This is a genomic window from Micromonospora sp. NPDC005707 (genome assembly GCF_040631005.1).
In the GTDB taxonomy this organism is placed as follows: Bacteria; Actinomycetota; Actinomycetes; order Mycobacteriales; family Micromonosporaceae; genus Micromonospora.
This window is the reverse complement of the sequence record NZ_JBEXYR010000007.1, coordinates 222,423-280,093: the sequence shown is the minus strand read 5'-3', so window position 1 is coordinate 280,093 and position 57,671 is coordinate 222,423. Positions and strand designations below refer to the sequence as shown.

Sequence of the window (57,671 nt, the reverse complement as noted above, 5' to 3'; positions counted from 1 at the left end):
TCGTTCGGGAAACTGCGCCGGGAGCGGAGCAGGGGGCCGGGGTGCCCGACCTCTCCGACGCGGGATGGGTCATGCGGACGCTGCGTAAGCTCGGCCATCTCAGCCCTGACGGGAGCGCCATCCTGGCCGAGAAGGCGCTCGTACGTAACTGCCGTGAGCTGGGATTGCCGCAAAGCCGCGTGGGTCGCATCCACCCCGCTGTGGAGGACCTGATTCGTGAGCGGCGAATCGGCAGGGTACGAGGAAGCCTGGACCGCAACGGATTGCCCAGCTATCCGCCGCGAGCCGGTGAGTCCCGCGTCGAGCTCCTGCGCTACGTCCCGAAAGTGGTGAGCATCGCCCCGCACCCGGACCACCGGCAGGAGGCCCGATCGCCGCGCCGTGACCACTGGGTGGACGGATTCGTACGGCGGCTGCCGGCGGGTGCGCACGCCTCGGCGGAGCAGATCGAGGCGCACCGCGAGGCGATCCGCGCCGCCGAGGTTGTCGACCGGCCGCTTCGCGACGGCTTCACGTACGTGCGCCGGCACCGGCGGGCACGCTGACCCGACGACTTCGAGGGGTGGGAACGGTGATCGAATCGACGGAGACACCAGACGTCGAGAGCTGGTGGAACGCTGCCGACGTAGACGAGGTGGCCGAGATGCTGGCGTCCCGGCGGTCCCGGCTCTGGCAACTCCTCGATCCTGCCGACCTTGCCGCGTGGGTCTTCGCTGAGCCCGCCGCGGCACCGGTCGATCCGTCGCCGGTCGACATCGATGGTGCCTGGTCGGCTGGGCTGGACGAGACCCGCCGCCGTTCCTGGGCGCTCGCCGGCTGGGTCGCTCGTACCGTGGTGCCCGAGGCGGCCAGCACCGCCGGAAGGTACTGGATCCTGTCCCGGCTGGACGACAGCGCGCCGATGCTGCGGCTGACGGTCGGAGTGCTGGAGATTCTCGGGCTGTACGAGTCGGGTGAGGCGGTATGGCTGCGGTTGCACGCCGCACCGGTGGGCCTCGCCATGGATGCCGGGATCCTCGACCTGGAGGAGTGGGAGCGGCACGGCGTCGAGGTGTTGGAGGACGGCACGAAAACCCTCGCCGAGGAGAAGCTTCTCGTCCGCTGCCCTGACCTGGACACCGCGCTCTGGCTGCTGCGGCAGCCACCGGTGATCGCCGGACTGCGGCTTCTGAGCTGTTGGGTGGCCGCCGGGCCGTTCTCGTTCGAGGGTCGCTACCGACCGGAGGTGGTGGGTCGGGCGTGGCAGGCGGCCGAGTCCCTGACGGAGGCTGAGGTTGGCAGTGAGCCGGCCGCGCCGCAAGGCTTCGACCGCCCGTACGACGGGGTGACCGTGCCTGCCGACCTGCCGCTGCAGCGATCGTTCGACGCGGAGGCGTACCGCGCCGGGGTCGACGAGCATGACCGGCTGTGCCGACTGGTGATCGACCACCTCGCCGCCAGTGGCCTGCGAGGCGGCGCCGGACTGCACGGTGTGCCGGTGGATCTCGCGTGGCGGGACGCCGAGGGGCGGCAGTTCATCGCCGAGGTGAAGAGCCTGGTCGGTGGCAATGACGTGGAGCAGCTACGCCTCGGCCTCGGCCAGGTGCTCGAATACCGGCATCGCCTGGCCGTCCGCGAGGTTCCGGCGATCGCCGTGCTGGTGGTTTCCGGCGGGGTGGATCCGTTGTGGCGGGACATCTGCGCCGAGAGCAGGGTTCATCTGCTGTCCGGTGATGACTTGCCCGCCGCATGGACCGAAGTGCTCGGGACGGCACTCATCTGAACCCCGAGGTTACGCGCGCCTACCCCGCCTTCCGATCGCAAGTGCGAGAGTGGAGCGTGGCGCCGATCGATCAACCACGACTGGAAGGCAATCCGGCCGGGGTGGATTACGAGCGCCCCCGGCAAGGACTCCGGGGCTGGCGCGAGTGTTGTGATCATGCGGAGACTTGGAGTTGGTGAGCGTGGTGGAGAATGTGGTGACGCAGGCGCCCGCGTTGCTCGGCGTCCTGATCGGCACGGCGGGCACGATGATCGCCACGAGCGTGAACGAGCGCGCTCGCTGGCACCGGAGCCAGACCGTCCGGTGGGACGAGCGGCGACTTGATGCCTACGTCGACTTCACCCGAGCGGTCAAGGAAATCCATGCCGTGGCGACCCAGATGCTCGGCGAACACCGTCCCGGCTCGCGCCGGCCACCCCTGGACCGGGACGACGGGCTGGCCCGCCTTGCCGAGGCGGATGTCCGGCACACCTTGGCCTGGGAAGCGGTTCTCCTGCTCGGCGACGAGGTAACCGTCCGCGCCGCTGCCGGCTGGCGGGACGCCGTCCGGGACATCGAGAGGACGGCACGGAAACTACCGAACCCGCCCATCGATCTGCCTGAATTGATGCACCGAGCCGACGAGAGCCGTGATCGGTTCTACCGCGCCGCTCGCGGCAGTCTGGGCGTCCGTGGGGGCTCGGTGGACCAGGTCCGGCACCCGTTGCCGAGGCCGGGGAGGGGGGAGCCGGCGGCACTGGAGCCTCGGCGTCGGCTCGATGGAGGTCGTGGGCAGCCGACACCGCCCGCCTGAACGGTGCCGCTCCACGTTAGCCCTGTCGGGGGCCATGAGGCGGCTCCTGGGAGATCACGGCGGGCGAGGGCACCGATGTCGCGCGACTTGTCGTCGCAGCCCTCCGCGGCCAGCGCCGCACGTCTTGAATGATCTGTCTCGGACGTGACGGGTATCTGACTCTCGACTCAGATCAATGGTTGCCGAAGATCCGATAGTGTCACCTAAAGCACTGCTCTGACTCCTGACTGTAGTTTCGGGGGCGGATCACCTTGGGGGTGCTGATGGCGCCGAGCAGGCGGCGGGCGGTTCTTATCGGGGTCAATCACTGCGGTTACGACGTGCAGTTGCCGGCCCTCCGCTATGCCGAGAGCGATGCGCAGGCGATGCGGAGCGTGCTGCTGGACGAGCGGATCGGCACCTTCGACGACGGCGATGTCGATCTGTACATCGGCCCCCGCGCCACCTGGCAGGACATCAAGACCAGGCTGCGGGACATCGCTCTCGACTCGCGCCCGTCCGACGTCCTGCTCGTCTACTTCGCCGGGCACGCGCTGGTGCCCGAATGGAGCACCCAGCTCGACGCGTACCTCGTTACCAGCGATCTGGAACCGAACAAGCTGCGCCGGGAGCCGGACAACGGGCTTCGCATGGCGTTCCTCAAGCGGGACGTGTTCGAAACGTTCGCTGGCACATCGTTTCTCATCCTTGACTGCTGCCACGCCGGGATCTACCTCGATGCCAACCTGCGGCACGCCGAGGCGATGCAGACCTACCGCACCCAGGTTGACCGGCACAGCGCGTTGCTGGCCTGCCCGAACGGCTCAGCAGCCCGGGAGAGCGACGAGCACCGGCACGGGTTGCTGACGTACCACTTGCTGCGCGGGCTGCGTGGACAAGCGAACGACGGTGGTCGTGTGTCGTTCGGGCAGATGGCCAACTACGTGGCGGAGCAAGGGCTCGAGCCGCCCCCGGTGCAGCTCGTGCAGATGTACGGGCCGACCACTGTCCTCACCCAGCCACCCGTCTCGCGACACGATCGGCAGGCGTTGAGCGGGCCTGCGAACCCCGGCACCACGCGGCCGTGCAAGAGTCCGCTCGAAGACCGCTCCAGCTCGATCATGCAGCTGCTCGGTCGGGTGTTCCGCTCCGAGGCGCATCCGCTGCCGCCGTCCAGCCAGCAGGGCCAGGCCGAGCGTGTAGAGATCATCCGGTACGCCCTCGACGCCGACTCAGTCGCCGTGTTGGAGTTCTCGGGTCGGGGGATCGGCGTGGTCAATTCGACGGCCCGGTTTGACAAGGACGAGCTTTGGCCGATGCTCGAGTTGAGCGCGGCCGACGCGATGCAGTACCGCACCTCGATGCCTGGCCATGTCGTCTCGAACGACGCCGACCGGCGGCTGCTCTGCGTACCCGTGTCGTACGAGGACGATCGGACCCTGACGCTGATCGTCGTGGACCCCGCACTCGCCCTGCTCGACATGGGCGAGCCGCTGGCCGTCATGCTGCGGACGATCTGGGATTCGAACCCGCTCGACGACCCGACCGAAGCGGAGATGCGGGTGATGACCGCTCTGCGTACGAACTTCGGGCGGTTGCCGCTCAACCTCTACCAGTACGCCTTCAGCCTCTACCAGAAGCTGATCGGCTCTATGACCATGGTGTTCCAGCCGGTGGTCGAGCTAGACCAGCGGGCGGCCGGGGTGAGCGTGCACAGCTACGAGGCTCTGGCCCGCCGTGCGGATCATGAAGTGCGCGCTCCGCTGCTCGCGCTTCGGATGGCATACGCCTGGGGCGACCGCTTCATCATCGAACGCGACGCGCTCCTGCTCGAAAAGGCGGTCCGGTCTTACGCTGCCGCCGATGCCGAGGCGCCGTGGCAGGGCACCAAGCCACTGTCGGTGAACGTCGCGGTCCGCTCGTTGCTGAGTGACTCCTACCTCACCCAGGTGAGCAAGGCCCTCGCCGAGGCAGATCTGAATCCGCGCACCCTCACTCTCGAGATCTCCGAACAGGATCCAATCCAACCCGGGCCGGGTGAACGATGGCCGCAGGAGCCGCTCGCCTACTTTCACCGACGGCTCACCGACCTGGCCCGCGAGCTGCGGATCAATTTCGCCGTGGATGATTTTGGGGTCGGCTACGCGTCCCTGGCGCGCATGGCGGAGTTGCCGTTGACCCAGATCAAGGTCGACCGGGCCGTGCTCCATCATCCGCTGGCCCTGGAGGAGCTCGCGCTCGTGGCGCGGGTGGCCCGCCACGCGCTAGACCGGGGCCATGCGCCCCAGGCCCGGGTCGTCACCGTCGAGGGCTACGACGACGAGGCGCCGATCAGCCTCAAAGAGATCTATGACCTGGGCATCCACCACGTCCAGGGTTACTTCTGCGGGGAGGTGGCGACCACGTCGTTGCGCCCGCTGGACCAGTCGGTACGGGACCGAATCGCTGCACGGGTGAGAGGTGAGGAATGACCAGCGTCAAGCTTCTGCTGCCGGCGGACGTCTTCGAAGAACTGGATCTGCCGTACGAGGGTGTCCGCGACGTCTCGGCCGTCACGGTCGCGGTCGACGCGGTGAGTGTCATGGCCAATCTCGCCACGCTGGCCACCCTGCAACCGCAGTTGGGTGCACTGGTTACGGCAATCCGCAACTGGCGGCTGCGCGATACGCGGCCGTCAGTGACCCTGACCGTGAAGGGGCCTGGGATCGACCTGAAGGTTGACCTGCCTCGCAACGTCAGTAAGGCCCAGCTCCTCGCACAGATTCGGCCGCTCTTCGAGGATGAGCGATCACCGTCCCGGTAGCTTTGCTGCCGGCTCGGACGGATCGGCTCCTCGCCGACGCCGACGCTGACCAGGCGCGGCCGGTCCCGACTGGCGAAGATCGACCTGGAACACGAAGGGCGTGGCCCTGCTGACGGTGGTGTCGGCGTCGAAGAAGTGCAGGTCCGGCTCGACCAACGCCTTGGTGACGACGGCCAGCCGCCAACCCGCGTCCTCTCGCGCGGAGCGCTCCTCGTTGCGGGTCAGCAGCACCTTCGGGATCAGGCCGCTCACTCCCTTGACCTCGACCCTGTCCACCGTCCCCTGCGGCGAGGTGCACGTGAGGTCCCAGCCGAGGCACGCTTTGCTCACGTCCTTGACCGCCCAACCGCGGCCCTCGTAGTCGGCGGTCACGACGCCCATCGCCGCTGCCTCAACCTCCGCGTTGGTGACGGGATTGCCGAATCCGGCACCGGCTCCCGTCACCGTCACCGTGGCCGGCTGCTCCGGTAGGTGCTCCTCGATGGCGGCCAACTGCTCCTTCGTCACGAACAGCGGGTTGCCCATCTGAGGCTGGCGAAAGATCTCCATGTCGGTCAGGCGGCGGTCACTCTTCAACACATTCCGCCGTACCGGGTGGTGGAAAAGCTGAACATCCAGCGGTGCGAAGTGATGCGTCCTCCGCAACTGCTCCTCGTCCAACCAGTAGCCGGAGTCATCATCCCCCTCGTTCTGATAGACGGGACCGAGGGCGACCCCGGCGCCCCAGATACCGGGCTGCAGGTGGGCGCCATCGGCACCCGTGACCCAGAACAGGACCCGCTGGCCTTCCCGGATGAGTTCCGCTCGGTAGTTCGGAACGACAGACCAACTCGTGATCGTTTCTCCACCGGCTGCGAGATAGCTCGCGAGGTCCCAGACGTCGGGGTTGCATTTGACGAGCCAGGCGCCCAGGTTTGCGGTGGTCACGAGAGGCTTTGCCGAGCGGGCGACTTCGGCGTGGAGACTCGATTCGCTAGGGGCATTCTCCGCACGCAGCCGGCGTACCTCGTTCAACCAGATCTCGTCGTTGGCACCCTTCCTCCCGAACGGCCGCCGTCGAGCCATGCGATAGAAGCCGCCTGAGGGGGTGGTCGGTTTGCCGTCGCGCCCCTGCTTTACCACGAGCGCCGACACCATGCCGCGACCTGCCGCGTGCTCGCGTAGCGATGCCTCTTCGAGGATGTAGGGCATCGGTCCGCCGTGATAGGGCACCTGCAGACCGTGCTGAGCGAGTAGGTCGCTGAGCTGTCGGTAAGTGACGAGAGCATCGCTGTCGTCTCGGGAATGCCGGGCGGCATCCCGCAGGATTGCCGCCGAGGCTTCCACTGCCTGCTCGAACTCAGGTTCACCCGCTCGCATCACCCCATCCTGCCGGTCCCGCGCCGAGAGAGTCGTCGGACGAAACGACCAGGGTCCTTCAGCCGCATGGGCAGGCTGAGGCTCCCCGACGCCGAAACCTGACAATCCTCGGGATGGTCCGGCGTCGATGCTTTCGGTAGGTTGGTTACTCCATGACGTATGAGGGGATGCGACGTGGACAAGCCCGGCAGGGTGTTCTGCGTAGAGGGCCAGTGGGACGACGACCTGACCGAACGCGGGTCGGTGCTACCAACGTTGGAGCTCCTGGAGCGATTGAACCGCATCCGCTTCATCCATCGGGATGTGGCAACGCCAGGTGAGCTGCGCTACTACCTCGATCAGTGGCTGTCCAAGAAGTACGCGACGTACAACGTCGGCATCTTCGCAATAGACGGAGGGCCCGGCAACTTGTGCCTGTCACGGAGCCAGGAGCTCGATCTGAACGAGCTGATCACCTGGATGCAGGATCGATGCAACGGTAAGCAGCTCTACTTCGACTGCGGCACGATTCTCCGCATCTCCGACGCCGTCCTTGTCGACATCCTGGAGCGGACCGGAGCGACGATGGTGTGTGGTTTCACCAAGACCATCAGCTGGGTGGAGTCAGCCGCGTTCGACACGGTTCTCGTCGACCGGCTCGCCAACGCTCGCAAGGCCAACAGCGTCGAACAGTTGGTGCGGGCGACCCGCTGGGCGCCGCTGGCGCAGCACCTGGGCTTCCGCATGGTCTATCGCAATGGCCACGGCCCGCACATCCCCGCGATGAGGCGACCGGAGTCCGTCGTGCCGGCGTAGCTCAATGAGCTGACGTACCCGAACGGGCTCGTTGCGGGGGAGGGAGAGAGCAGTGATGGACGCGGACGCGGCCGAGGACTGGGTTAGTTCCTGGGCTGCCTCGGTGAGCGAACGCGCCGCCCAGACTCAGGAGTTGTCGCGGAGGGTGGCTGACCTGACCGCCTCCGCCGCGGGCGCCAACGGCGCGGTCAGGGTAACGGTGGCCGCCTCCGGGGTCGTCACCGAGATGAGGTTGGATGAGCGGGTTCGGAACTGGCCCGCCGCGCGGATCTCGGCAGAGATCATGGCGACGATGCGCCGGGCGCAGGCTCGGCTCGCCGGCGCAGTGGCCGACGTGGCGGCGCAGACCGTAGGCGTTGACTCCGAGACCGGGCGGGCGGTGGTGGCCAGCTATGCCAGCCGGTTTCCGGAGCCGCCCGAGGAGTCGGATGATGATCCTTCACCACGCCGACGTGGTCTGTGGTGACCGCCGGCTTCGAGGTCGACACCAGCTCGCTGCGGGTCCACGCGTCCGCGGTCGACGAGATCGCCGACGCCGTCGACGAGTGCCGGCGCGCCGCGGTGTCGATCGAGTTGGGGCGTGATGCGTACGGCCGGCTGTGTCAGCTGATCCCGAGCCTGCTTCATCCGTTGCAGGATGCTACAGCCGACAGCCTCGGCGAGACGGTTCGCGCGTTCCAGCGGGCGGCTGACGGACTGCGTACGGTGTCCGACCGGTACGAGCGGGGCGACGATCATGCGGCAGGCCTGTTCGGTGGTGCGAAGCGGTGAGTGAGGCATCCCCGCTGATCGCCGCTCGCCAGGACAGCACGACGGCCTTCAGCGGGATCTATATCGCTGAAGACATCGACGCACTGATGGCCGGCTACACCTCCGGCGGCTGGATCGATGTGGCGATCGGCGGATTCGCGACCTCGATGGACGCCCTCGCCGTCGTCACCGACCCACTCGGGCAGCTGGTGGCGTGGGGCGTGGGCTGGCTGATCGAGCACGTGGAGCCCCTGTCCGACGCCCTGGACGAACTGGCCGGCGACCCTGATCAGATCACCGCCTACGCGCAGACGTGGCGGAACGTCGCCAAGGCCGCGGCCGGTGCGGGTACCGACCTCCAGGGCAGGGTCGGCCGACAGGTGGCGGACTGGAGCGGGGCTGCCGCCGAGGCCTACCGGCAAACCCACAGCCGGCACGTGGCTGCCCTGGCCGCGCTCAGCAGGGCTGCCAACGCCATGGCGGAAGTCACCACCGGCGCGGGACTGCTCGTCGCAATGGTGCGGGGCCTGGTTCGTGACCTCATCGCGGAATCGTGTCGGTGCTGGCGGTGCGCCTGTGGGAGTGGCTCGCCGAAGAGGGACTGACGTTGGGACTGGCTACCCCGTGGGTGGTCACGCAGGTAACCGCCCTCGCCGGTAAGTGGGCGGCCAGGATCACCCGCCTGCTGCACGCACTGATCGAGAGCCTGCGGCGACTGACCCCCATCCTGCGTCGCCTCCGACAGCTCATCGCGGACCTCAAAGCCCTTGTGCGGGGCTCGGCACCCGGGAGCGCGGCGCCGTCAACTGCCGTGGACCGCGCCAACCACCTGCTTCACGCCGATGCCGATCCGCTTCGCAAGTGGGGCCCGGCCCGACAGACTCACCCCGCGGAGTGGGAGGCGGCCATCGAGGAGGCGCGGGACCTCGGGGTCGAGGTCACCTTCCGCTCGGATGCTCTGGCCTACGGTCCGGCACCCGGACCGGGTAGCCCGGGCCACCTCATCATCGATCCGGACGCCTCCTACGGCGCGCTGCTGCACGAGATGCAGCATCTGCACGACGACCACGCTGCGGGATGGGCCGGTATGAGAGGCTGGTTCGAGGACCCGGCCGTACGGTACGAAAACGAGGTCCGCGCCTATCAGCGGGAGATCGACTACGCTAGATCGATCGGCGACCAGGAGTCCGTCGATCGCCTGAACCAGGCGATCCGCGAAGAGTATTCGAGAATTTTCGGAGTCGATCCATGAGCGCGCCGCGTCCGCCCCAGCTTCCGGTCCCTCCGGTACGGCAGATGAGCAACGAGGAGTTGGCGAACCTGGCCGCGCAGGGAGGTCCGTACCGGGGCAAGGCCGTCTTCGAACTGGTCGATCGCGCCCGGGCGGACGACGAGGCCGCGACCAGGCTGGACCAGCTGAGCCGACTCCCGGCTTTGCGCGAAGACCGCGCCTTCCACCTGGTCTCTCTGGCCTGGGCGGCGATCATCGGATTGCTCGCTGCGGAGACGCCGCACGCACGGAAACTGGCCTACGCCGCGTTCGCGGCACTCGATCCCGCGGACCGGACAGACTTCCTGTCGTACGTGCGGGCGGAGCGGATCGAGGAAGCGCATCCCCGCATCTGAGGAGCCTTCCGTCAGTATGACCTCCGCGGCTCGGGGACGAAGCGGACCACTCCGCGGGCGAGGTCGGGGTGTGCGGTGTACCCCGCATCTCCCCACGATTGGCTGTGCGGGTGCGACCGGTCACCGTTGGCCCACCACGCCGGGTGGTGGTAGGCGGAGGGCGGCAGCCCTCAGGGTACCAGATCGGCAAGGTCATCGAGCCGGTACGTCACCTCCCCGCTCCGCCGGCGGAGGTGGTCGCGCAATGCGTCGTACTTCGACATCTAGTCCTCCGGCAGTTAATGAAGACCGCAAGCCGGGTGCCCGGCTCCGGTTCCGGCCTGGGACCCGCCGTGATGTTCTAGGTGGGCGTGCCGATGCGGGCGGCGAAGCTGCGCAGCCCGGGTAGTGTCTGGCGGCGGTCCGCGTCCAGCAGGGCAACGCTGAGTTGCTGTGCCCACGGCCGGTACCGGACCTCCTGCGGCGCGATGCGCTCGGCCGCCTGCAGTGCTCGGAAGGACTCCGCGTACGCGCCCCGGCCGTGCAGGGCGAGCGCGTAGTCCTCCCAGTAGCGGGCGCGTCGCTCGACGTTGCCCAACTGATCAGGTCGCAGTGCGCGTGCGTACTGCACCGCCGCGCCGAAGTCGCCCAGTACGCGAGCGACGCTGACGCGGTAGAGCGCCACGTCGACACTGGCGAACCCGTCACCGGCGCCGCTCCGGCGCCCTGCCTCGGCCGCTTCGTCGAGGAGTTCCCAGGCGGTGTCCCGGCGATCCCCGACCGCCGCCGTGTACGCGGCCGTCGCCAGCAACCGTCCATACGTCGCGACCTGCCCGGCTGAACTCAGGCCGGTCGTCTCGTCGAGTTCCTGTGCCGCGCCGATCAGCGTCTGCTGTGCGCGCTCCCCATGGCGGGTGCGCCGCAGCACGATCGCCGATACACGGGCCGTCTCTGCGGACAGTAGTGGATCGTTCGCGTCACGGGCCGTCTGGGCGGCGCGGTCCATCGCCGACCACGCCATCGCGTCCTCGTGCAGTTTTATCAGCACCTGAACGGTCAGGTGGTATGTCTGCGTCAGTGTGGTCGCTGCCGTCGCACGTTGGCTGTCGGCCGCTCCCGCGTGGCCCGCCGTCGCCGCCGCAACCAATTGCGGCAGCCGGGCCGACAGTCTCGCGTACCGACATGCACGAAAATCGGACCAGGCGCTGGCGAGTGTGGTGCGCAGTCGGGCTGGGTCGACCGTGCCGGCCGGCGTTGGGCAGCCGCCGAGGAGGATGTCTTCGAGGCTGGTGATAACGCGAGGTGGCGTGGCCAGGGCTGGCGAACGTCCGGCGAGCGTTGAGCCGACCAGGCTGGCCAGCCCGCCGATGACCTCGCGCCGTCGCACCGGATCTACTCCACCTTCCCGCCGTGATGCTTCACCGCGCACCCTATCGAGTGGCGGGCCGCTTTGGTGGAACGCTGGGCCGTCAATGTCGGCGAGGCCGAAGAGTTCCGGTGGGATGTCAAATGCCGCAGCCAGTCGTCGGAGCACAGTGACATCCGATAGCCGCTGCCTACCCCGTTCGATTCGGGACAACGTCGCCGCTGAGTAGCCGCATCGCTGACCGGCCTCGCAGAGCGTCAGCCGCGCTGCGGTGCGAGCGACACGCAGGAGCGTGCCGAAATCGCCAACGGCAGCAGCCTGCCTGGCCTCCGGCAATTCAGACCACCGGCGTTCAACGCCCATGGCAGCCTCCCCCGCCGACCCTCGTCGTCGAGTGTTCGCCGTGAATCTCGTGTCACGCAAACTTCTTTCATCCGGCGCACCGGTACGAGCCGTGGAGGGCCTTGGCTTGCTGTCCTGAACTCAGAACGTGAGGCTCGGGACTCGGGAGGTGTCATGGGTGGGACGGATAAGGGTGGCGGACTCCGACGAACGGAAGCCGTCGTCAATCGCACACTTGGCGTCGGCGCGGTCGCCGTGGTGGCGCTGGTGGTGATCGCGCTGGTCGGCGGGGAAGCGGCGGCGACCGCGGCTGTCGCCGCTGTCGGCGCAATCGTTGCCGGACTCGTCAGACTGACGACGCGCTACCTCTCCCGATGAGATGGATGACGATCTGAGCGTCACTGACCGGTGGCCTTGGACGTGCCGCCAGTTCCGAGTACGACGAGAATGGCCGCGGCCACCTGCTCGATCCAGTCGATCGTCTTCGTGGCACTCGAGGCGTCGATGGGGCGCTTCTTGGTGGGGTCGTCCGGGTCCTCGTCGTACTCGTGTGCGATCTTGTGGCGACGGTGCGCGATCTGTTGCAGCTGCTGCTGCACCTCCGCGCCCGTGAAGGAGACCCCGTCGCCGCTCTGCTCTGTGAGCACCTTGGCAACGCTGTTCCAGAATCCGTTGACGTCATGCACCAGGGAGAAGCCGTCACGGATCTTCTCCGGGCTTTGGTACACCAGGTGGCCGCGGTCGCGGAGCTGCTGATCCACCGCATCCACGAGGGTTACCGCTCCCAGCTGCACCTGCTCTACCAGGCCGAGCGACATCTGGAAGGACGAGAAGGCCTTGGGCTTCTTCGTCCCCGGCTCCGCCGCCAACTTGAGCATGCGGGCGCGGATTTCCTGTCGAACCCAGTGATCAAGGGCCGCGACGCTCTGCACCCAAGCTGCGCGGAAGACGTCTGAGATCTCGAAGGCACCCACTTGAAGCAGGGCCAGGTGCTGGCCAGCGGTGGCGAGGCTGCGCGCGTAGTTCAGGTTGCGTTGCAGGTTGGCGAACGGTTCGAATGCCTCATTCAAGGTCGCCGGCGCAACCGGTTCGGCCTCGACGACGGGGGCCTGGGGCGTCTGCCGTGGGTCGCCGGCGAGGCGGGCCAGCCGGGCGACGGTCTCGGTCTGGTTGATGCGGTAGACAGTGGTTAGCGGAGGCAGGGAGAGCAGCTCCCGCTCCACAGAAGCCCGCGGAACATCCGTGCGCGCCCAACTTACCGACCGCACGTGACAAATGCGGGAAGGCAAGTCGGTCCGGTACTGGTAGGGACCGGTGATCCGCCCGACAGCCACGTCGGGGCTGTTGCGTCGAAGGAGCAGCACGATGTCGCCTGGGCACATCCGGCTGCGGAAGGCGAGTAGCTGAATGGCGTAGCTTTCGGCCGACTTCCGCTCGACTTCGGTGTACGCCCTTTGGACGCGCTGCCTGAGTTCGGCGAGCGTCGTCGCACTGGTGAGATCGCCGGTTGCGGACCACCCGACGGCGACCAGCTCCTTGTTCAGGGCGAGGTCCTCGTACGTGTCGTCGCGGCCTGCCCGGACGATCCAGGCCTGTGTCACCGGTTGCTCCTTGCTGTCGGCCGACATGGTCAGTCCGTGCTGGTGATGGGAAACTTGATCCGGTCGCCGACCCAGGGTGTCGGGTTGAGCGATGGCGCGGCGGACAGCGGTCTCGCGCTGACCCTCTCCCGGTCGAACACCGCGCGCCACTCCTCGGGAGTGCCGGTCACCAGGAATGGGCCGATCGGGACGTTCAATGAGTCCTCGATCATCTCGACCGGAACCGACTCGCCCGCGATCATCACGTCACTGTCGATGCCGGCTATGCGAGCCGATTCAACTGCCGCCTCCAGCTCCGCGATGTTGGCCGAACCGACCCAGGAGAATCCCTCGCCACCAGCGGTGAAGACCATCCGACCGCCGTCCGACCTACTTCCATATAGGGCCAGATCGAGTGAACGCCCGGCATTCGGGTCAGCCGGCCCCTTCGGCTCTTTGTCGAGAAACGCGGGCCGGAAGCGCTCGAGGAGCTCGTTCATGGCCTCGACCAGGAGCTGCCGCCGTGCGGCGAGGAATCCGGGGTAGCCGTCAGGGCTCCGCAGCGATACATCCAGAGGTACGTAGTGATCCTTCAGCTCCTGCTCGTCGAGCATGGGGAAGTACTCCGCCGGGCTCTTTCCGTTGATCCGCTTGTTCGCCTTCGCCGACGCGAAGACGAGGTTGGCGAGATCGTTGATGGTGCCCTTGTCGAAGCGGTCATCGAGGGTGGCGGGGGGATGGATGTGTTGGTATTCCAGCTTCTGCGCCTCGTTGTGCCCGGGCAGGATGTCCGTCCGGTAGCACCAGTCGCGGGCGCCGTTGGCCAGCGCCACCAGGAGGCTCAGGAAGAAGTAAGGGCTCTCCTTCGTGCGCCCCCGGAGGGCGCGCTCGGTCACCTCGGCGCGGGTGTTGTCGATATTGAGGCTCTCCAGGAGCGCGCGGATGGGGTCCGGCTGGCGGGCCGCCCGAATGTCCTGACTGAGCTTCGTGTCGGTCGACGTGCTGTAGCGGGTCTGGATCGTGGCGAGCAGAAGCCAGTAGATGACCCCGTCAGCCGTGGGCTTGTCGATCGGCTCCTCACCCTGTTCGCCGAGCAGCACGACCAGCGGGATGAGCACGATCATCGAGGGCAGAGGGTCGGAACGGGTCAGCTTGAGGTTCGCCTCAAGCAACGGGATCAGGCGCCGCAGTCCAAGCTTGACGACGTCCCAGCCTCGCTCCAGCTCGGTGTCCTTCGTCTGCTTGAGCCGACTGGGTGACCACACCGACAGGCCTCGGCCGAGGACCACTCCGGCAAGCGCCCGGGACAGGAAGTTGACGTCGATGTCACCGTAGCCGCGCTGAACCCAATGGTCGGCCTCCTGTTGCAGCTTCGCGAGCACGCCTGTCCATCGAGTGGAGAGAGTTGCCATCGCGAGGTCCAAAGTTCCCAGCCGGCGACCGCCGCTATTGACCCGCACGAAGATCTCAGCTACCTCGTCGTAGGGGAAGCCTTTGAGGACCTCCATGATGAAGCGGCGGTCACGGAGGCGTTTGATCTGGCTGAGCCGCTCTTCAATCTCCTACTCCTCCAGGGCTGACCCCGCTTCGAGGAGCTGCTTGGTCAGCCGGATCATGCTGGCTTTCGGATCCAGCACGGTGGCCACTTTGATCCACTTCGGATCGCGTTGGGTGGCGGCACTCTGGTTCTGAAACCTCTGGTTCTCGACGTGGAATACGACCTGGGCGTCCGGGTGGTTGTTGAAGACGCGGTGCAGGGACGTCAGACGTTGCTGCCCGTCGAGGAGGAACAGCGGCGGACGGAGCGGCTTTACCTCAGGGCCGCCAACGGACATGTCCCGCGTCTCCGGAACCTCGTCGGTCTGCCAGAAGAGCAATGAACCGAAGGGGTAGCCACGGTAGATCGAGTCCATCAGCTTGGCGACCTGTGTCGGCTTCCAGACATACTCACGTTGGATCTCGGGCAACATGATCTCCGCGCTCGAAATCTGGTCGATCAGCTCCCCGATCGAGCGGTCGATCCTCTCTACGTGCATCAGCCAACCTTCTTCGTCGTCTTCCGACGTCCGGGAACGTGAGCCAGTCCGGGCATGATGAACCCATCAGACCCCGCTGCTTGTCCTGCTGACGAGACACGTTCGGCGAAAACAGGACTCCTGTTGTCCTACCGCGCCGGGATTGACCTGTCCACCCCGTGATCGGGCGATCCACCCATCGCAGCCGCTGACTGACCGGCACTTCCGGTTCCGGCCGGCCAACCGTCCTATGGACCGGCCGGCGTCGGCCCTGCCTGTTCCCTGTGTCAAGGATCTGGTCGGTACGGTAAGCGGCATGTCACAGCCCAGCCCTGCGCCGCTGCTCCGGGAGTTCATCGACATCCCTGAGCGCACGAGCGTGAGCGACTTCGTGCTCAAGCTCTCCGACAGTGTCGCCGACGCCGACGCCACCCTCCGCGACTATGTCGTCACGGATCGGTTGCTGGCGAACTTCGACGAGGCGCTCGGGCTGATCCGCTCCGCGGTCGAGGCGCACGCCTCCAAGGCCGCGTACCTGCACGGCTCGTTCGGTTCCGGTAAGTCGCACTTCATGGCCGTGCTGCACGCGCTGCTGCGCGGCGAGCCGGCGGCCCGCGGCCGGGACGAGCTGGCGCCGCTGGTGGCCAAGCACAGCGTCTGGCTGGACGGCCGGAAGTTCCTGCTCATCCCGTACCACCTGCTCGACGCCCGCTCCCTGGAGCAGCGGGTGCTCGGCGGCTACGTCGACCGGGTGCGGGCACTGCACCCGGAGGCGCCGATCCCGGCGGTGCACCGCACCGACGCGCTGCTGGAGCAGGCCGCCTCCCTTCGGGAGAAAATCGGCGACGCGCAGTTCATCGCCGGGCTGCCCGGCGGCGATGTCGAGGACGAGTGGGGCGACAACGAGGCGTTCTGGACGCCCGAGCGCTTGAACGAGGCGTTCGCTGGCGCGCACAACGACGAGCTGCGTCGGAAGCTGGTCAACGACCTGCTGACCAGCTGGAACGTCGGCTTCTTCAGCAACGCCCGCGAGGATGCCGAGGCCTTCATCTCGCTCGACCGGGGCCTCACCGAGATCAGCCGCCACGCCAAGGAACTCGGCTACCACGGCCTGATCCTCTTCCTCGACGAGCTGATCCTGTGGCTGGCCAACTCCATCGGTGACCAGCAGTTCGTCTCCCGTGAGATCCAGAAGATCACCAACTTCGTCGAGGGCGGCGACACCCGCCGGCCCATTCCCGTGATCAGCTTCATCGCCCGCCAGCGGGACCTGCGGGAACTGGTCGGCGAGGAGGTCGTCGGCGCCAACGAGCTGAGCTACCAGGACACCCTCAACCTGGCCAGCGGCCGGTTCGACGTGATCAAGCTGGAGGACCGGAACCTCCCCGAGATCGCCCGCCGGCGCCTGCTCAAGCCCGTCACGACCGAGGCCGGCCAGGCGATCTCGCGCGCCTTCGAGAGCACCACCAAGGTACGCCGGGAGGTCTTCGACACCCTGCTCGGCAGCGACTCCGGCAGCGGCGCCGACATCGACGCGTTCCGGTCGACGTACCCGTTCAGTCCGGCCTTCATCTCGACCCTGGTGCACGTCTCCAGCGCCCTGCAGCGGTCCCGCACCGCGCTCAAGCTCATGCGGCAGCTCCTGGTCGATCGCCGGGAGACGCTCCGCCTGGGCCAGCTCGTCCCGCTCGGCGACCTCTACGACGTGATCAGCAGCGGCGGCGACCAGCCCTTCACCGAGAAGCTCAAGGCCGAGTTCGAGATGGCCCAGAAGCTGTACGACCTGAAGCTGCGCCCCCACCTGCTGGGCCAGCACGGGCTCGCCGAGGAGGACCTCGACGCCGCCCGCCGCGGCGACCAGCTCAGCCCCGAGGCGGCCGGTCGCGTCCGCGCCTTCACCGGTGACGACCGGCTGATCAAGACGCTGCTGCTGGCCGCCCTGGCGCCCAGCGTCCCGGCCCTGCGCAACCTCACCGGCCGGCGTCTATCCGCGCTCAACCACGGCAGCATCACCAGTCCGATCCCGGGTGGTGAGGTTGCCCAGGTCAACCGGAAGCTCGCCGACTGGGCCGGCCAGTTCCCCGAGATCCGCATCGGGGAAGGTGACGATCCGGTGGTGTCGCTGGAGCTGGTCGGCGTCGATGTCGACAGCGTCCTTGCTACCGCCAAGCACTACGACAACGAGGGCGCCCGCAAGCACATCGTCCAGCGGCTGCTCTGGAAGCAGCTCGGCGTGCCGTGGAGCGACTCGTTCTTCGCCGAGGCGGGGCTGACCTGGCGGGGCAGCCGGCGCGTCATCGAGCTGGTCTACGGCAACGTCCGCGACCCCAACGACATCCGCGACGAGGCGTTCCACCCGAACGACCCGTCCGGCTGGCGCATGATCGTCGACTACCCGTTCGACGACGGCAGCCACGGGCCGGCCGATGACCGTCAGCGGGTGCAGGACCTGCTCAGCAGGAGCAACGCCCGGACCGTCTGCTGGATCCCGGCCGCGCTGACCGTCGAGCGCCGCAACGAGCTGGGCAAGCTCGTCATCATCGACAAGCTGCTCGAGGGCCAGCGCTTCGACAGCCACGCCGAGCACCTCAACCCCGACGACCGGCGGCGCGCACACGCCGCGCTCACCAACCAGCGCAGCGCGCTGCTGGCCAAGATGCAGGGCGTGCTCCGCCAGGCGTACGGGCTGGCCGCCAAGCAGCCGACCGACGTGCAGCTCGGCTTCGACGACCACCTCCACTCGCTGACCCGGGCGCTGGAGCCGAAGCTCCCGATGGGAGCGACGTTCGACGACGCGCTGCGCAGCATCGGCGACCAGATGCTCACCCAGCAGTATCCGGCCCACCCGGACTTCGACCCCGACCGCAAGGGCGAGCCGGTGCGGCTCCCGGAGGTCAAGACCGTCTTCGGGTACGTCCAGCGGGCGGTCGAGTCGCCGGAGGGGCGGGTCGAGGTCGAACGGGCGCACCGGCAGACCATGCGGCGGATCGCCAATCCGCTGAAGCTCGGCACCATGCACGAGGCGGCGTTCGTCATCGAGGGGGAGTGGGTCCAGCACTTCCAGCACAAGGCCGCCAGCGAGGGCATCGCCGGCGAGCTGCGGGTGGCCGACCTGCTGCGCTGGATCGACGAGCCGAAACCGCGCGGGCTGGACCCGATCGTCGCGCAGCTTGTGGTGGCGACCTTCGCCGAGCAGACCGACCGGGCGTTCTACCTGCACGGCAGCCAGGTGATGCCGGCGCCCGAGATCGGCAAATTGACGATGGATCACGCCCTCCGCGAGGAGAGCCTGCCTAGCGAGGAGGACTGGGAGCAGGCCCGGACGCGGGCCGCCGCGATCTTTGGCTTCCAGCCGCTCGCCCTGCGGCGTGGTCGGTTGGTCGCGCTCTTCGGCCGTGACCTGGTCACCCAGGCAAACCGGCACCGAGAGGCCGCTCACACGCTGGCGAGCCGCCTTGAGCAGCACAGCAGCCGGCTCGAGCTGGACCGCGAATCCGGGCGACTCGCCACCGCCTACGCAGCGGCCGATCTGCTCGACGCGCTCGTAAATGCACGTTCGGCGAAGGAGGCTGTCGAGCGGCTCGCACGGGCGGAGCTGGCGGGGCCGGCAGACAGGGCTGGTAAGAGCATTACCAGCGCTGCCCAGGTTGCGGCGGCCTTCGCCGGCACGTCGTGGGACAACTTCGAGATCATCGGCGGTCTGCCCGAGCCTCACACGGTCCGCGCCTCCGCGATTCTTGCCGAGCTGCGTCGCGTTGCCCAAGCCGACGAGCTGACGGCACCGTTGTCTCCGGCTCTCCGGCGAGCGCAGTCCGACGCGGTCGAGTTGATCCGTGAGGCCACCAGGATTGTTCTTCCGCCTCCCCCACCCCCGCCGCCACTGCCTCCTACGGCGGAGAAGGAACTCATCGTTCGCGGGCAGTCGACGGAAGTGCTTACCAAGCTGGAGCGGTACATCACCGACCACCCCGACGCCATTATCGAGGTGACCTGGAGAATCGTGCCGTGACTCAGGCACCCGCGCTCGCTCAGGCGCTGCGGATCAGCCCCGCCGCCCTGGCCCAGAAGGTGGCGCAGCAGCTCGACCGGCACCGCAACGGGGACCCGTACCCCGTCATGGTGGTCCGTGCGGAGCCGGCCTGGCCGCACGAACCGGTGCTGCCGCTGCCCGGCGGCCGCCAGGCCCGCGTCGTGCCGTGCGTCTCGCCGCTCGCCATCTGGGAGCACCTCGTCGCCGACCGCGGCGACGAGGTGCTGGTGCTGCTCACCGACATCCCAGGGACCGGCCTCGGCTCCGGGGTGCGCAGCCGCATCTTCCTGCAGCGGGTGATCACCGTCGAGCCGTGGGACCTGGTCGTGGACGCGTTCGGCGCCCAGGTACCCGATACGGCTCTGGAGAGCGAGCGGTGGGCAGGCCCTGCCCTGCTCGACGCGATGCCGTCGGGCGGATGGCCCAGGCTCACCACCAAGGTGCTGACCCGGGACATCGCCCTCCGGCACCTGGCCGCCGTGCGGCTCGGCCTGGACCGGCGGGGGAACGACCCCGACGACCTCGACGTGGCGACCCTGCTGCGATGGAGCGTCGAGCCTGGGGCGGTGGAGGCGTTCGGCCTGCTCCGGCAGGAGGAGCGCGACGGTTTGGCGCGCTGGCTGGTCGAGCAGTTCGGCCGCCCGGCCCGGGCGCTGTTCGCCCTCGTCGCTGCCGGCCGGGGCGCCGACGCGTTGCCGCTGGGTCTGGTCTGCGATGCGCTCTGGACCACCGACACGCCCGACGCTGTGCGGGCCCAGGGACGCGTCGACCAGTACTTCGGCAACCTCGACGACGATGGCGCGGTACGTGGGCTCGCCGACGCGGCCGTGCAGGTGGTCGGCGCGATGCTGGCCGACCGCGATGCGGACGTCCGACGGCAGGGGCATGCCGTCCTGGACCGGGCCGAGCAGCTGGTCATCCTGTTCAACGCCGCCGGCAGCGCCGCTCACAGCCCCATCCTGCGTACGGGCTTCACCCAGCGCGTCGGCGACGCCGCACGGGCCCTCCTCGCCGGCCTGACGGATCCGGCCGACCCGACCCTGGACGTCGCGGTCGACTGTCTGGCCGGGCACCGGTTGGCCGAGGCGGAGGCGGAGCGGCTCCGGCGGGTCCGGATGGCCCAGCGGCTCGTCCGGTGGCTGGGGACCACGGTCGAGCCGCCTGCCAGCGTCGCCGACGGGATGCAGCGGCAGATCGCCGAGTGGGGCTGGGTCGACCTGGCGCTGAACCACGTCTGGGCCGGTGAGGACGTCCACCCTGAGCTGCAGCGCGCCTTCAGTGCGGTCCATGAGCGGGCGCAGCAGCGGCGTCGGGACCTCGACGGTGCCTTCGCGAATCGGCTCGCGGCCTGGGCCACGGCCGGGCCGGGCAACGACGGTGATCTCCTGACGGTCGAGAACCTGCTTCCCCGGGTCATCGATCCGCTGGTCCGCGCTGACCGGCCGGTGCTGCTGGTCGTGCTCGACGGGATGAGCGCGGCCGTCGGAGTCGAACTGGCCGACGAGTTGTCCCAGCACTGGGTCGAGTACGACCCGCTGGCTAGCGGGGGCGCCAGCCACCGCCGGGGCATCGTGGCTGCTCTGCCGACCCTGACGGCCGTGTCGCGGACCTCGCTGTTCGCGGGTGCCCTGCGGCTCGGCACCCAGGCCACCGAGCGGCAGATGTTCGACAAGGGGCGGTGGGGCGACGACGCCCGGATCTTCCACAAAGGCCCGGCTCGGGGCGGTGCTGGCGAGGTGCTCGCCGGTGACCTCAGCGAGGCGCTTGCCAGCGCGGCGCGCCTGGTCGCCGTGGTGATCAACACGGTGGATGACGCGCTGGCCCACGGCCGGGAGGGCGACGAGGCCGGCTGGCAGCTCGGCAACCTCGGCTTCCTGCGGAGCCTGCTGGACCTCGCCCGATCCTCCGGCCGGGCCGTCGTCATCACCAGCGACCACGGCCACGTGCTCGAACGTGGCGGCGAGTACGTCAAAGCCGCCGACGCCGCTTCGGCCCGGCACCGCACCGGCCCCGGCCCCGCCGGCCCCGGCGAGGTCGAACTGAGCGGTCCGCGGGTGGTGGCCGAGGGGAACCGGATCATCGCGCTGTGGGACCCGCTCCGGCGCTACCGTCCCACCAAGGCCGGCTATCACGGCGGGGCCTCGTTGGCCGAAGTGACCATCCCCCTGCTGGCCTACTTGCTGCCCAACGTGGCCGACGTTCCCCAGGGCTGGGCCCCGGTGGAGGGACGCCGACCCGAGTGGTGGCAGGCAAGCGAACCTGTCGCCAAGTCCGCGCCTGCTCCGGTCCCCGCCGTGAAACCTCGGCGCAAGGCGCCGGTGGTCGCGGGAGAGGCGGCGTTGTTCGACATGCCGGAAATGGCGCCGGCTCCCGCGGCACCGGAGGCCGGCGGCGGCGATCTCGTTGGCGTGCTGCTCGCAACCGAGCTCTTCAAGGCGCAGCACAGCCTGACCCCCCGCAAGGTCGACCGCGGGAAGATTGAGGCGGCAATGCGGGCGCTCATCGAGGCGAAGGGTGTGCTGTCGGCCGCCGTGCTGGCTCAGCGGGCCGGGGAGTTGCCCGCCCGCGCGGCCGGCTTCGTCATCACCCTGCAGCGGATCTTCAACGTCGACAACTACCCGGTGCTGTCGCTGATCGACGACGGACGCACCGTCCGGCTCGACGTCGCGTTGCTGCGGACCCAGTTCGGGCTGCCGGAAGGGGTGGCGTGAACGGCGTCAGTCCGGCCCGGCGGCGCGAGGTCATCGACGCGTTGCGGCGGGGTGCCGTGCCGTCGGCCGGCCTGGACCTCTTCGCCGTCGGCCTGGACCGGTTCGTCGGTGCGGTGGGTGAGGACCTGGAAACGGTCGCCGCCGGCGGCTCGGTGTTCAAGGCGATCCGTGGCGAGTACGGATCCGGCAAGACATTCTTCACCCGCTGGATCGCCGAGCGGGCCAAGCGCGCCAACCTCGCCACCGCCGAGGTGCAGATCTCCGAGAACGAGACGCCCCTGCACAAGCTCGAGACCGTCTACCGGCGGCTGACCGAGCGCCTGACCACCGCCACGTTCCCGCCGAGCGCGCTGCGGCCGGTCGTCGACGGCTGGTTCTACGCCCTCGAGGAAGACGTCCTCGCGGCGGGGGAGGTGCCACCCGACGACGCGGAGGCGCTGGACCGGGCGGTGGGGGTGCTGCTCGACCAGCGGTTGGCCGCGGTGAGCCGCAGCGCGCCCGCCTTCGCCGCCGCGCTGCGTGGCTACCGCACCGCGAGCCTCGGGGGTGATCCGGCGACGGCCGACGCCGTGCTCGCCTGGCTCGGCGGCCAGCCGCACGTCGCCGCGTCGGCACGCCGGGTCGCCGGCGTACGGGGGAATCTCGACCACTTCGCGGCGCTCAGCTTCCTGCAGGGGCTGCTCGCGGTGCTACGCGACAGCGGTCACCCCGGACTGCTGCTGGTACTCGACGAGGTGGAGACGCTGCAGCGGGTCCGCTCCGACGCCCGGGACAAGGCGCTCAACGCGCTGCGTCAGCTCATCGACGAGGTGCACTCCGGCCGATTCCCCGGCCTCTACCTCGTCATCACCGGCACCCCGGCCTTCTACGAGGGGCCGCAGGGCGTGCAACGGCTCGCCCCGCTCGCCCAACGGCTCGCGGTCGACTTCACCACGGACCCGCGCTTCGACAACCCGAGGGCGGTGCAGATCCGGCTGTCCGGATTCACCGTCGACTCGCTGGTCGAGCTGGGTGGCCGGGTACGCGACCTGTACGCCGACGGGTCCGCGGCGCCCGAGCGGGTGAGCGGCCTGGTGGACGACGCATACCTGGGGGAGCTGGCGCGGGCGGTCGCCGGAGGGCTGGGTGGCAAGGTCGGCGTGGCGCCTCGGCTCTTCCTCAAGAAGCTGGTGGGAGACGTGCTCGACCGGGTCGACCAGTTCGCCGACTTCGACCCGCGAAAGCACTACGCGCTGACCCTGTCGGCCACTGAGATGACCGATGTGGAGCGCAACGTGACCAGCGCCGACGAGATCGCCCTGGACGTCTAGGTGTCCGCCGAGCTGCTGCACCCGGTCGTCCTGCACCACGTGGTGAACTCGCTGCAGTGGCCGGGGCTCCGGCCCCTGCAGGAGGCGGCGGTGCGACCGCTCCTCGACGGCGAGGACGCCCTGCTCCTCGCCCCCACCGCGGGCGGCAAGACGGAAGCGGCGGTGTTCCCGCTGCTGTCGCGGATGGCGCAGGAGAACTGGTCCGGCACCTCGGTGCTCTACGTCTGCCCGCTCAAGGCCCTGTTGAACAACCTCCTGCCCCGGCTGGAGGCCTACACCGGGTGGTTGGGGCGGCGGGCCGCACTCTGGCACGGCGACGTGACGATGGGCGGGCGGCGGAAGATCCTCCGCGAGCGGCCGGACGTCCTGCTGACCACCCCCGAGTCGCTGGAGTCGATGCTGGTCAGCACCACCGTCGACCACGACGAGTTCTTCCGCGGCCTGCGGGCCGTAGTGGTGGACGAGGTGCACGCCTTCGCCGGCGACGACCGGGGCTGGCACCTCCTGGCCGTACTGGAACGGCTCAGCCGGATCACCGGCCAGCCGGTCCAGCGAGTGGGACTCTCGGCGACCGTCGGCAATCCGGATACGCTGCTGAGCTGGTTGCAGGGATCCGGCCGCGGCCGACGGCAGGCGCGCGTCGTGGCGCCGGCCCTCGCTGGATCGGACCCTCGACCGGCGGGCGAGGTCGAGTTGGATTACGTCGGCTCGGTGCACAACGCCGCAAAGGTGATCGCCGCCCTGCACCGAGGCGAGAAGCGGCTGGTGTTCTGCGAGTCCCGGGCACTGGTAGAGGAGCTCGGCCAGCGGCTGCGGGCTCTCGACGTCACCACGTTCCTGTCGCACGCCTCGCTCTCCGTTGACGAGCGGCGCCGCGCGGAGGAGGCGTTCGCGCAGGAACGTGACTGCGTCATCGTCGCCACCAGCACCCTCGAGCTGGGCATCGACGTCGGAGACCTCGACCGGGTGATCCAGGTCGACGCACCACGCAGCGTCGCCGCCTTCCTGCAGCGGATCGGCCGGACCGGCCGTCGCCCCGGCAGCGCCCGGAACTGCCTGTTCCTCGCACTCGACGGCGACGGACTCCTGCAGGCGGCCGGTCTGCTCCATCTCTGGGGTCAGGGATGGGTCGAGGAGGTCGTGCCACCGCCCGAGCCACGGCACATCGTCGCCCAGCAGGTGCTGGCGCTGTCGCTGCAGCAGCACCGGTTCGGAGACCAGCTCTGGCGGCACGAGTGGAACGACCTGCCGCCCTTCGACAAGACCGCCGACGTCATCGTGCGTCACCTCGTCGACCAGGGGTACCTCGACTCGGATTCCGGCATGCTCTTCATCGGCCCAGAGGCGGAAGCCCGATTCGGCCGACGGCACTTCATGGACATGCTGGCGGTGTTCACCGCACCACCGCAGTTCACCGTGCTGTCGGGGCGTACCGAGATCGGTCGTACCGATCCGGCGCTGCTCACCGCGAAGGTGCAGGGGCCGCGGCTGCTGTTGCTCGCGGGCCGGAGCTGGCGAGTCACCTACATCGACTGGAAGCGCCACCGGTGCTTCGTCGAGCCGGCCGAGGGCGGCGGCAAGGCGCTCTGGATGACGGGCGGGGTGCCGCAGGGGCGGTCGTACCGGATGGTCCGCGCGATGCGGGACGTGCTGCTGGGCGCCGATCCGCCGGTCGCGCTGACCGGCCGTGCCGCCAACCGGCTGGGCGGTCTGCGCGAGGACTTCGCCGCGCTGGTGCATCCCGGCGGAACGCTGGTGGTCCGCGATCGTGAGGGCGAGGCGCGGTGGTGGACCTGGGCCGGCTTCCGCGCGAACGCCACGCTGATGTCCACCCTGGGTGAGCTGGCCGACCCGACCCAGCGGTACGACGACGCCTCGATCCGGTTGCGCCCCGACGTGGACCGGGAGATGGTGCGCGAGGCGGTGACGGACGCTGTCGGACGGGTCTGCCTGCCGGACGTCAACGACAAGGCCCTGGACGGCCTCAAATTCAGCAGCGCTCTGCCGCATCGGCTCGCCGTCGCGACCCTGGCCTCCCGACTGGCCGACCTTCCTGCGGCTGAGGCGGTGCTCGGCGAGCCGGTGCGCACGGCCTATCTGGCGTAGCCCGTGCCCGACGGCAACACGCCCGGACGCGGGTGCGACAGCCAGCGACATCCCGGATCGCTCTATTGCTATTTGTGGATGTTCGGACGGTGTCGACCGTCCTGATGACCTGGTCGGATGGCAGGACGGACATCGCCGTTCGACGACAGGAGGGACCGTGCGCACACCATCGCGTGCGACGACGGGGGCCACCGCGCTGCTACTCGCGGCCGGAATGGTCCTGACCGCAGGAGCTGGCGGCCAGGCGGCACCCCGCGACGAGACCCCGACCCAGGCGCAGCCCGGCAACCTGCCAGGCGACCGCCACGACGCCAAGACGAAGGACAACCGGAAGGGACGGACCGCGCCGACCGACCGCCAGCGGGACCGGGCCGCGGTGCTCGGCGCGCGGGTCCGCTGGACCGACTTCGGCACCCCCGCCACCCTGACTCCGACCGATCGGCCGCTCGCCGCCGGGCTGCCCACCGACCCGGCCGCCGCCGCGCGGGCCTACGTGGCCGCGAACCGGGACGTGCTGGGGCTGACCGAAGAGGGCGCCGCCGCGCTGGAGCAGTTGACGGTGGCGCCGATGGGGGACGGCGCCACCGTGCTGTTCCGGCAGCGCTTCGGCGACCTGCCCGCCGCGGTCGACGGCATGCTGGCCGTCGGCGTCCGCGACGGGAAGGTCTGGCACGTCAGCTCGTCCCTGGCCCGCGACGGCGGGACGCCCGCCCCGGCCACGATCAGCGCCGACCAGGCGCGCGAGGCCGCGGCGGCCGACGCCGGGCTGACCGGGCCGACCGGGCCGACCGTCCTGCGTACCTCGCTGGTCGCGGTGCCGACCGCGGACCGGGGACCGCGGGCCGCGTACGAGGTGGTCCTCGGCGCGGACGTCACGGGCGCGGACCCGGCGGCCTTCGCCACCTACGTGGACGCCCGCGACGGCAGCGTGCTGGTCCGCGAGGACCTGGTCGACCACGACGTGGACAACCCGTCGTGGGAGGCCTTCCCGAACTCGCCGTCGGTGGACAAGTCCTCCACGGACACCCGGGTGCGTTGGTGCGCCGGAGCGGCGGCAGGCTGCGACGAGGTGGTCGGTGTCCCCGGGCATCCCGCGTGGGACGTGGACCCGGCCATCGGAACGTCCACCACCACGACGAACGGCAACAACGCGATCGCCGTGCAGAACTGGTTCAGCAACGACCCGTTCAGCGTGGGCACCGAGACGGCCACCCCGCGTCCGGACCGGAACTACGCGTACCCGTGGACCAACCAGTGGTACGAGCAGAAGTGCAGCCCGGACACCTTCACCTCGCCGCAGGCCAACGACATCGACGCGGCGCGGGCGAACCTGTTCGCGATGCACAACCGGATGCACGACTGGTCGTACCACCTGGGCTTCACCGAGGCGACCTGGAACATGCAGCGGGACAACCTCGGCCGCGGCGGGCTGGCCGGCGACCCGGAGCAGGGCAACGCGCAGGCCGGCGGCGTCAGCGGCGGTCCGCCGGCCTTCGCCGCCCGCAACAACGCCAACCAGATCACCCCGCCGGACGGCATCGCCCCGACCACCAACATGTACCTGTGGCAGCCGAGCGCCGGCTCGTTCTACGCGCCCTGCGTCGACGGCGACTTCGACATGTCGGTCATCGCCCACGAGTACGGCCATGCCATCAGCGGCCGGATGATCGCCGGCCCGAACGCCGGGGTCAGCTCCCCGCAGGGGATGAGCGAGAGCTGGTCGGACCAGCTCGCCATGGAATACCTCTACGAGCACGGGTACGCGGCGCCGGGCCGGCGCGGTTTCACCATCGGCGAGTACACCACCGGCGACCCGCGCGCCGGCATCCGCAACTACAACATGAGCGAGAGCCCGCTCAACTACAGCGCGATCGACTACGACTTCGTCGGCCTCCAGGTGCACGCCTCCGGTGAGGTCTGGAGCGCGACGAACGCCGACATCCGGGCGGCCATGATGCGCCGCTACGGCGCCGGGAACGCGGCCCTGCAGAAGTCCTGCGCCGACGGGGCGACACCGGTCACCGCGTGCCCGGGCAACCGGCGGTGGGTCCAACTCGTCTTCGACTCGTTCCTGCTGATGGCGGTCAGCCAGGTGAGCATGGTCGACGCCCGGGACGCGATGCTCGCCGCCGACCGGATCCGCTTCGGCGGGGCCAACCAGGACCTGCTCTGGAACGCCTTCGCCGCCCGGGGTCTCGGCGAGGCGGCGGCCAGCGTGGGCAACGCCGACACCGACCCGACGCCCTCCTTCACGTCCCCGTACGCCAGGGAGGGAACCCTGCGCTTCACGCCGGAGGGTGACGACGAGGTCGTGCCGGGGGCGCAGCTCTTCGTCGGGCGGTACCAGGCCCGGGCCGTGCCGGTCGCGGACACCGATGCGGCCACCCCGCTGACCGACCGGGTGAGCCTGGTCCCCGGGACGTACGAGTTCGTCGTCCGGGCGCCGGGCTACGGGCACCGCCGGATCGGTCCGGTCACGGTCAAGGCCGGGCAGGTCCGCGACCTGGAGGTGAAGCTGCGTCGCAACCTGGCCTCCACCAGCGCCGGTGCGGTGGTCAGCGGCGACGGGATCAACCTCGCGAAGATCGCCGACGACGACGAGGCCACCAACTGGGCCTCGCTCGGGGCGCCGGTCGCCGGGCGGCAGGTCACCGTCGACCTGGCCGGTGGCGCCCAGCAGGTCCGCCGGGTGCAGGTCAGCGCCATGCCGCGCCCGCCGGTCGCCGGTGACCCGGACGCCGGCACGCAGAGCCGGTTCTCCGCGGCGCGGCAGTTCCGGGTGCTCGCGTGCGAGGCGAAGAAGGCGGTGACCTGCGCCGACGCCGCGGACTTCCGGGTGGTCTACACGAGCCCGGCGGACGCCTTCCCCTCGGTGGCCCCCCGGCCCCGGGCACCGGAGCTGATCATGCGGTCGTTCGACATCCCGCGCACCAAGGCGACCCACCTGCGGGTCGAGGTGCTGACCAACCAGTGCACCGGCGCGCCGGACTACGCCGGTGAGCAGGACGCCGACCCGCGCGCGGCGACCGACTGCGCCACGGCCAGCCCGCAGGCGCAGAACGTGCGGATCGCCGAGTTCCAGGCGTTCGCCCAGTAGGTGAGGTGGGTGCGGGCGGGCGGCCCCCGCCCGCACCCCTTGCCACGCATCGTCAGGCATCACTACATTGACCGGCGGGCGCCGCCGTACGGCGGCTGAACGTCCCGCCCGAGCCGGGCAGATCCGGTACGCGCCGTCACGCGCGCCGGCACGCGAGGTCCCCGCAGCTCCCGCACCGCCGGTCGACTGGCCGGCGGTCCGCCGAGAGGACCCCGATGAGGATCTCCCACGCCCGCCTCGCCCCGGTCGTGGCGGCCGTCACCACCCTGGCCGCCGCCGTCGTCGCCCCGCTGCTGGCCGGCCCGGCCGCCGCCGCGCAGGGCTGCCAGGTCGACTACCGCCCCAACCTGTGGCCCGGCGGGTTCACCGCCACCGTCCGCGTCGCCCCCGGCGACACCGCCGTGAACGGCTGGACGGTCAGCTGGACGTACCCCGGCGATCAGCGGATCACCGGCGCCTGGAACGCCGTGGTCAGCCAGTCCGGCGCCACCGTGACCGCCCGCAACGCCACCTGGAACGGCAGCGTGCCGGCCGGGGGCGCCACCGAGTTCGGCGTCCAGGGCACGGTCGGTGCGGCCGCGCCGGCCCCCACCGGCTTCGCGCTCAACGGCCTGCCCTGCAACGGCACGCCATCCTCGCCGTCCGGTACGCCAACGCTTTCGCCGAGCCCGACGCTCTCGCCGAGTCCGACGCTCTCGCCGAGTCCAACGGTCTCGCCGAGCCCGACGGTCTCGCCGAGTCCGACATCGACCAGCTCGCCGAGCCCGACCGGGCCGCCGCCGGCCGGCTGCGCCGGCGCGGTGCTCTGCGACGGGTTCGAGAACCAGACCGGGTCCACACCTTCGGGCGACTGGACGGTGGTGCACCCGGACTGCGCCGGCACCGGCGCCGCCGCCGTGGACACCGCAACCGCGCACGGCGGGGGCCGGTCCGTCCGGATCGACGGCGGGGGCGGCTACTGCAACCACGTGTTCGTCCGGGCCAACCGCGATCTGTCCGCGGTGGGGACGGTCCGCTACGGCCGGCTCTGGGTACGCCACACCACCGCGCTCCCCGCCGACCACGTCACCGTCCTGGCCATGACCGACGCCGCCGACGGCAACCGTGACCTGCGCATGGGCGGGCAGAACGGCTCGCTGCAGTGGAACCGGGCCTCCGACGACGCGACGCTGCCCGAGCAGAGCCCGGCCGGGGTGGCCCTCAGCGTGCCGCTGCCCACCGGTCGCTGGTCCTGCGTGGAGTTCATGGTGGACGGGAGTGCCGGGCTGTTGCGCACCTGGCTCGACGGCGTGGCGGTCACCGGGCTGACCGCCGACGGCGTGCCGACCCACGACGTCGACGGGCAGTGGTACGGCCGTACGTGGCGCCCGCGGCTCACCGACCTGAAACTCGGCTGGGAGAGCTACGGCGGCGCGGCCGACACCCTCTGGTTCGACGACGTGGCGCTGGGCGCCAGCCGGATCGGCTGCTGACCGGCCCGGGCCGGGCGGCCCCGTGGGCCGCCCGGCCGTCGTCGATCATCCAGCGTTCACCCGGCATTCGCGGCACGGGCCTGTACGTCGGGGAGGATCACCGCCAGACTGGGCGCGACCGGACAACGACATCGGTCGATATAGTTGCCCAGTTCAGGGAGGATCCCTTGACCACGCTCGCGACCCCGCTCCGCTCCACCGGCGCCCGCGTACGCCGGGCTCTCGGCGCGTGCGCCCTGCTCACCGCCATGGTCGCCGCCGCGCTCGTCGGCCCGCCGGCGGCGTCCACCCGGCTCGCCGAGCCGGCGCAGGCAGCCGTCTACAGCTCCTGCACGATGACCCGCTGCGCGGACGCCCGCACCGCGCGCTCGGGCTGGTCCGCCCGGAGCTTCCCGACCAGCCGCGGCTGGTACTCCTGGAGCGGCGGCCAGTGCAACTTCGCCGGCGGCCGGTTCTACAACTACGAGGGGCAGCTTCCCACGAACGCGACCTACTACGAGTACGACGTCTACCCGCGCGCCTGCGGTGCCGCCCGGGACGCGTACCGGATCGTGGTCAACAAGAGCACCGGGGTGACCTGGTTCTCGCCCGACCACTACGCCAACTTCTACCGGCTCTGAACGGCGTCGGGGCGGGTCGGGCCGAGGTCCGACCCGCGCCGGCCGGAAAGGATCGACCGATGGGCGCAGCCTCCCCGTACCCGCCGGCCTGGCTCGCGTTCGACGACGGGGCGGCGGCCGAGCCGACCGGGGTGGCCCTGGCCGGGGCGGACGCCCGGACCCGGGCCGGCCTGCACGAGGCGCTGGCAGGGGCGCTACCCCTGCCCGGCTGGTTCGGGCGCAACTGGGACGCGCTCGCCGACGCGCTGGCCGACCGGCTCGACGCCGGCCCACTGACCCTCGTCGTGCGGGGCGCGGCGGACCTGCTCGCCGACGAGCCGCCGGCCCAGCTCGGCACCCTCCTCGACGTGCTCGGCGCGGTCGCCGCCGGCGGCCACCACTCGCTGTGCGTGGTGCTGCGCGACCACCCCGACCGCCTGGCCGCCCTGCGGGCCCGGATCACCGCCGCCCTCGGCGGCCGGGTCGGCGCCCCACCCCCGGACGCGAGCTGACCGCGCGCCGGCTGCCCGAGCGCCGGCCAACCGGCCACCGTCCGACGGGGCGTGGGCCGAGCGGGTACCGGCCACCGACCGCACGGGGCACCGGCCACCGGCCACCGGTCACCGGCCGACGGCCGACGGGGCGCCGGCCTCGGGGGTATACCGGGCACCGGCCGACGGGCGCCGGCCGAGCGGCCACCCGCCGACGGCCACCGGCTGACGGGGCGCTGGTCAGTTGGGCTGGTCGAGGATCGCGCTGAATCGCTCCTCGGCGAGGTCGAGCTGGGCGAAGATGTGCCGTTTCACCGGCGCCGACAGCGGCGTGTCCGGCCGGGCGATGAGGTCGCGGAAGACCGGCACCAGTGGCCGGTACTTGGCCGCCGAGCGGGCCACCTTCGGGCCGACCGTGTGGATCACGCCCACCCCGTTGTCGGTGAAGTCCGACACCTTGATCACCCGGGCCCAGGGCTCCCGGTCGAGGCTCGCCGCCACGTGCTCCCGGTACTGGACGTGCCGGTCGCGCCCCGGGTCGTACGCCGGGTTGGTGACCGCACCGACGAGCCGGGCCACCCGCGGGCCGAACCGCGCGGCCAGGGCGTCCAGCGCCGCCGGCGTGGGCTCCCCAGCGGTGTCCGGGCCGGCCAGCTCCGCCGGGTGGTCCTCCGCGGCGTCGTGCAGCAGGCCCGCGACGATCACGTCCACGTCCCGCACCTGGTAGTGGTGCATCATCCGGATCGCCACCCGGAGCAGCTGGTTCAGGTACGGCTCGCGCACCCGCCGGTCCTCCCGGTGCAGCTCGGCGGCGAGATCGAGGGCGGCGGTGAGCCGCTCCCGGGCGGGTTCGTCGAACGCCTCGATCTCCAGCCGGAAGCGGGCCAGCAGGCCCGGCTCGCCGTGTATCTCCGTGATCGCGTGCATCGGCATGGTCGCCAGGTACGCCGGGAACTCCATGCGTCCCTTATAGCTGATCTTCGCTAGGGAGCGTGGTCCCCGGTCGGCCTCCCGACCGTGTCGGTCAGCCGCCGCTGAGTCGCTTGACCAGGTGGACCGTGGTGCCCTCCGGGGTGCCGACGATGCTCACCTCGTCCATCACCCGGGTCATGATCATCCGGCCTCGGCCCCGGTCGGTGGGATCCCCGTCGGCGTCGGGCCGCCAGCCGCCGCGGTCGCGCACCTCGATCACGAGGTGGTCGTCGCGCAGCTCGGCGCGGAGCGTGGTGATCCCCTCGGGCGCGAAGCGGTAGCCGTGCTCGATGGCGTTGGCGCACGCCTCGCCGGCGGCGATGAGCACGGTCTCGACGTCCCAGTCGCTCACCCCGTGGCCGCGCAGCCAGCCCCGCAGCCGCTCCCGGGTGGGCGCGAGCCGCACCGGGTCGGCGGGCAGGTCGACGGTGAACACCGGGGCGGTCCCGGCGGGGTCGTCGCCCGGCACCAGCCCGGCGGCTGTCCCACCCTCCACGTCCGGCCCCCCGTCCCGCGCACGTCCCCGGCCGGGGCGCTCGCCGTCACCGTCCCGTCCTGCCGGTCATTGTCCCCGGTCGGGCCCGCCGGTATTCCTCGACCCGGCGGTTCGTCCCGCCCGGGTGTCGGAGGCGGCCGGAGCCGGCGCGGTGGCGCTCGATCCCGGGTCACAATCGGCGGGTGGACCGGGTGCTGGACCTGCTGGTGGCGCTGCCGCCCGCCCTCGTCCTGGCTCTCGTGTTCCTGCTGCCGGCGCTGGAGGCGTCGACCTTCCTCGGGCTGGTCGTGCCGGGGGAGATCGCCGTGCTGGTCGGCGGAGTGCTGGCCCACGAGGGACGCCTGCCGCTGTGGGCGGTGATCGTCGCGGCGGTCGCCGGTGCGGCCGTCGGCGACCAGGCCGGCTACCTGGTGGGCCGCCGGTACGGCCGGCGGCTGCTGGCCCGGGTGCCCCGCCGGTTCGCCCGTGCGGGGGAGCTGTCGCGAGCATTGGAGCTGGTGCGCCGCCGGGGCGCGGTCGCGGTCGTGCTCGGCCGGTGGGCGGCGGCGCTGCGCGCCCTCGTGCCCGGGCTGGCCGGGATGAGCGGCATCCCGCACCGCGCGTTCACCGTGGCGAACCTGACCGGCGGCGCGCTCTGGGCGGTGGCCGTGACGCTCCTCGGCTATCTGGCGGGGGCGTCGTTCCGGCTGCTGGAGCGGCGGCTCGGCTGGGGCGGCGAGGCGCTGCTCGCCTTGGTGGTGCTGCTGGTGGTCGTCCGGGTCGTCCGGGCCCGGTGGGCCGCCCGCCGCGAACGGGCGGGCACCGCCGGGCCCGGCTGATCCCCCGCCGGGTCGGGGAGCGTGGTCAGTCGGCGACGAGGTGGTCGCCGCCGCCCCACTGGGTGCTGCGCTCCCGCTGCCGGCGGACCAGGTACGTGCCGGGGGCGATGCCGGAGCCGCCGTGCTCGGGGTGGATGAGGTACGCCGGCCGGACGCACCGCAGCACGCCGACGGCGAGGAACTGCGGATCCGCGACGTCGGCCGTCCACTCGGCGTCGCCCGGCCCGGCGACCAGGGTGTGCGGGTTCCCGCCGGCCGCCCCGCGGAGCAGTTCGACGCCGCCGGGCGGCACGGGACGCCAGCGTGCCCGCGGCGACGGCTGCACGTCGGCGAGGATCCGCAGCGGGATGACGATGAGGTCGCCCTGGGCCTGGAGGCCGTCGACGACGGGGATGCGGACCTGCTGTTCGAGGTGGTCGAGCACGGTCAGCCCGGTGCGGCCGGCCAGCTCGGCGAGGGTCAGGGTCATGGTCATCACCTTCAGGTTCGGCGGAGGAGTCGGGCGTACTGGTCGCCGGTCAGGCCGTAGGACCAGCCGGCGGCGGCGACCGGGTCGTCGAGGTGGTCGGGGACGGTGAGGCCGTACCGGCGGCGTCGGCCGTCGCGCTCGACGGACCCGTTGACCGCCAGCAGCACCCGGGCGGGCCGCCCCCACACCTGGCGGGGCAGGTCGTAGAGCTGGAGCCGGCAGCCCGGGTTGCCGGGGTCCGGCGCCTCGGCGAGCAGCCGCAGCCGGGCCTCGGCCAGGTACGCGTCCCAGCCGAGGTGCTCGATCGCGCAGCGGCGCACCTCGACGTTGCGCTCGCGGGCGATCCGCTCGACCGTCGGATCGTGGACCACCCACTCGGGCACGGCGATGCCGTGCCAGGCGTGGCCGCCGGTCCCGTCGGCGTACCCGACGGCCGGGCCGTGTCCGTTGTGGCTGCGCCGCTCGCCGTGGTGGGCGCCGGGGACCGGCTCGGTGTGCGCCACGGTGGTGCGTTCGGTGACCACGCAGACGCCCTCCCGAGGCCACCACCAGCCGCACGAGCGGGCCGCCTCGGCCCACAGGTCGAGGTGCCGGTCGTCGTCCGGGTCGTAGCGGCCCGGCCGGAGCTGCCGGCGGACGTCGTAGTGCGCCAGCCAGGCCACGTCGTGCTGCCCGTGCCAGCGCAGCCCGGGCGGTTCGGGGACCTCGGCGACCAGCCCGTTCCGCACCACCGCCCGGATCCCGTCGCGGACCGTCCGGTGCAGCGAGTCGCGGACGCCGGTGTCGAGCAGGTCGTCCAGCCGCGCCCCGGCGTCGAGCGCCTCGGCCGGCGGCCGGGTCGCGACGAGCGGGCTCCGCCCGACCCACCAGGGCGGCTCGCCCGCGCTGCGGGTCCGGTCGTCCAGCCTTCGGCGCAGGCCGTGCACCTCGTCGGCGAGCTGCCGCGCCAGGTGCCAGGGGAGGTCCGGGTCGGTCGGGCCGCCGTACCGGATCGGGGGTTCGTCCAGCAGGTCGACGGCCTGCCGGGGACTGGCCACCCAGTGGAACCGGGGGCGGGGCCGGCCGAGCCGGGCGTAGAGGCCGGTGAGGGCCCGTTCGGCGCGGTCGCGGTCGGCGGGTTCGGTGCTGAGGGCGCTCCGGAGCCAGCCGTCGCGGAGTTCCGCCGCCCGGTACCAGCGGTCGAGCTGATCGGTCAGGTTCCGGTGGCTGCCGGCGCGGCGTCGGGCCCGCTGCCGGTTGCGCGCGCTCATGGCGCGAGGGCGGTCACGCCCTTTCTCTCGATCATGGCAGCGATGTTGGCAGGTTCCGCCCCGCCCGGCAACGCGATTACCGGCCGGGCCGGCGCCCCCGGTAAGGGAACGCCGGCCGGGCGGCGGTGGGAGATCAGCCGCTGATCTTCCCGGTGCCCGCCCCCACGGTCACCGTGGCCTTCACGGTGCTCGCCGGGTCGAGCGTGTACGCGTACGGGATCGAGGCCACGCTGCCGGCGGTCTGCGGTATGCCCGAGTTGACGTACAGGTTGTTCCGCTCGACCAGGTTGCCCGTCGGCGAGGAGCCCTCGCCGACGTGCGTCGGGTCGGTCATGTTCTCGAAGGAGTTCCCCTCGACCAGCACGCCGGCGCCGCAGGTGGTGGCGATGCCGTAGCTGTAGGACGGGTTGGCGGTGGTCACGTAGTAGTTGTTGAACACGTGCACCGGGTTGCCGAAGCGGACCCGCGGGTTGCGCTGGAAGCAGTTGCTGAACGCGTTGTGGTGGTAGGTCACCTTCAGCTTGCCGCTGTCCTCGCCGGAGTTGTTGTCGCTGTGCCCGACCAGCGAGCACTTCACGTGGTCGTGCAGCCGGTTCCAGGAGACGGTGACGAAGTTCGACCCGTGGGTGACGTCGAGCAGCCCGTCGTAGTAGTCGGTGCCGCTCGTGGTGTCGCTGGACAGGTCGTTGTGGTCGATCCAGACGTTGGTGGAGTTGTCCAGGTGGATGGCGTCGCCGTTGCCGACGCCGGCGCGTACCTTGGCGATCCGCAGGTTGCGGACGACGATGTTGCGGGCGTCGCGCAGGTTGAGGCCGCAGCCGGTCAGCCCCGAGCCGGCGCCGATCCCGATGACGGTCTTGTTCGAGCCGACCCGGATCTCCGTCGAGCAGGTGAAGTTCCCGTTCACCCGGACGGTGGCCGCCGTGTCGCCCTCGACCGCGTCGGCCAGGGCCCCCGCGTCGCTCACGGTCACCGTGCCGCCGCCGGCCCCGCCGGTGGTGCCGCCGTTCTGGGTGGCCCAGCCGACCAGCCCCGTCGTGGGCGGCGGGTTGGTGGGCGGCGGCGTGGTCGGCGCCGGCGTCGTCGGCGACGGCGTGGGGGAGGAGGAGGTGGGCGGCGTGGTCGGGGTGCCGCCGGCGCCGTCCACCGCGACGTCGTCGAAGACCGCGCTCGCGTACGCGGTGACGAGCGCGATCCGGCCGGCCGCGTACGCGGTGTCGGTGCCGGAGGCGATCTGGGTGCCGTTCACGAAGCCCCTGACGGTGCTGCCGGTGGCCTCGATCCGCAGCGTGTACCAGGTGCCGGTGGCGACGGTCAGCGCGGCGGACCCGAGCACGGAGATCTGGCTGCCGTTGACCATCTGAAGCTCGGCGCGGTTGGCGTTGGTGAGCGCCAGCCGGTACATCTTCGTGGAGCTGGTGGAGCGGGACGCCAGGCCGACCAGCCGGTTGGCGCCGTTGAACGACAGCGGCTTGACCCGGGCCTGCACCCGGTAGTCGGTCCAGCCGGTCTGGCCGGCGAAGGCGCGGGCCAGTTCGCTGGCGGCGTTGCCCTGCCGGTACGCCGGTGAACCGTCGGTGACCACCGACCAGTCGCCGCCGGACTTGGACCAGCCGTCGGCGTTGCCGTCGTCGAAGGTGTCGCCGAACAGGGTGGCCGCCGCGGCGTTGCCGGTCAGGCCGACCGTGAGCAGCAGGGCGGTGAGGCCGGCGCCGGCCGCGGCCAGCGCCCCTCGGTGGTGTCGGAGTCGCACGGTGCTTCCTCCAGGGTGGGTGGGGGTGGGATGGCCGGGCGCCGCGTGGGGGACGGGTGCGGCTCCGGGGTCAGAGGGGCAGCCGGCCGGCGCCCGCGAACGCGCCCACGACGAGCGGCACGAGCGGCGTGGGCAGCACGGGTGCGGCGCGCAGGGTGGGCGTCCAGCCGGCGTCGCCGTCGAGGTCCGGATCGTGCGCCGCGTTGTACGCGCCGAGCAGGTCCACCGGGCGCGCCGGGCCGCCGCCCTGGCGCAGCCAGCTGCCCCGCTCGGTGAGCGCGGTGCCGCCCCAGTCCTGGATCAGGTCGGCCACGTCGACGTCGCCGGCCAGGGTGAAGAAGTTGTTCTCGGCGTGGATGGCGGACTGCACGCCGACGCCGAGGGCGTACGCGAAGCCGGGTCCGCCGAGCCGGTAGTGGTTCTCGTGCACGTCGACCTGGCCGAACCGGACCCGGGGCAGCCGCTGGAGGTCGCCGTCGAAGAGGTTGTGGTGCACGGTCACCTTGAGCCGGCCGACGTCCGGGCCGACCGTGTTGGACGAGCCGATCAGCATGAGCTTGTCCCTTCCGGCGAACCGGTTCCACGAGGCGGTGACGAGGCTCGCCGTGTGCGTGACGTCGAGCGACCCGTCGTGCACCTGGTAGGGGCGGCCGAAGTGGACCGGCTGGCCGCTGTCGGGGTTGTCGCCGTCGGTGAACGTGTTGTGGTCGACCCAGACGTGCTCGCTGCGGCGGACGGAGATCTGGTCGTACTGGGAGTTCCAGTTGCCGGCGTCGCCGTCGGTGGGGGACCAGGCCGGGAAGCAGTCCCGGGCGTCCGTGAGGGTGAGGTTCCGGACGATCACGTTGCTGACCCGGTCGATCATCAGGGTCAGCCCGGTGAGCCGGGCGCCGCGCAGCCCCACGATCGTGGTGTTGGCGCCGACGGTGATCTGGGTCTGCCGGGTCTGGTTGGCCACCGAGCGCACCCGGGCCGCCTCCAGAGGCCCGCTCGGGTCGACGCGCCCCCAGACCGCCGGGTCGTACGCAGCCAGGTAGCCGTCCAGCGTGTACCCGGGGTCGGCCAGGTCGGCGCAGTCGAGGAGGGCGCCGTCGGGGCCCTCGAAGCCGTCGACGGTGCCCGCCACGTACACGATCTTGGGGGTGGCGTTGGTGGCGTTGTCCCCGCCGAGCGCGTCGACCAGTTCGGCGCGGGTGCGCACCACCCGGATGCGGTCGGGGGCGGCGGCCGCGCCGCCGGTGGTGCCGGTGCCCTCGGCGGCCCAGCCGTCCTTCGCGGGGAGCGCCTGGCGGCCGATTTCCTGGGCGAGCCGGGACAGGGCCGGGGCGGCGGGGGCGGCGGGCGCGGGGGTGCCGGTGACCGCGAGCGCGGCGGCGACAAGCGCCGCGCCGACTGCTGTTCTACGCATGACTCCTACCGTCCTGTCAGCTTCTGGTGGCCGATACCTGACGGTAAAGTCATTGTTTTATATGGGTCAATGTGTAGTGTGTGCAGGTTTGTTGCAATGGAGAGATGCGTGGGGTATTGCCCCGGCCGGGAGCGGCCGGATACGCGGGCTTCTGTCCGGATCGCCCGGACCCGGCCCTGCCGGGGTTTGCACTACCGTTGCGGCGCCTCCCCGTCCGGCAGCTCGACCCGGTAGGGCGGTACCGCCCACGGCACCCCCGACTCCGACGGCAGCGCGCCGGACGCGGCGGCCCGGCGCAGCACCGCGTCGACGCCCCGGATGACGCGTACCCGCTGCGGCCCGTCGCCCTCGGACCGGACCAGCGCGCCGCCGAGCAGGGCCGGCTCCGGCGCGTCCCGCAGCGCCGCGACGACCGCCGTGAACGGCGCGGTCCGCGCCAGCGGCACGATGAGCGGGGTGCCGGCGGCCCGGTGGTCGAGCAGGTTCTCCAACAGCCCGCGCCGGCCGGGCACCTCGCGCGGCGCCGGGTCACCCGGCAGCCGGAGCCGGTCGGTCGGATACTCCAGCACGGCCCGGTCCCGGTCGCCGGTGACGTGCACCTCGCCGGCGATGTGCTCCTCGCCGGCCAGGGTGACCGCGGCCAGCACCGGCGGCCCGCTCCGCGGCGTCACCCGCAGCACGGCCGTGTCGTCCACCTCGATGGGCCGCACCCGGTAGCGCTCCACCTCGATCCGGGCCGGCCGGACCGGCGCGCCGGTCACCGCCTCGGCGACGGCCAGGCACTGCATCACCGCGTGCGCGAGGGGGTTGGCCAGGGCGCCGTCCAGCGCGGGCCGGCCGTCGAGGCTGCGCCGGCCGGCCCAGCGGGCGCGGTCGTAGTAGGCGTCGGGTCGCCGCCAGGACGCCACGGTGGCGGCGGCCGTGACCGTGCCGAGCCGCCCGGCCGCGAGGGCGGCGGTCAGCTCGGTCAGGGCCGCCGAGCCGAGCGCCTGGAAGCCGACCTGCACGGCCCGGCCGGCGTCCCGCGCCGCCGCGGCGAGCCGCCGGTGTTCGGCCAGGTCGAGCACGGGCGGCTTCTCCAGCAGCAGGTCCGCCCCGGCGGCGAGGGCGTCGAGGGCGATCGGCAGGTGGGTGTGCGGCGGGGTGCAGACCACCACCACGTCGGGACGGACGGCGGCGAGCATGGCCCGGTGGTCGGTGAAGATCCGCGCCCCGGGCGGGACGGGTGCGGCCGGTTCGTCCTCCAGGGGGCGGACGTCGACCAGGCCGACCAGGCGCACCCGGCCGGCGTCGTGCAGCGGCGCGATGGCCCGCCGGTGCCAGCGCCCGTGCCCGTTCGCCCCGACCAGCGCGACCGTGGGCGCCGCACCCGCCGCGGCCTCGACGGGCCGCGCGGCGATCGGGCCGGTCACGCCGCACCGGCCAGGGTGGCCCGCACGCCGTGCCGTTCGAGCGCGGTCAGCCAGCCGGTCACGTCGGCCCGGACCTCGTCGTCGGCGGCCAGTTCGGCGGGGAAGACCTCGCGCAGCGCGAAGAGCGCGTCGACCGCACCGGCCGGGGTTTCCGGCGCGGCGGCGAGGGCGGCGCGGATCCGGTCGGCGAGCGGGTCGTCCAACGGCAGCGGGCGCCCGTCGTCCGCGTACCCGAGAACGAAGCGCAACCAGGCCGCGACCACCAGGGCGGCCCAGCGGGCCGGGCGGCCGGCCGCCCGCAGGTCCACGATCGTGTGCAGCACCCGCTGCGGCAGCTTCTGCGAGCCGTCCATGGCGATCTGGAGGGTGCGGTGCCGGATCGCCGGGTTGGCGAACCGGGCCAGCACCTCCTCCCCGTAGGCCGGCACGGAGACGCCGGGCGGCGGGGTGAAGCTGGCCGCCACGTCCTCGGCGACCAGCCGGCGCAGCACGTCATCCAGCCCGGGCAGCGTCAGGGCCTCGGCGACCGTGTCGGTGCCGGCGAGCGCGCCCAGGTACGCCGTGGCCGAGTGCACGCCGTTGAGCGAGCGCAGCTTCAGCCGCTCCCACGGGCCGGCGTCGGCGGTGAGCACCGCCCCGGCCCGCTCCCAGGCCGGCCGCCCGCCGGGGAAGTCGTCCTCGACCACCCACTGCGAGTACGGCTCGGCGGCCACCGCCGCCAGATCGGTCACGCCGAGCGCCCGCCGGGCCGTGTCCAGAGTGTCCGGGGTGGGCGCCGGCACGATCCGGTCGACCATGGTGCCGGGGAAGGTGACCTGCCGCTCGATCCAGCCGGCCGGCCCGTCGGGCACCCGGGCCAGCGCGAGCGCCTGGGTCACCAGGCCGCGCAGCCGGCGGCCGTTGGCCGGCAGGTTGTCGCAGCTGACCAGCGCGACCGGGCCGGCGTCGGCGGCGGCCCGGGCCAGCAGCCCGCGGACCAGCAGCCCCGGCACGGTGCGCGGGGGCCGGTCGGTGGTGAGGTCGGCGACCAGGTTCGGGTCGGCGCGCAGCGCGCCGGTGACCGGGTCGAGGTGGTACGCCTTCTCGGTCACGGTCAGCGTCACCACCCGGATGGCCGGGTCGGCGAGCAGACGCACGACGGCGGCCGGGTCGGCGGCCGCGTGGCGTACCCCGGCCAGGGCGCCGACCACCCGGGTGGCCGAGCCCTCGGCGGCCAGGGTGGTGACGCTGAACAGGGCGTCCTGCGCGGCGAGCGCGTCGACCACGGCGGTGCTGCGCGGGGCGACCCCGACGATGCCCCAGTCCCCGCCGGCCGCGCCGACCGCCGCCTCGGTGTGCACGGCCTGGTGGGCGCGGTGGAACGCGCCCAGTCCGAGGTGGACGATGCCCGCCGGCACGGTGCCGGGGCGCAGCAGCGGCCGGCACTCGACGGGCAGCCGGCGCAGGGTGGACAGGCCGAGACGGTCGGTGCCGGGGGTCACCGCCATGCCGGGCCGTCCGGGAAGCGGAACTCGGCGATGGACCCGGGCCGCATGGTGCTGCTGTAGCCGGGGGCGCTGGGCAGCAGGTAGCGGCCGCCGCGGGTGCGGACCGGGTCGGTGAAGTGCTCGTGCAGGTGGTCGACGTACTCGACCATCCGCCCGTCGAGGCTGGCGCCGACCCGGAGGAAGTCGAAGACCGCCAGGTGCTGGACGTACTCGCAGAGGCCGACCCCGCCGGCGTGCGGGCAGACCGGCACGCCGAACTTCGCCGCCATGAGCAGCTCGGCCAGGACCTCGTCGACCCCGCCGACCCGGCAGGCGTCGACCTGCATGACGCCGATGGCCTCGGCCTGGAGGAGCTGCTTGAAGATCACCCGGTTGGCGGCGACCTCGCCGGTGGCGACCCGGCACCGGCCGCCGGTCAGCTCGGTGACCGCGCGGGCGATCCGGGCGTGGCCCAGCACGTCGTCGGCGTGCGTCGGCTCCTCGATCCAGTACGGGTCGACCTCGGCCAGCACGGTCATCGCGGTGATCGCCTCGTCGACGTCCCAGACCTGGTTGGCGTCCATCATGAGCAGCGCGTCCGGACCGATCTCGGCGCGGATGATCCGGGCCCGGCGCAGGTCGTCGTCGAGCGGGCCGCCGACCTTCATCTTCATGGCCCGCCAGCCGTCGGCGTACGCGGCGCGGGTCAGCGCCCGCACCTTGTCGTCGGGGTAGCCGAGCCAGCCGACCGACGTGGTGTACGAGGGGAAGCCGTCCCGCTCCAGCTCGGCGCGGCGGTCGGCGAGGCCGTCGCGTCCCTTGTCCAGGATGGCCGCGGCCTCGTCGGGGGTGAGCGCGTCGGTGATGTGGTGGAAGTCGACGGTGGCCACGAGGTCGTCGGTGGGCAGCTCGGCGAGGAACCGCCACAGCGGCTTGCCGGCCAGCTTGGCGCGCAGGTCCCAGACGGCGTTGACCAGCGCGCCGGTCGCCATGTGGATGACGCCCTTCTCGGGGCCGAGCCAGCGCAGCTGCACGTCGGCGGTGAGCGACCGCCAGAACGCCACCGGCTCGGCGGCGATCTCCGCGACGGTCCGCCCGCGCACGTGGTGGGCCAGGGCCCGCACGGCCGCGCAGGTGATCTCGTTGCCCCGCCCGTTGGTGAAGGTGAACCCGGCGCCCGTGGGGCCGCCGTCGGTGGCCAGCTCGACATAGGTGGCCGAGTAGTCGCCCCGGTTGATCGCGTCCGAGCCGTCGCCGCTGGCGGCCGTGGGGAACCGGACGTCGTGCACGGTGACATCGGTGATGGTGGTCATGAAGCCCCTCCGAACTTGAAGACCCGCTTCGGCAGCCGGTACGCCAGGTCCACGATGGTCTCGGCGGCCTCGTCGGCCGGCAGCCGGTGCTCGGCGACGAGCCGGGCCAGGAAGCCGGCGTCGACCCGGCGGGCCACGTCGTGGCGGACCGGGATCGAGCAGAACGCGCGGGTGTCGTCGACGAACCCGGCGGTGTTGTAGAAGCCGGCGGTCTCGGTCACCGCCTCCCGGAACCGGCGCAGCACCTCCGGGGAGTCGAGGAACCACCAGGGCGCGCCGAGGAGCAGGGCCGCGTAGCCGCCGGCGAGCGGGGCGAGCTCCCGGGTGAAGGTGTCCTCGTCCAGGGTGTAGAGCACCACCCGCAGCCGCGGGTCGTTGCCGTGCGCGTCGAGCAGCGGCGCGAGGCCGTGCACGTAGTCGGTGGCCTGCGGCACGTCGCCGCCGACGTCCCGGCCGTGCCGGGCGTACAGCCAGCGGTTGTGGTTGCGCACGGCGCCCGGGTGCAGCTGCATGACCAGGCCGTCGTCCAGCGACATCCGGGCGAACTCCAGCAGCATGTGCGCCCGGAACGCCTCCGCGTCGGCGGCGCCGGCCCGCCCGCGCCGGCCCCGGTCGTAGAGCGCCGCCGCCTCGGCCGGGTCCAGGGCGAGGGTACGGGCGGTCGGGTGCCCGTGGTCCGAGGAGGTGGCGCCGGCCGCGATGAACGCCTCCCGCCGTCGCCGCAGCGCGGCCAGGTAGCCCGCGTAGGTGCCGGTGTCCTCGCCGGCGACCTCGGCGAGCCGGTCCACGTTGGCCGACCAGCTGTCGAACTCCATGTCCACCACGTCGTCCGGGCGGAACGTGGTGACCACCCGCCCGCCCGGCCCGCCCCAGCCGTCGGCGGCGAGCTTGGCGTGCCGGCCGAGGTCGTCCAGCGGGGACTCGGTGGTGGCGAGCACCTCGATCCCGAAGCGTTCGAACAGTGCCCGGGGCCGGAACTCCGGTTCGGCCAGGCGCGCGGCCAGCTCGTCGTAGACGGCGTCGGCGGTGCCCGGGGAGAGCGCGGTGGTCACCCCGAACACGTCCCGGAAGGTCTGCTCCAGCCAGAGCCGGGACGGGGTGCCGCGGAACAGGTGCCAGTGCGCCGCGAAGCGCCGCCAGATGGTCCGCCCGTCGGTCTCCACCGGGCTGCCGTCGACGCTGGGCACGCCGAGGTCGGCCGGCGGCACCCCCTGGCTGAGCAGCATCCGGGTGAGGTAGTGGTCGGGCACGACGAGCAGCCGGGCCGGGTCGGGGAACGGGCGGTCCTCGGCCAGCAGGGCCGGGTCGACGTGCCCGTGCGGGGAGATGATCGGCTGCTGGGCCGCCAGGGCGTACAGCTCGCGGGCGAGGGCGCGCTGGCCGGGTTCGGCGGGCAGGAGCAGGTCGCTGCGGGAGACGGTCGGCACGGGGGGTGACTCCTCGGTCAGGGGAGGGTGAGCAGGTCGGCGACGCGGACGGGGGCGCCGGTGTCCAGCGAGCGGTTGGCGGCCAGCCCGGTGAGCAGCGCGAGCGCCCCGTCGTACGCGGTGGCCGCCCGGTCGAGCGGGTCGGGCTCGCCGCCGAGCAGCACGCGGGTCATCCGGGCGTCCGCGCCGCCGTGGCCCTGCCGGGTCCAGCCCTCGACGGGCACGTCCACCGGGGGCGCCCAGAACGGCCGCAGCGTGAGCCGGGCCGCGCCGCGCTCGGCCGCCGCCTCGTCGCCGTGCAGGGCGGCGCCCTTGAGCGCGCCGGCCACGGCGGGGGAGACGTGGTCGCTTTCGGTGACCTCCAGTTCGAGCCGGCCCCGGCTGCCGTTGACCATGACGCGGTAGCCCTCCCAGGGGGCGTACGCGGTCAGGTGGTAGGTCATCGTGGCGCCCGTGGAGTAGCGGGCCAGCACGGCGAGGTCGTCCTCGATGGTGACGCCGGGGCCGAAGACGTTGCGGTCGCGCTGGTAGCCGTCCTCGGTCTCGGCGTCCAGGTAGAGCTCGCGCAGCCGGGGGTGCTCGGCCAGCCGCAGCGCGAACGGGTCGTCGGCGGCGGCCGGGGAGCCGTGTGCCCGGTCGTAGTCGCGGGCGTAGCCGTGCCGGCGGCCGGACTCGCCGTAGAAGAAGAGCCGGCCGGCCGCGTGGACCTCGACCGGGCGGGCGTCCAGCCACCAGTTGACCAGGTCGAAGTGGTGGCTGGCCTTGTGCACGAGCAGCCCGCCGGAGGTGCCCTTGTCCCGGTGCCAGCGGCGGAAGTAGTCGGCGCCGTGGCGGACGTCGAGCAGCCACTCGAAGTGCACCGAGCCGATCTCGCCGACCGCCCCGCCGGCGAGCAGCCGGCGGACCTGCTCGTGCAGCGGGTTGTAGCGGTAGTTGAAGGCGACGGTGACCCGTCCGCCGGTCTCGGCCACCGCGTCGAGGATCTGCCGGCAGCGCGGCGCGTCGACGGTCATCGGCTTCTCGGTGACCACGTCGCAGCCGGCCCGCAGGGCGGCCGTCACGTACTCGTCGTGGGTGACGTCCACGCTGGTCACCAGCACCACGTCGACCCGCTCCTTCGCCAGCATGGCGGTGAAGTCGGCGGCCCGGTAGGTGGGCACCGGCGGGTGGCCCAGCTCGGCCAGCCAGCGGTTGTGCGCGTCCATCCGGGCCCGGTTGACGTCGGCGAGGGCGACCAGTTCGGCGGTGTCGGCGTGGTCGAGGGCCAGCGCGCGGACGAACATCTCGGCCCGCGCCCCGGCGCCGACCAGCGCGTGCCGGACCCGTTCCCGGGCGGGTGGTGACATGGCGTCGGCCTCCCCGGAGAGCTGCAAAGGTTTGCAGCCGAAGAAACCACGCCGGCAGAGACGGCGTCAACGATCGATGGCAAACCGGTTACTTAGATCCGCTTTGATGGTGAAAAAGGCGGGTGGTGGGAGCGGTACCGCAATCGATCCGCAACAAAGTCCCGTTGACACCGGAGCAACCGTTTGCATTAATTGGCGGCACCCACGTGACCGCCACCACACTGGACGAGGGAGCCCGCCGTGCCAGCCACCATCCGGGACGTCGCGCGGGCCTCGGGCGTGCACATCTCCACCGTGTCCCGCACGTTCTCGGCCCCGCACCTGGTCAACCCGGAGACCCGGGTCCGGGTGCTGGCCTGCGCGGAGGACCTCGGCTACCGGCCGAACCGGGCCGCCCGCGCCCTCATCACCGGCCGTACGCACAACATCGGCCTGATCGTGGCCGACATCGCCAACCCGTTCTTCCCGCCGCTCATCAAGGCGGCCGAGGGGCAGGCGCGGCACCGCGACTACCACGTCTTCGTGGCCGACACCAACGAGGACCAGGCCGCCGAGGAGGAACTGGTCCACGCCCTCGCCAAGCAGGTCGACGGGGTGCTGCTGTGCAGCCCCCGGATGAGCAACAGCCTCATCGAGCAGGTCAGCCGGGAGGTCCCGGTGGTGGTGATAAACCGCCAGGTCGCCGGCCTGCCCTGCGTGATGATGGACGTCGGCCAGGGAGCCCGGCTGGCGATCGAGCACCTGCTCGGCCTGGGCCACCGGCGGATCGCGCTGCTCGGCGGCCCGCGCGGCTCGTGGACCAACCGGGAGATCCGCCGGGCGGCCGGCGCCGCCGCCCGGGCCGGGGGCGCCGAGCTGACCGTGCTGGGCCCCAACCACCCCACCGAGACCGGCGGCGGCGCGGTGGCCGACCAGGTGCGCCGCAGCGGCGTCACCGCCGTGCTCGCCTACAACGACCTCATGGCGATCGGCCTGATCGAAGGGCTCGACGCCCTCGGGCTCCGGGTCCCGGCCGACGTCAGCGTCGTCGGCATCGACGACATCGCGCTGAGCCGGCTGACCCGGCCCAAGTTGACGACGGTGGCCACGCCGACCGCGGCCGCCGGCCGGACGGCCGTCGACATGCTGCTGCAACACGACTCCGACGCGCCCCGTGGCGCCCGGGGCCGGGTCGCAACGGCCGGCGACCGTCGCACCACCGCACAGGTAATGCTCCAGACCGAACTGGTCGTCCGCGACTCGACCGGGCCCGTCCCACCGCCCGGCCGGGACGGCACCGGGGCCTGACGTGGTGGCCCGGGCCCGCATCGCCGTGCGGACCCGGGCGACCCGTGGACGGTCGCCGGTGACGTCGTCGCCTCCCACAGCTGAGGAGTGAGCGCAGATGCACCCCGCAACGTCCCCCACCGCCGGCGTGCCCGCCGGGCGGGATCACCGTACCCCCAGGACCCGACCTCGATTCCTGCGCGGCCTGGCCGCCGTCGCGCTGGCCGTGCCGCTCGCCCTGGGCGCGGCGGCCTGCGGCGGCGACGAGGCCGCCGACGGCGGCCCGGTCAAGCTGTCCGTCTTCTGGTGGGGCGGCGACGCCCGCGCCAAGCTGACCGAGGACGCCCTGGCCCTCTACACGAAGAAGCACCCCGAGGTGACCTTCGAGAAGACCTGGCAGGCCAACCAGGGCTACTTCGACAAGCTGGCCACCCTGACCGCCGGCGGCAACCCGCCCGACCTGTTCCAGATCGACGACAACTACCTCGCCGAGTACGCCGGCCGCAGCACCACGCTGGACCTGACCAGCTTCAAGGACTCCGGCAAGCTCGACGTGTCGAAGTGGCCCAAGAGCCTCTGGCAGTACGGCGTGGTCGACGGCAAGCTCGCCGGCCTGGCCGCCGGGGAGAACACCCAGGGCCTCATCTACAACAAGACGCTCCTGCAGAAGCACGGCCTGCCCGAGCCGACCACCGGGATGAGCTGGGAGCAGCACATCGCCTGGGCCGAGCAGGTGTCGAAGAAGACGAAGGTGCCCGGCACCCAGGACCCGAGCGCCGACTACAAGGCGTTCTGGGTCTGGCTGCGCCAGCAGGGCAAGGACCTCTACAACGGCAAGGAACTCGGGTTCACCGCCGACGACGTGACGAAGTGGTTCGAGCTCTGGAAGGGCGCCCGGGACCGGGGCGCCACCCCCACCCCCGACGTGATCCACGAGGGCAACGTCACCGACATCACCAAGCAGCTCGTGGTCACCGGCAAGGCGGGGACCTCCTGGGTCTGGGCCAACCAGATGCCCGACCTGAAGAAGAACACCAAGGACGAGCTGGGTGTCGTCGCCTACCCGGGTGACCCGAGCGCCCAGTGGGCGCGGGCCTCCATGTACTGGTCGGTGTTCAAGGGCAGCAAGCACAAGGACGTTGCCGTCGACGTGATCAATTTCCTGACCAACGACCCGGAGGTGGTCGCCCTGCTGGGCACCGACCGCGGCCTGCCGTCCAACCTCGACCTGCGCGCCAAGGTCAGCGAGACCGTCACCGACCCGGCCATGAAGCAGTCCATCCAGGTGGAGTCCGAGCTGGCGCAGAAGTTCGGGGAGTCGCCGCAGGTGCCCATCAAGGGGCACAGCAAGGTGAAGTCCGAGCTGATCAAGGCCGCCGAGAACGCCCAGTACGGCCGGGCCACCCCGGCCCAGGCGGCCGAGCAGTTCCTGGCCGCCTGCAAGTCCGCGATCGGCTGACCGCGCCGCGAAGAAAGGAGCCGGCCCGTGGCCCTCACCACGGCGCCCGGCCGGACCGCACGCACCGGCCCGACCGGCCCCCGCCGCGCGCGGCGCGGGGTCGGCCGGGCCCGGCTCGGCGAAGGTCTGGCGGGGTACGTCTTCCTCTCGCCCTGGCTCATCGGACTGATGGGCGTCACGGCGATCCCCATGCTGCTCTCGCTCTGGCTGAGCTTCACCGACTACGACATCCTCACGCCGCTGTCCGAGGTGCGCTGGGTGGGGCTGGCCAACTACGAGCGGATGTTCACGGCCGACCCGTCGTACTGGCACGCCGTGCGGGTGACGCTGACCTTCGCGCTGGTGGCCGTGCCGCTCAAGCTGGCCGCCGCGCTCGGCGTGGCGCTGCTGCTCAACCGGACCTGGCGGGGCGTCGGCCTGTTCCGCGGCCTGTTCTACCTGCCGTCGCTGCTCGGCGGCAGCGTGGCCCTGGCCATCGTCTGGGTGAACATGTTCAACCGGGACGGCGCGTTCAACTCGTTGCTCGCCGTGTTCGGCATCGAGGGGCTGCCCTGGGTGAACGACCCCGACTGGGCCCTCGAAACGCTCATGGTGCTGGCGATCTGGCAGTTCGGCGCGCCCATGGTCATCTTCCTGGCCGGGCTCAAGCAGATTCCCACCGAGCTGTACGAGGCGGCGGCCGTCGATGGCGCCAGCGCCTGGCGGCGGTTCCGGGCGGTCACCCTGCCGATGCTCTCCCCGGTGATCTTCTTCAACCTGGTGCTGGAGACCATCCACGGGTTCCAGGGCTTCACGGCCGCGTTCGTGCTCAGCAACGGCACCGGCGGCCCGGTCGACTCCACCCTCATGTACACGCTCAAGCTCTACATCTCCGGCTTCACCGACCTGGAGATGGGCTACGCCTCCGCGATGGCCTGGGTGTTCCTGGTCGCCATCGCGCTCATCACGGCCGTCTTCTTCGGCACCGGCCGGTTCTGGGTGCACTACTCGGACGGAGAGGACCAATGACCGCCCTCGCGCCCGCCCGCCGTCGTCCCGGCGGCAACCGGCAGGCCGTGCGCCTGCTGGTGCTGGTCGTGATCGTCGCCGTGGTGCTCTACCCGCTGGTGTGGATGGTCGGCACCTCGGTCAAGAGCCAGGCGGAGATCGTCAACAACGTGGGGCTGCTGCCCGAGCGGTTCACCCCCGGCAACTACACCGACGGGTGGACCAACTTCGACGTCGGCTTCGGCCGGTTCTTCCTCAACAGCGCGATGGTCAGCCTGCTCACCGTGGTCGGCAACGCGCTGTCCTGCCTGCTCGCCGCGTACGCCCTCGGGCGGCTGCGGTTCCGGCTGCGCAAGGTCTGGTTCACCGTCATGATCGGCACCCTGCTGCTGCCCGGGCACGTGCTGATCGTGCCGCAGTACATCCTGTTCCGCAGCCTCGGCCTGGTCGGCGGGGACTGGCCCTACCTGCCGCTGCTCATCCCGCACTTCCTGGCCACCGAGGCGTTCTTCGTCTTCCTCATGGTGCAGTTCATGCGGGGCATCCCGCGCGAGCTGGACGAGGCCGCCAAGATCGACGGGGCCTCCCCGTACGGCGTCTTCCGCCACGTCATCCTGCCGCTGAGCCGCCCCGCGCTCGTCACCACCGCGATCTTCTCGTTCATCTGGACCTGGAACGACTTCTTCCGGCAACTGGTCTTCCTGTCCAACCTGGACGACTACACCGTGCCGGTGGCGCTGACCCTGTTCATCGACTCCACCAGCCAGAGCGCCGTCGGCCCGATGTTCGCCATGTCGGTCCTGTCGCTGCTGCCGGTGTTCCTGTTCTTCCTCGCCTTCCAGCGGATGCTGGTCGAGGGCATCAACACCAGCGGGCTGAAGGGATGAGCGCCGAGCCGGCCCGTCGGGACTGGCGGGACACGGCGCGCGAGGCGAGCGACCTGGCGCTGCTCGGCTTCGCCGTGGCGCTGGCCGCGCTGCCGCTGCTCACCCTCGCCCCGGCGGTCGCAACGGCCAGCGCCGCCCTGCACGACCGGGGCGGCACCGGCAGCTGGCCGCCCGCCCGGACCACCCTCGCCCGGTTCGGCCGGGCGCTCCCCGCAGGGCTGGCGGTCAGCGCCGTCGCGCTCGCCGTGGCCGGCGCGCTCGGCGCCGACCTGCTCGCCCTGACCCGCGGCCGGGTCCCCGGCGGCGGGCCCGCCAGCGCCCTCACGGCCGCGGTCGCCGCCGCCCTGCTCGGGTACGCGGGCCTGGTCGCCGTCGCCGTCGGGCGCACCGGCGGCCGGGGCTGGCGGGCCGCGGCCCGGGCGGCGGCGGGCACCTGCGCGCAGCGGCCCGGCACCTGGGCGGCCGCCACCGGGGTGTGCTGCGTGGCCGGGCTGCTCGCCGTGCTGGTCACCCCGGTCGCCGTGCCGATCCTCGCCGGCTACGCCCTGGCCGCCCTCCACGCGGTTGCCGCCCGCCGCCCGCTCACCAGCCCGGAGGCGCCGTGACCGCCGACAGCCGCGGCGGCGTGCTGCCCGGCCCGACGGCCCCGGAGCGCGAGCCCCGCCCGGTCGTGGCCGGCGGCGGGGACGGCCGCTCCGACCGGGACGACGATCCGCGCCTGGTCGTGGCCGGCGGCGGGGACGGCCGTTCCGACCGGGACGACGATCCGCGCCTGGTCGTGGCCGGCGGCGGGAACGGCCGTTCCGACCGGGACGACGATCCGCGCCTGGTCGTGGCCGGCGGCGGGAACGGCCGCTCCGACCGGGACGACGATCCGCGCCTGGTCGTGGCCGGCACCGAGGTCGCCGGTTACGTGGTCGACCCGGACCTGGACGCGCGGCACGGGCCACGGCCGTATCTGCACCCCGTGCGTACCCTGTCCGGCACCCCGGTCACCGACGCGCTGCCCGCCGACCACGTCTGGCACCTCGGCGCATCCCTCGCCGTGCAGGACGTCGACGGCGCCAACCTCTGGGGCGGGCGCACCTACGTCCGGGACACCGGCTACACCTGGCGGGACGACCACGGCGTCATCGCCCACACCGGCTGGCGCGCACGTGCCGCCGACCGGCTCGACCACGACCTGGAGTGGCGGGACCGGGCCGGCCGCCCGCTGCTGCGCGAGCGACGCCGGCTCACCGCCATCCCGGCCGGCCCCGAAGCCTGGTGGCTCGACGTCGACGCCACCCTCACCGCCGCCGGCGGTCGGGACGTGCACCTGGGCAGTCCGGCCACCAACGGCCGCCCCGGCGGCGCCGGCTACGGCGGCTTTTTCTGGCGGGCCATCGCTGACGGGGAGCCCGAGGTGTTCACGGTGGACGCCGAGGGGGAGGAGGCGGTCAACGGCTCGGCCGCCGGCTGGCTGGCGCTGAGCGGGACGGGACCGGGCGGCGGGGCGTACACCCTGGTCTTCACCGGGCTGGGGCCCGGCGACCGGTGGTTCGTGCGGACCGGGATGTACCCGGGCGTCTGCGTCGCGTACGCCTTCGACCGGCCGGCGGTGATCGCGGCCGGACGGCCCCGGCGCAACCGGCACCGGGTGCTGGTCGCCGACGGCCGGCTGGACCGTGCGGCCGTGGCCGCCCGCCTCGCCGAGGAGTCCGGGTGACCGGCCCGGAGGTGGCCTGCGTGGGCGAGACCATGGCGGTGCTCGCCCCGGCCGCCCCGACCCCGCTGGAGCACGCCGACCGGCTCACCGTCGGGGTGGGCGGCGCCGAGTCCAACGTGGCCATGGCGCTGGCCCGGCTCGGCCACCGGGCCGCCTGGGTCAGCCGGGTCGGCGACGACCCGTTCGGCCGCCGGGTGCTCCGCGAGGTCGCCGCCGCCGGGGTGGACACCAGCCTGGTCGCCGTCGACCCGGCCGCGCCCACGGGCGTCTACCTGAAGGACCCCGGCCCGGACGGCACCCGGGTGCACTACCACCGGGCCGGCTCGGCCGCGTCCCGGCTGACCGCCCGCGCCCTCGACGACCCGCGCCTGACCGGGGTGCGGCTGCTGCACCTCACCGGCATCACCCCGGCGCTCTCGCGCAGCTGCCGGGAGCTGGTGGCGCACGCGCTCACCGCCCGCCCGCTGCCCGCCGCCCGGGTCAGCTTCGACGTCAACCACCGGCCCCGGCTGTGGCCGGCGCGCCGGGCCGCCCCGGTGCTGCGCGACCTGGCCGACCGGGCCGACGTGGTGCTGGTCGGGCTGGACGAGGCGGCCACCCTCTGGGGCGTCACCGCGCCGGCCGACGTCCGCGCGCTGCTGCCCGGCCCGGACCTCGTGGTGGTCAAGGACGGCGGGGTGGGCGCGACGGCGCTGCCGCGTACCGGAGGGGAGGTGTTCGTGCCGGCGCTGCCGGCGCCGGTGCGCGAACCGGTCGGTGCGGGGGACGCCTTCGCCGCCGGGTTCCTGGCCGGGCTGCTGCGCGGCCTCGACCCGGCGGCCTGCCTGCGGCTCGGGCACCTCACGGCCGTCCCGGCGCTGGCCGCCGCCGGCGACACCGCGCCGCCGCCCGATCCGGCGTGGACGGCCCGCGCGCTGGCGTTGCCCGACGCGCGGTGGGCCACCCTCGTGCCCGCGGACCTTCCCGGTCCAGGGTCGGGGCAGCCCGACGGCGCCACCACGGTGCAGAATGCGGCCGGGAACGGCCACGGTGGAGGGAGCGGGCGATGAGCGGGCACGACTTCGCGCCGATCTTCGGCCCCGCGCGGGTCATGGTGATCCTGCGTGACCTGCCGCCCGACGAGACGGTCCGGCTCGCGGAGCGGGCCTGGAACCTCGACATCGACGTGGTGGAGGTGCCGATCCGCACCCCCGACGCGGTCCTCGCGCTGCGCGCCGCCGTGGACGCCGGCCGGCGGCGGGACCGCCTCGTGGGCGCCGGCACGGTCCGCACCCCCGCCCAGGTCCGGCAGGCCGCCGGCGCGGGCGCCGCGTTCACCGTGGCCCCCGGGCTGGACCTCGCGGTCGCCGACGCGGCGGTCAGCTACGGCATCCCGCACCTGCCCGGCGTGGCCACCCCCACCGAGGCGCAGCAGGCCCTCGACCACGGCCTGGTGTGGTTGAAGGCGTTCCCGGCGGTCAGCCTCGGCCCGGCCTGGTTCCGGGCGGTCGCCGGGCCGCTGCCCGAGGCGCGGTTCGTGGCCACCGGCGGGATCGACGCCGACAACGCGGCCGCTTTCCTCGCCGCCGGGGCGCGGCTCGTGGCGGTCGGGTCGGCGCTGTCCGACCCCCGCCAGATCCCGCGCCTCGCCGCCCTCGCCGCCGATCAGGGCTAAGACCGGTCAGGCCGGAGCAGGCCGGTCCTGCCGGGGCAATCCGGTCGTGCCGGGCCGGGCCGGTCGTGCCGGGGCCGGGCCGGGGCGGGCCGGTCAGGCCGGGGCCGGGCCGAGGCTGTCGCGGTGGACCAGCTCGGCGGCAAGGGTTTCCACCCGGTCCCGGCCGCCGGGCGCGTCGAGGGCCAGGGTCATGGCGCGGGCGCCGAGCTCGGCCAGCGGCAGCCGGACCGTGGTCAGCGCGGGGGTCACGTCGGCGGCGATGGGCATGTCGTCGAAGCCGACCACGGAGACCTCCGCGGGCACCCGCACGCCACGGGCGCGCAGCAGGTTCAAGGCGCCGACCGCCATCGAGTCGTTCAACGCCACGATCGCGGTCAGGCCCGGCGCCGCGTCCAGCAGCTCCGCCGCGGCCCGGGACCCGCCGTCGCGGGTGAAGTCCGCGTACCGGATCCGCGGCTGCGGCAGCGGCTCGGCCAGGCCGGCGGCGAGCCCGGCGAGCCGGTCGCTCGTGGTGGTGAGGGAGCGCGGCCCGGCGAGCACGCCGACGGCCCGGTGACCGAGCCGGCGCAGCTCCGCGCCGAGCAGGCGGGCGCCCTCCTCGTTGGCCGGCAGCACGGCGTCGCCCCGGTGCCGGTGCCGGCCGATCACCGCGACCCGCCCGCCGGTGGCCGCGTACGCGGCGAGCCGCTCGTCGAGCAGGGCGTTGACCGTGGGGTCGTGGTAGCCGGAGCCGGCCAGCACGATCGCGGCGACCTGCTGGGCGCGGAGCAGGTCGACGTACTCCACCTCCCGCTCGGGATCGCGGTAGCTGTTGCAGATGATCACCAGCCGCCCCCGCTCGGTGGCGACCCGTTGCAACCCCCGGGTCACCTCGGCGAAGTACGGGTCGGAGACGTCGTGCACCAGCACACCGACCACGCTGCGTTGCGGCCGGGCCAGCAGCTGGGCGTGCGCGTTCGGCACGTACCGCAGCTCGGCCACGGCCTTCAGCACCCGCTCGCGCAGCTCGTCGGCGACCGGCTTGCTGCTGCCGTTGATGACCCGCGACGCGGTCGCGGGGGAGACGCCCGCCCGGCGGGCGACATCGGCCAACGTCGCCATGCGCACCCCCTCGCACACCCCGGTGGCCGAGAGGCTACCGCAGCACCGCCGGGAAAGCCGTGCCCCGATCGGCGGAGGCGGCGCTCACCGGGCGCGCGCGGTGGGGCGGGAGGTGGTCGCGGTGGTGCGGACGGCCTTGACGATGGCGGGGATCGAGCCGATCAGCAGGACCAGCGCCCAGACCAGCGCCACCACGGCGAACACCACCGCGCCCAGGTCGTCGGTGATGCTGACCAGGATGCCCGGCACCAGCTGGTGCAGGAACTCCAGGACCACCGTGCACAGCAGGGTGGTCAGCGCCAGCAGCACGAGGCCCTTGTTCTGCAGGAAGCGCGGCTGCGCGAGCAGCAGCAGCGCCGCCCAGACCAGTTTGAGCAGCAGCACCAGGCCGAGCAGCACGGCCGCGTCGCCCACCGGGAAGAACCCCCACACGGCCAGGTACGCCAGCGTGCCGAACGGCGCGGCCAGGAACAGCGAGACCATCACGGTCAGCTCGACGAAGGCGACGATCAGCAGGACCAGCGACGCGAGCAGCAGCAGGATCGAGAAGACCAGGGTGGCCACGCCCTGCACCCGGCCCTGGATCCGGTCGGGCACCACGAGGCTCAGGCTGAACAGCCCGGTGGTCCAGAGCGCCACCACGTCGATGAGCGCCAGGTGGCCGGTGCCCCGGCCGGACGGCTCGGTCACCGCGCCCACGTCCCCGAGTTCGACGCCGAGCTGACCGGCGCTGTCCCGCAGCGCGCCGCCGGCGTCCCCGCCGCCGGTGAGCGCCGCCGCGCCCAGCTCCAGGCCCACCACCAGCGCGATGGCGAGCAACGCCAGCAGTAGGAAGGGTTTGCGCAGCTCACCCATGGCGCACCTCCTCGCGGGCCGGCCCGGTGCCGGTCAGGACCGGGCGACGGTGACCACGCATCCGCCACCTCCCGGGCATCGCAGGGCGACCTCGGTCTCCCCGTCCACCGCCACCTTCGCCACCGCCGTACCGTCGTCGCCGGGCGTCACCTCGTCGGTGACCGTGACGTCGGCGTCCCCGGGCGCCGGGGCGCTCACCACGAACGGCGCCGCGCTGCGCAGCACCAGGCTGCGCAGGTCGCCCGGGTCGGCCACCCGCAGCCGGCAGGCGACGCCGAAGCCGACCACCACGCCCTCGGCGGACGGGCTCGGCTCGCTGGCCGGCGGCACGCACGCCACGGTCACCGTCGCCGGGTCCACCGTGCCGGCGCTCCCGCCGAACCGGGCCAGCCAGCCGGGCCCGGCGGCCGGATCGCCCCGCTCGTGCCGGCCGCCGCCCACCGCCACCACGTAGAGCACCACGAGCAGCCCGGCGAGGGCCGCCAGCAGCACCTTCTGCCGCCCGCTCACGGCGCGAGGAGCTGGGTGAACCGGATCTGGTCGACCCCGGCGAAGTACCGGTCGGTGCCCTGCGTCCGGCTCACCGCCACCAGGGTCAGCTTGTGCGGGCCCCGGGCCAGCTCCACGGTGCCCACGTCCACGAAGTCGGTGCGCACCACCGTCGGGGTGAAGCCGAAGAAGGTGTCGCCGACCTGCCGGCCGTCCACCAGCCAGATGGTGTTGGCGTAGTCGAACGAGGTGGTGCGCACGGTGGAGAGGCGCCAGGTGCCGTCGGCGGGCAGGTCCACCGAGACGGTCACCCGGTCACCCACGGCCCGGCCCTGGAAGAAGAGCTGGGCGTCGCCGGACCACACCACCTCACAGCAGTTCGGCTGGGACTCCACCCGCGCGGCCGCCGCGGTGGTCGACTGCACCGTCGCGCCGGAGACCAGCGTCTCGGCCTCCACGGTCACCACCTGGGCCCGCGGCGGGGGCGGCGGATCCCCGCTGCGGGTCACCAGCCAGACCACCACCCCGGCCACCACGAGCAGCAGCGCCGCCGCGGCCGCGAGCCACGGCCACGGCGCGCGCTTCGGGGGTACGACAGCCCGCACGTCGTACGTCACCCGGCCGCTGGAGCGGGAACTCTCCTCGGGCGCGGTGTTCGCCGAGTACGCGAACCCGGTCATGTCGTAGCGCCGGGGCGGGGTGCCGGGCGGCACGGCGAGCCGGACCAGGAACGACACCGAGCCCTGCCCGGGCACCACCCGCTGCGGCTCGGCCACGGTGAACCAGCCGCGCTGGCTGCCCTCGCCGGGCGCGACGTCGAAGACCACGGTGTCCGGCGCCTCGCCCGGGTTGGAGACGGTGAAGGTCAGCTCGCCGCAGTTGCGGGCGTCCAGGGTGAACTGCTCGGCGGCGGCGACGACGGCCCATTCGGTGGTCATGACGGCTCCTCTGACGGCTGGTCACGGGGTGCGGGGGACGGCACGCGGGCCCGGCCCACCGCGGGAACGGCCGCCACCCCGGTGGCCGTGCCCTCCGGCTCGTCGGCGCCGGGCGTGGGTGTCGCCGGGTCGGCGGCGTCGGCTGTGGCCGGCTCCGGGTCGGCGGCGTCGGGTACGGGCGGCGTCGGGTCGGCGGCGTCGGCGGCGGGCGGCGCCGGGTCGGCGGCGTCGGCCGCGGGGGGCTCCGGTTCGGCGGGGCCGGTGGGGTCCGCGTCGGGTCGGGGGGTCGGGTCGGTGGTGACCTCGACGGTGACCGCGGCGGGCTTCTCCGCCTCGACGATGCGGGTGACCAGGGCGAGCCGGTCGGCGGCGGCCGGCGGCACCCGGACCACCACGTGGAACGGCCGGTCGGCCGGCTCCTCCAGCACGAACCCGGTCACGCCGGTGGCCAGCTCCAGCGCGGTGCGCATCCCGTACGGGGTGCCCCGCCACCGGGCCAGCAGCGCGCCGTGCGCGACCAGGTCCCGCAGCCGGCCCACCGGCAGCGGCAGCGGCGCGTCCGCCCGGGGCGCGGCGACCACGTGGTCCATGGCCACCCACCGGGTCAGGTAGGCCACGAACCCGTCCGGCGTCCGGTACGGCGCGAACAGCGCGTCGACGTCGGCGAGCACCGCCTCGTCCGGGGCGTGCAGCGACTCCATGACGTCCAGCAGCGCGCCCAGCACGCTGCCCGGGCCGGCGGCCCGCTGGTACGCGGCCGGCAGCAGCCGCTCAATCGCCGCTCGGCGCATCCTGCCGCACCACCTCGATGTCGTGCTCGCCGGAGCAGAGCAGCCAGGTGCCGGGAACGGTCACCACGTCGGCCGTGGCCTGGTTGGCGCTGGCCGTCCAGTCCTCCGCGTCGCCGCTGCGGTACACGCCGCGCTCGCCGCCGGCCAGGACCAGCCGGCCGGCCCCACCCGCGCCGGACGGTCCGGTCGCGGCGATCGCGTCCACCGGGACGAACCGGGTCCGGTCGCGCAGCGGCAGCCCGCAGTTGACCATCACGGGCTGCCACTGCGGCTGCGCGGCCAGGGTGTCCAGCCGGACCACCCCGCCGCTCTGCGTGGCGGCCAGCGCCAGGGTGCCGCTGAACGCCAGGTCCCGGCAGGTGCCGCCGATCCAGCCGCCCGCCACCGACTGCCACTTCACGTCGGACTCGAACAGCCGGGTGCGGTGGCAGCCCTGCCCGG

Annotated in this window: 51 protein-coding genes (2 of these 51 cut by a window edge); 29 read left to right on the top strand and 22 right to left on the bottom strand. The window is 72.4% G+C overall.

The annotated features are described in order from the left end of the window. From ABZ452_RS16465 to ABZ452_RS16445, 5 genes are all read left to right on the top strand, one after another. Positions 1-545, top strand: partial view of a hypothetical protein gene (locus tag ABZ452_RS16465; RefSeq protein WP_357943342.1) — the 3' end only. It extends 2,341 nt beyond the left edge of the window; the window shows 545 of its 2,886 coding nt (coding positions 2,342-2,886); the start codon falls outside the window, past its left edge; its stop codon occupies positions 543-545. 26 nt (positions 546-571) lie between these two features. Further along, on the top strand, positions 572-1,762 hold the full coding sequence (locus tag ABZ452_RS16460; RefSeq protein WP_357943340.1) for a hypothetical protein: 1,191 nt from the start codon (positions 572-574) through the stop codon (positions 1,760-1,762). A 175-nt stretch (positions 1,763-1,937) separates the two neighbouring features. Beyond that, positions 1,938-2,555 (top strand): hypothetical protein, encoded by a 618-nt coding sequence (locus tag ABZ452_RS16455; RefSeq protein ID WP_357943338.1) that lies wholly within the window; start codon positions 1,938-1,940, stop codon positions 2,553-2,555. A gap of 257 nt (positions 2,556-2,812) precedes the next feature. Next, positions 2,813-5,005: an EAL domain-containing protein gene (locus ABZ452_RS16450; protein WP_357943704.1), complete on the top strand. Its 2,193-nt coding sequence runs from the start codon at positions 2,813-2,815 to the stop codon at positions 5,003-5,005. Further along, complete coding sequence (locus tag ABZ452_RS16445) at positions 5,002-5,337, top strand: hypothetical protein (RefSeq protein WP_357943336.1); 336 nt, start codon at positions 5,002-5,004, stop codon at positions 5,335-5,337. Before ABZ452_RS16450 ends, ABZ452_RS16445 begins: the two co-directional genes overlap by 4 nt. Here ABZ452_RS16445 and ABZ452_RS16440 read toward each other — a convergent pair. Next, a complete protein-coding gene (locus tag ABZ452_RS16440) occupies positions 5,323-6,696 on the bottom strand; it encodes an EVE domain-containing protein (protein ID WP_357943334.1) in 1,374 nt (457 codons plus the stop codon). The genes ABZ452_RS16445 and ABZ452_RS16440 overlap by 15 nt on opposite strands. 174 nt (positions 6,697-6,870) lie before the next feature. Here ABZ452_RS16440 and ABZ452_RS16435 point away from each other — a divergent pair, with 174 nt between their 5' ends. The 6 genes from ABZ452_RS16435 to ABZ452_RS16410 are packed head-to-tail and all read left to right on the top strand — an operon-like array spanning position 6,871 to position 9,867. Further along, complete coding sequence (locus tag ABZ452_RS16435; RefSeq protein ID WP_357943332.1) at positions 6,871-7,491, top strand: hypothetical protein; 621 nt, start codon at positions 6,871-6,873, stop codon at positions 7,489-7,491. Between the two features lie 55 nt (positions 7,492-7,546). Further along, entirely contained in the window at positions 7,547-7,957 is a 411-nt protein-coding gene (locus ABZ452_RS16430; RefSeq protein ID WP_357943702.1) for a YbaB/EbfC family nucleoid-associated protein, read from the top strand. Further along, on the top strand, positions 7,954-8,262 hold the full coding sequence (locus tag ABZ452_RS16425; protein WP_357943330.1) for a type VII secretion target: 309 nt from the start codon (positions 7,954-7,956) through the stop codon (positions 8,260-8,262). Before ABZ452_RS16430 ends, ABZ452_RS16425 begins: the two co-directional genes overlap by 4 nt. After that, a complete protein-coding gene (locus ABZ452_RS16420) occupies positions 8,259-8,846 on the top strand; it encodes a hypothetical protein (protein ID WP_357943328.1) in 588 nt (195 codons plus the stop codon). The genes ABZ452_RS16425 and ABZ452_RS16420 overlap by 4 nt, the downstream gene beginning before the upstream one ends. Next, positions 8,795-9,493, top strand: coding sequence for a hypothetical protein (locus ABZ452_RS16415; RefSeq protein WP_357943326.1), 699 nt, complete (start codon positions 8,795-8,797; stop codon positions 9,491-9,493). Before ABZ452_RS16420 ends, ABZ452_RS16415 begins: the two co-directional genes overlap by 52 nt. A gap of 44 nt (positions 9,494-9,537) precedes the next feature. Beyond that, on the top strand, positions 9,538-9,867 hold the full coding sequence (locus tag ABZ452_RS16410) for a hypothetical protein (protein WP_148425373.1): 330 nt from the start codon (positions 9,538-9,540) through the stop codon (positions 9,865-9,867). Between the two features lie 340 nt (positions 9,868-10,207). Here ABZ452_RS16410 and ABZ452_RS16405 read toward each other — a convergent pair whose 3' ends face one another. Then, a complete protein-coding gene (locus ABZ452_RS16405; RefSeq protein WP_357943324.1) occupies positions 10,208-11,575 on the bottom strand; it encodes a helix-turn-helix transcriptional regulator in 1,368 nt (455 codons plus the stop codon). Positions 11,576-11,728: 153 nt separating this feature from the next. On the opposite strand from ABZ452_RS16405, the gene ABZ452_RS16400 reads away from it, so the two are divergent. After that, positions 11,729-11,932: a hypothetical protein gene (locus tag ABZ452_RS16400; RefSeq protein WP_355328332.1), complete on the top strand. Its 204-nt coding sequence runs from the start codon at positions 11,729-11,731 to the stop codon at positions 11,930-11,932. 20 nt (positions 11,933-11,952) lie between these two features. On the opposite strand, the gene ABZ452_RS16395 is transcribed toward ABZ452_RS16400, so the two are convergent. The 3 genes from ABZ452_RS16395 to ABZ452_RS16385 are packed head-to-tail and all read right to left on the bottom strand — an operon-like array spanning position 11,953 to position 15,170. After that, positions 11,953-13,182: a hypothetical protein gene (locus tag ABZ452_RS16395; protein ID WP_357943321.1), complete on the bottom strand. Its 1,230-nt coding sequence runs from the start codon at positions 13,180-13,182 to the stop codon at positions 11,953-11,955. A 2-nt stretch (positions 13,183-13,184) separates the two neighbouring features. Further along, entirely contained in the window at positions 13,185-14,642 is a 1,458-nt protein-coding gene (locus tag ABZ452_RS16390; protein ID WP_357943319.1) for a hypothetical protein, read from the bottom strand. Between the two features lie 54 nt (positions 14,643-14,696). Next, positions 14,697-15,170: a DUF262 domain-containing protein gene (locus ABZ452_RS16385; RefSeq protein ID WP_357943317.1), complete on the bottom strand. Its 474-nt coding sequence runs from the start codon at positions 15,168-15,170 to the stop codon at positions 14,697-14,699. A gap of 295 nt (positions 15,171-15,465) precedes the next feature. On the opposite strand from ABZ452_RS16385, the gene ABZ452_RS16380 reads away from it, so the two are divergent. The 8 genes from ABZ452_RS16380 (at position 15,466) to ABZ452_RS16345 (ending at position 30,986) form a co-directional block, all read left to right on the top strand. Then, complete coding sequence (locus tag ABZ452_RS16380; protein WP_357943315.1) at positions 15,466-19,158, top strand: DUF499 domain-containing protein; 3,693 nt, start codon at positions 15,466-15,468, stop codon at positions 19,156-19,158. Next, positions 19,155-21,890, top strand: a complete 2,736-nt coding sequence (gene pglZ, locus ABZ452_RS16375; protein ID WP_357943313.1) for a BREX-2 system phosphatase PglZ — start codon at positions 19,155-19,157, stop codon at positions 21,888-21,890. Before ABZ452_RS16380 ends, pglZ begins: the two co-directional genes overlap by 4 nt. Further along, on the top strand, positions 21,887-23,200 hold the full coding sequence (brxD, locus tag ABZ452_RS16370) for a BREX system ATP-binding protein BrxD (protein WP_357943311.1): 1,314 nt from the start codon (positions 21,887-21,889) through the stop codon (positions 23,198-23,200). The genes pglZ and brxD overlap by 4 nt, the downstream gene beginning before the upstream one ends. Then, positions 23,201-25,306, top strand: coding sequence for a DEAD/DEAH box helicase (locus ABZ452_RS16365; protein WP_357943309.1), 2,106 nt, complete (start codon positions 23,201-23,203; stop codon positions 25,304-25,306). A gap of 157 nt (positions 25,307-25,463) precedes the next feature. Then, on the top strand, positions 25,464-28,403 hold the full coding sequence (locus tag ABZ452_RS16360) for a M36 family metallopeptidase (protein WP_357943307.1): 2,940 nt from the start codon (positions 25,464-25,466) through the stop codon (positions 28,401-28,403). 215 nt (positions 28,404-28,618) lie between these two features. After that, positions 28,619-29,875: a cellulose binding domain-containing protein gene (locus ABZ452_RS16355; RefSeq protein ID WP_357943305.1), complete on the top strand. Its 1,257-nt coding sequence runs from the start codon at positions 28,619-28,621 to the stop codon at positions 29,873-29,875. A 167-nt stretch (positions 29,876-30,042) separates the two neighbouring features. Further along, positions 30,043-30,495, top strand: a complete 453-nt coding sequence (locus tag ABZ452_RS16350; protein WP_357943303.1) for a ribonuclease domain-containing protein — start codon at positions 30,043-30,045, stop codon at positions 30,493-30,495. A gap of 59 nt (positions 30,496-30,554) precedes the next feature. After that, positions 30,555-30,986: a barstar family protein gene (locus ABZ452_RS16345; protein ID WP_357943301.1), complete on the top strand. Its 432-nt coding sequence runs from the start codon at positions 30,555-30,557 to the stop codon at positions 30,984-30,986. 219 nt (positions 30,987-31,205) lie between these two features. On the opposite strand, the gene ABZ452_RS16340 is transcribed toward ABZ452_RS16345, so the two are convergent. Together ABZ452_RS16340 and ABZ452_RS16335 are read right to left on the bottom strand one after the other, a co-directional pair. Further along, positions 31,206-31,925: an HD domain-containing protein gene (locus ABZ452_RS16340; protein WP_357943299.1), complete on the bottom strand. Its 720-nt coding sequence runs from the start codon at positions 31,923-31,925 to the stop codon at positions 31,206-31,208. Between the two features lie 64 nt (positions 31,926-31,989). Continuing rightward, complete coding sequence (locus ABZ452_RS16335; protein ID WP_357943297.1) at positions 31,990-32,433, bottom strand: ATP-binding protein; 444 nt, start codon at positions 32,431-32,433, stop codon at positions 31,990-31,992. A 182-nt stretch (positions 32,434-32,615) separates the two neighbouring features. On the opposite strand from ABZ452_RS16335, the gene ABZ452_RS16330 reads away from it, so the two are divergent. Further along, a complete protein-coding gene (locus tag ABZ452_RS16330) occupies positions 32,616-33,251 on the top strand; it encodes a DedA family protein (RefSeq protein ID WP_357943295.1) in 636 nt (211 codons plus the stop codon). A 25-nt stretch (positions 33,252-33,276) separates the two neighbouring features. On the opposite strand, the gene ABZ452_RS16325 is transcribed toward ABZ452_RS16330, so the two are convergent. From ABZ452_RS16325 to ABZ452_RS16285, 9 genes are all read right to left on the bottom strand, one after another. Continuing rightward, positions 33,277-33,720, bottom strand: a complete 444-nt coding sequence (locus tag ABZ452_RS16325) for a hypothetical protein (RefSeq protein WP_357943293.1) — start codon at positions 33,718-33,720, stop codon at positions 33,277-33,279. An 11-nt stretch (positions 33,721-33,731) separates the two neighbouring features. Then, the gene (locus tag ABZ452_RS16320) at positions 33,732-34,970 is read right to left on the bottom strand and encodes a DUF6745 domain-containing protein (protein ID WP_357943291.1); all 1,239 of its coding nucleotides are present in this window, start codon (positions 34,968-34,970) and stop codon (positions 33,732-33,734) included. A 133-nt stretch (positions 34,971-35,103) separates the two neighbouring features. Next, complete coding sequence (locus tag ABZ452_RS16315; protein WP_357943289.1) at positions 35,104-36,723, bottom strand: family 16 glycoside hydrolase; 1,620 nt, start codon at positions 36,721-36,723, stop codon at positions 35,104-35,106. 70 nt (positions 36,724-36,793) lie between these two features. Further along, the gene (locus ABZ452_RS16310; RefSeq protein WP_357943287.1) at positions 36,794-38,131 is read right to left on the bottom strand and encodes a pectate lyase; all 1,338 of its coding nucleotides are present in this window, start codon (positions 38,129-38,131) and stop codon (positions 36,794-36,796) included. A gap of 191 nt (positions 38,132-38,322) precedes the next feature. Then, on the bottom strand, positions 38,323-39,543 hold the full coding sequence (locus ABZ452_RS16305; RefSeq protein ID WP_357943285.1) for a Gfo/Idh/MocA family oxidoreductase: 1,221 nt from the start codon (positions 39,541-39,543) through the stop codon (positions 38,323-38,325). Then, entirely contained in the window at positions 39,540-41,030 is a 1,491-nt protein-coding gene (locus tag ABZ452_RS16300) for a mannitol dehydrogenase family protein (protein WP_357943283.1), read from the bottom strand. The genes ABZ452_RS16305 and ABZ452_RS16300 overlap by 4 nt, the downstream gene beginning before the upstream one ends. Further along, positions 41,021-42,322: an enolase C-terminal domain-like protein gene (locus ABZ452_RS16295; RefSeq protein WP_357943281.1), complete on the bottom strand. Its 1,302-nt coding sequence runs from the start codon at positions 42,320-42,322 to the stop codon at positions 41,021-41,023. The genes ABZ452_RS16300 and ABZ452_RS16295 overlap by 10 nt, the downstream gene beginning before the upstream one ends. Next, on the bottom strand, positions 42,319-43,749 hold the full coding sequence (uxaC, locus tag ABZ452_RS16290; protein ID WP_357943279.1) for a glucuronate isomerase: 1,431 nt from the start codon (positions 43,747-43,749) through the stop codon (positions 42,319-42,321). Before uxaC ends, ABZ452_RS16295 begins: the two co-directional genes overlap by 4 nt. Positions 43,750-43,766: 17 nt before the next feature. Then, positions 43,767-45,095: a Gfo/Idh/MocA family oxidoreductase gene (locus ABZ452_RS16285; protein ID WP_357943277.1), complete on the bottom strand. Its 1,329-nt coding sequence runs from the start codon at positions 45,093-45,095 to the stop codon at positions 43,767-43,769. Positions 45,096-45,335: 240 nt separating this feature from the next. Here ABZ452_RS16285 and ABZ452_RS16280 point away from each other — a divergent pair, with 240 nt between their 5' ends. The 8 genes from ABZ452_RS16280 to ABZ452_RS16245 all read left to right on the top strand — a co-directional run bounded on the left by ABZ452_RS16280 (position 45,336) and on the right by ABZ452_RS16245 (position 53,056). After that, on the top strand, positions 45,336-46,382 hold the full coding sequence (locus ABZ452_RS16280) for a LacI family DNA-binding transcriptional regulator (protein WP_357943275.1): 1,047 nt from the start codon (positions 45,336-45,338) through the stop codon (positions 46,380-46,382). 97 nt (positions 46,383-46,479) lie between these two features. Continuing rightward, entirely contained in the window at positions 46,480-47,820 is a 1,341-nt protein-coding gene (locus ABZ452_RS16275) for an extracellular solute-binding protein (RefSeq protein WP_357943273.1), read from the top strand. A 27-nt stretch (positions 47,821-47,847) separates the two neighbouring features. Beyond that, positions 47,848-48,828: a sugar ABC transporter permease gene (locus tag ABZ452_RS16270; protein ID WP_357943271.1), complete on the top strand. Its 981-nt coding sequence runs from the start codon at positions 47,848-47,850 to the stop codon at positions 48,826-48,828. Next, positions 48,825-49,694: a carbohydrate ABC transporter permease gene (locus tag ABZ452_RS16265; protein WP_357943269.1), complete on the top strand. Its 870-nt coding sequence runs from the start codon at positions 48,825-48,827 to the stop codon at positions 49,692-49,694. Before ABZ452_RS16270 ends, ABZ452_RS16265 begins: the two co-directional genes overlap by 4 nt. Then, the gene (locus ABZ452_RS16260; RefSeq protein WP_357943267.1) at positions 49,691-50,299 is read left to right on the top strand and encodes a hypothetical protein; all 609 of its coding nucleotides are present in this window, start codon (positions 49,691-49,693) and stop codon (positions 50,297-50,299) included. The genes ABZ452_RS16265 and ABZ452_RS16260 overlap by 4 nt, the downstream gene beginning before the upstream one ends. After that, positions 50,296-51,402, top strand: coding sequence for a PmoA family protein (locus tag ABZ452_RS16255; protein ID WP_357943265.1), 1,107 nt, complete (start codon positions 50,296-50,298; stop codon positions 51,400-51,402). Before ABZ452_RS16260 ends, ABZ452_RS16255 begins: the two co-directional genes overlap by 4 nt. Beyond that, complete coding sequence (locus ABZ452_RS16250; RefSeq protein WP_357943263.1) at positions 51,399-52,451, top strand: sugar kinase; 1,053 nt, start codon at positions 51,399-51,401, stop codon at positions 52,449-52,451. Before ABZ452_RS16255 ends, ABZ452_RS16250 begins: the two co-directional genes overlap by 4 nt. Further along, positions 52,448-53,056: a bifunctional 4-hydroxy-2-oxoglutarate aldolase/2-dehydro-3-deoxy-phosphogluconate aldolase gene (locus ABZ452_RS16245; protein WP_357943261.1), complete on the top strand. Its 609-nt coding sequence runs from the start codon at positions 52,448-52,450 to the stop codon at positions 53,054-53,056. The genes ABZ452_RS16250 and ABZ452_RS16245 overlap by 4 nt, the downstream gene beginning before the upstream one ends. A 93-nt stretch (positions 53,057-53,149) precedes the next feature. Here the strand turns inward: ABZ452_RS16245 and ABZ452_RS16240 are convergent, their stop codons facing one another. From ABZ452_RS16240 to ABZ452_RS16215, 6 genes are all read right to left on the bottom strand, one after another. After that, positions 53,150-54,157: a LacI family DNA-binding transcriptional regulator gene (locus tag ABZ452_RS16240; protein WP_357943259.1), complete on the bottom strand. Its 1,008-nt coding sequence runs from the start codon at positions 54,155-54,157 to the stop codon at positions 53,150-53,152. Between the two features lie 84 nt (positions 54,158-54,241). Beyond that, positions 54,242-55,012 carry a hypothetical protein gene (locus tag ABZ452_RS16235; RefSeq protein ID WP_357943257.1) on the bottom strand — a complete coding sequence of 257 codons (771 nt, stop codon included), beginning with the start codon at positions 55,010-55,012 and terminating at the stop codon, positions 54,242-54,244. A 33-nt stretch (positions 55,013-55,045) separates the two neighbouring features. Beyond that, positions 55,046-55,522 carry a hypothetical protein gene (locus tag ABZ452_RS16230; RefSeq protein WP_357943255.1) on the bottom strand — a complete coding sequence of 159 codons (477 nt, stop codon included), beginning with the start codon at positions 55,520-55,522 and terminating at the stop codon, positions 55,046-55,048. After that, positions 55,519-56,439, bottom strand: a complete 921-nt coding sequence (locus ABZ452_RS16225; protein ID WP_357943253.1) for a hypothetical protein — start codon at positions 56,437-56,439, stop codon at positions 55,519-55,521. Before ABZ452_RS16225 ends, ABZ452_RS16230 begins: the two co-directional genes overlap by 4 nt. Next, the gene (locus ABZ452_RS16220) at positions 56,436-57,230 is read right to left on the bottom strand and encodes a phage tail protein (RefSeq protein WP_357943251.1); all 795 of its coding nucleotides are present in this window, start codon (positions 57,228-57,230) and stop codon (positions 56,436-56,438) included. Before ABZ452_RS16220 ends, ABZ452_RS16225 begins: the two co-directional genes overlap by 4 nt. Continuing rightward, positions 57,211-57,671: the 3' end of a putative baseplate assembly protein gene (locus tag ABZ452_RS16215; RefSeq protein WP_357943249.1), read on the bottom strand. Its footprint extends 2,158 nt past the window's final position; only the last 461 of its 2,619 coding nucleotides appear in the window; the start codon falls outside the window, past its right edge; its stop codon occupies positions 57,211-57,213. The genes ABZ452_RS16220 and ABZ452_RS16215 overlap by 20 nt, the downstream gene beginning before the upstream one ends.

What these genes read in the sequence shown, in the direction of transcription:
- ABZ452_RS16395 (WP_357943321.1), bottom strand. Translation starts at nt 13,182, where the DNA reads ATGTCGGCCGACAGCAAGGAGCAACCGGTGACACAGGCCTGGATCGTC.
- ABZ452_RS16300 (WP_357943283.1), bottom strand. Translation starts at nt 41,030, where the DNA reads ATGGCGGTGACCCCCGGCACCGACCGTCTCGGCCTGTCCACCCTGCGC.
- ABZ452_RS16405 (WP_357943324.1), bottom strand. Translation starts at nt 11,575, where the DNA reads ATGGGCGTTGAACGCCGGTGGTCTGAATTGCCGGAGGCCAGGCAGGCT.
- ABZ452_RS16380 (WP_357943315.1), top strand. Translation starts at nt 15,466, where the DNA reads ATGTCACAGCCCAGCCCTGCGCCGCTGCTCCGGGAGTTCATCGACATC.
- ABZ452_RS16295 (WP_357943281.1), bottom strand. Translation starts at nt 42,322, where the DNA reads ATGACCACCATCACCGATGTCACCGTGCACGACGTCCGGTTCCCCACG.
- ABZ452_RS16325 (WP_357943293.1), bottom strand. Translation starts at nt 33,720, where the DNA reads ATGACCCTGACCCTCGCCGAGCTGGCCGGCCGCACCGGGCTGACCGTG.
- ABZ452_RS16310 (WP_357943287.1), bottom strand. Translation starts at nt 38,131, where the DNA reads ATGCGTAGAACAGCAGTCGGCGCGGCGCTTGTCGCCGCCGCGCTCGCG.
- ABZ452_RS16400 (WP_355328332.1), top strand. Translation starts at nt 11,729, where the DNA reads ATGGGTGGGACGGATAAGGGTGGCGGACTCCGACGAACGGAAGCCGTC.
- ABZ452_RS16345 (WP_357943301.1), top strand. Translation starts at nt 30,555, where the DNA reads ATGGGCGCAGCCTCCCCGTACCCGCCGGCCTGGCTCGCGTTCGACGAC.
- ABZ452_RS16240 (WP_357943259.1), bottom strand. Translation starts at nt 54,157, where the DNA reads ATGGCGACGTTGGCCGATGTCGCCCGCCGGGCGGGCGTCTCCCCCGCG.
- ABZ452_RS16430 (WP_357943702.1), top strand. Translation starts at nt 7,547, where the DNA reads ATGGACGCGGACGCGGCCGAGGACTGGGTTAGTTCCTGGGCTGCCTCG.
- ABZ452_RS16340 (WP_357943299.1), bottom strand. Translation starts at nt 31,925, where the DNA reads ATGGAGTTCCCGGCGTACCTGGCGACCATGCCGATGCACGCGATCACG.
- ABZ452_RS16410 (WP_148425373.1), top strand. Translation starts at nt 9,538, where the DNA reads ATGAGCAACGAGGAGTTGGCGAACCTGGCCGCGCAGGGAGGTCCGTAC.
- ABZ452_RS16225 (WP_357943253.1), bottom strand. Translation starts at nt 56,439, where the DNA reads ATGACCACCGAATGGGCCGTCGTCGCCGCCGCCGAGCAGTTCACCCTG.
- ABZ452_RS16320 (WP_357943291.1), bottom strand. Translation starts at nt 34,970, where the DNA reads ATGAGCGCGCGCAACCGGCAGCGGGCCCGACGCCGCGCCGGCAGCCAC.
- ABZ452_RS16265 (WP_357943269.1), top strand. Translation starts at nt 48,825, where the DNA reads ATGACCGCCCTCGCGCCCGCCCGCCGTCGTCCCGGCGGCAACCGGCAG.
- ABZ452_RS16445 (WP_357943336.1), top strand. Translation starts at nt 5,002, where the DNA reads ATGACCAGCGTCAAGCTTCTGCTGCCGGCGGACGTCTTCGAAGAACTG.
- ABZ452_RS16245 (WP_357943261.1), top strand. Translation starts at nt 52,448, where the DNA reads ATGAGCGGGCACGACTTCGCGCCGATCTTCGGCCCCGCGCGGGTCATG.
- ABZ452_RS16260 (WP_357943267.1), top strand. Translation starts at nt 49,691, where the DNA reads ATGAGCGCCGAGCCGGCCCGTCGGGACTGGCGGGACACGGCGCGCGAG.
- ABZ452_RS16285 (WP_357943277.1), bottom strand. Translation starts at nt 45,095, where the DNA reads ATGTCACCACCCGCCCGGGAACGGGTCCGGCACGCGCTGGTCGGCGCC.
- ABZ452_RS16440 (WP_357943334.1), bottom strand. Translation starts at nt 6,696, where the DNA reads ATGCGAGCGGGTGAACCTGAGTTCGAGCAGGCAGTGGAAGCCTCGGCG.
- ABZ452_RS16275 (WP_357943273.1), top strand. Translation starts at nt 46,480, where the DNA reads ATGCACCCCGCAACGTCCCCCACCGCCGGCGTGCCCGCCGGGCGGGAT.
- ABZ452_RS16385 (WP_357943317.1), bottom strand. Translation starts at nt 15,170, where the DNA reads ATGCACGTAGAGAGGATCGACCGCTCGATCGGGGAGCTGATCGACCAG.
- ABZ452_RS16355 (WP_357943305.1), top strand. Translation starts at nt 28,619, where the DNA reads ATGAGGATCTCCCACGCCCGCCTCGCCCCGGTCGTGGCGGCCGTCACC.
- ABZ452_RS16220 (WP_357943251.1), bottom strand. Translation starts at nt 57,230, where the DNA reads ATGCGCCGAGCGGCGATTGAGCGGCTGCTGCCGGCCGCGTACCAGCGG.
- ABZ452_RS16390 (WP_357943319.1), bottom strand. Translation starts at nt 14,642, where the DNA reads ATGGAGGTCCTCAAAGGCTTCCCCTACGACGAGGTAGCTGAGATCTTC.
- ABZ452_RS16235 (WP_357943257.1), bottom strand. Translation starts at nt 55,012, where the DNA reads ATGGGTGAGCTGCGCAAACCCTTCCTACTGCTGGCGTTGCTCGCCATC.